Below are 57671 nucleotides of genomic sequence, written 5' to 3'. Positions count from 1 at the left end.
CGCTGGCCGAGTCGCGCAAGGAACCGCACGAGAACGAGCTGCGCCTGCTCCAGGCCGTGCACCGCCTGCACGAGCAGAACCCGATGCTGGGCCTGCGCGGTGTGCGCCTCGGCCTGGTCATCCCCGGACTGTTCACCATGCAGGTACGGGCGATCGCCGAGGCGGCGGCCGAGCGCCGGGCGGCCAAGGGCGACCCGCGCGCCGAGATCATGATCCCGCTGGTGGGCACCGTCCAGGAGCTGGAGATCGTCCGCGACGAGGCCGACCACGTCGTCGCGGAGGTCGAGGCGGCGACCGGCACGGAACTGAAGCTCGCCATCGGCACGATGATCGAGCTGCCACGGGCCGCCCTGACGGCAGCCCAGATCGCGGAGGCGGCGGAGTTCTTCAGCTTCGGCACCAACGACCTGACCCAGACGGTGTGGGGCTTCAGCCGCGACGACGTCGAGGCCTCGTTCTTCACCGCGTACCTGGAGAAGGGCATCTTCGGGGTCTCGCCCTTCGAGACGATCGACAAGGACGGCGTGGGCTCCCTGGTGAAGGCCGCAGCCCAGGCCGGCCGCGCGACCCGTCCCGACCTCAAGCTCGGCGTCTGCGGCGAACACGGCGGCGACCCCGAGTCGGTCCACTTCTTCCACGAGGTCGGACTGGACTACGTCTCCTGCTCGCCGTTCCGCATCCCGGTGGCGCGCCTGGAGGCGGGCCGGGCGGCCTCGCAGTCGGCTGGCAGCGACCACCGCTGAGGCGGCGCGGCGACAGTCGCGCCCGCCTCCCCTGACCCCGGAGCCGCCGTCGGTCCCCGACCCTCACCGATCGCGGCGGCTCCGGTCCACCAGAAGAGGGCGGCACCCTTGTGCGGGGGTGCCGCCCTCTCGTGTCACCAGGGAGTGCCCGGCGCGCCGACCGCCCGTAGGGTGGTTACCCACCCGTACGCGGAGGGAGCCCGAGCCATGGCCGGCTGGAGAGCGACCGACATCCCGGACCAGACGGGCCGCACCGCCGTCGTCACCGGGTCGAACAGTGGGATCGGCTACGTCACCGCACGCGAACTGGCCCGGCGCGGTGCGCGGGTCGTGCTGGCCTGCCGTAGTGAGGGCCGGGGCGCGGCGGCCGTCGAGCGGCTGGTGGGCGAAGTGCCGGGCGCTGAAGTGGAGTTCGCAGAGCTCGACCTCGGGGACCTGGCGTCCGTACGGCAGTTCGCGGACGCGTACGAGCAGGAGCACCGGCAGCTGGACCTGCTGATCAACAACGCGGGTGTGATGGCGCTGCCGCAGGGCCGTACCGCGGACGGCTTCGAGACGCACTTCGGGGTCAATCACCTCGGACACTTCGCGCTCACCGGGCTGTTGCTGCCGATGCTGCTCGGCACGGCCGGCGCACGCGTGGTGACCGTCTCCAGCGGGATGCACGCGATGTCCAACATCGACATCACGGACCTCAACAGCGAGCGCAAGTACGGTCGTTGGACCGCGTACGCCCGCTCCAAGACTGCCAACCTCCTCTTCACCCACGAACTGGCGCGCCGGCTCGCCGCCATCGGCTCCGACATCGTGGCCGCGGCCGCGCACCCCGGCTACGCCGCCACCAACCTCCAGACCGCGGGCCCCAAACTGGAGGGCCGCCGGGCCGCCGAGAGCTTCATGTCCATCGGCAACCGTGTCTTCGCCCAGTCCGCGGAGGCCGGCGCCCTGCCCACGCTGTATGCGGCCACGGCCCCCGACGTCCGCCCCGACTCCTTCACGGGGCCGGCGTTCCTCGGCTGGCGCGGCTCGCCCGCGAAGTCGTGGCGTGCCCCCTGGGCACTCAACGACAGGGCGGCGGAACGGCTTTGGGAGGAGTCGGAAGGGTTGACGGGAGTTGCGTACGAGGGACTGAAGCGTTGAGGCCAGGGGGCGGCGGGGCTGCGGTGCGACTCCTCGCGGGCACCACGTCCACGTCATCGCTCGGCAATGACATGTCCACCCCAGGCCCCTAGTGTCCGTGATCGCGCGACCCCGCCGCCGACCGGTGGCGGGGCGGTCACGACACACTCAGGAGCAGAAGTGGAACGTCGTACCCTGCTGCGTACCGCCGTACTCGGTGGCTCCTCCGCCGTCTTCGGCGGAACCCTCTGGCGCGGCGCCGCGTACGCCGCCCCCGCCCAGCCGGGCACCGGCCCCTACGGTGCGCTCGGCGCCGCCGACGCCAACGGCATCAGACTCCCCAGCGGCTTCACCAGCCGAGTGATCGCCCGCTCCGGCCAGACGGTCACCGGCACCTCGTACCGCTGGCACAACGCCCCCGACGGCGGCGCCTGCTACGCCGACGGCAGTGGCTGGATCTACGTCTCCAACTCCGAGATCAACCCGTCCGGCGGCGCGAGCGCGGTCAAGTTCTCGTCGACCGGCGCCATCACCGGCGCGTACCGCATCCTCTCGGGCACCCGCCAGAACTGCGCGGGCGGCAAGACCCCGTGGAACACCTGGCTGTCCTGCGAGGAGGTGGACCGGGGCTACGTCTACGAGACGGACCCGTGGGGCACGAACGCGGCCGTGCAGCGCGCGGCGATGGGCCGCTTCAAGCACGAGGCGGCGGCCGCCGACCCGGTCCGCCAGGTCGTCTACATGACCGAGGACGTCACCGACGGCTGCTTCTACCGCTTCAAGCCCACGACATGGGGCGACCTGTCCTCCGGCACCCTGGAGGTGCTCGTCGCGGGCACGGGGACCAGCGGCCCCGTCACCTGGGCCAGGGTCCCCGACCCCACGGGCGCCACCGCCACCCGCAACCAGGTCTCCGGCGCCAAGCGCTTCAACGGCGGCGAGGGCTGCTACTACGCCGACAACACCTGCTGGTTCACCACGAAGGGCGACAACCGCGTCTGGCAGTACAACGCGGCCGCGCAGACCATCGAACTCGCCTACGACGACTCCCTGGTGACGGATGGCACGGCGCCGCTCACGGGCGTCGACAACGTCACGGGCTCCGCCTCCGGCGACCTCTTCGTGGCGGAGGACGGGGGCAACATGGAGATCTGCGTCATCACCCCGGACGACGTGATCGCCCCGTTCCTGCGGATCGACGGCCAGTCGGCGTCGGAGATCACCGGCCCCGCGTTCTCGCCCGACGGCACCCGGATGTACTTCTCCAGCCAGCGCGGAACGAGCGGGAGCTCGTCGGGCGGCATCACCTACGAGGTGACGGGGCCGTTCCGGGCGTAGAGGAGCGATACCGCAGGGTCTCCCGGCAGGCTCCGACTGTGGCCTGCCGGGAGACCCCGGCAACGGAGGACGATCACCCCGCCCGTGTGAGGGCGGTACGACCTACGTCCGCCTCATCACATCCATGCCGTCGACCCGTCAGTACGGACAGGCACCTTCCGGCGCCAGGTCACCCAGTCGTCGGTCCTGAGTGCCGCCTCGTCGATCTCGATGCCCCACCCGGGACGGTCCGGGCGCAGGGGGAGATGTCCGTCCACCGGGAGGTACGGGTCGGGGCACCAGGTCACGTCGTCCGGTTTGTACTCAAGGATGTCGAAGTTGGTCGTCGCCGCCGCGAAGTGCACGTTCGCGGCGGTCGCGAGCGGACCGAGCGGGTTGTGCGGCGCGACGGGGACGTAGTGCGCGTCGGCGATGGCGGCAATCTTCACCATCTGGGTGAGGCCCCCGACCACGCAGATGTCCGGCTGCACGATGTCGGCTCCGCCCGCACCGAGGAGTGCCAGGAACTCATGGGGCGAATAGAGGGACTCGCCCGTGGCCAGCGGCACCGCGATCTCGGACCGGATCCTGCCCCAGGCGGGGAGGTGTTCCGGCCGTACGGGCTCCTCCAGGAACAACGGCTGGTGGGGAGCGAGTGCCACGCCCATGTCGACGGCCTGCCGTGGTTCCCACAGGCACGCGTGGGCGTCGAAGGCGAAGTCCCACTCCTCGGGGTGGTGCTCGCGGACCGCACCGAAGTACTCCCCGAGTTCGCGGACCACCAGACCGAACCGGGTCCGGTGCAGGTCCCGCCGGTAAGGGCTCAGCTTGAACGCCGTGAAGCCGTACCGCTCGTGCAACCGCGCGGTGACATCCCGCAGTTCCTCGACGTCGGGCGCGGAGTACAAGCCGGCGTACACACGCACCCGGTCGCGTACGGCGCCTCCGAGCAGTCGGTACACCGGCACGCCCAGGGCCTTGGCCGCGATGTCCCACAGGGCGTGGTCGATCGCCGCGATCGCGGCGAGGCCCAGCGCCCCTTGGGGGAAGCGGCCGGACTGCAGGAGGAACTGGTTGACCCGGCTCGGGGAGCCGGCGTCCATGCCCTTGATCTGGTCGAACAGGTACTCCAGCAGCGGCGGGTAGGCCAGGTCGGGGCCGTGGTTGTACACCTCCGACCATCCGACGACGCCGTCATCCGTACCGATCTTGACAAGCACCCTGGGCCGGTCACCGACCCGCTGCCGGAAGGTCTCCAGCGACTCGATCCTCATGCGGCACCCTCCCTGGCGATCCCGGACAGTCCGGCGGCGTTCGGCGAAGCCGTCACGAGGTGGTCCCTTCCTGGTGTCCGGCGGCCTTCGCTGATACGTCGTCCAGCAGTGTCACCGGTTTGATTCGCACCCAGAACAAATAGATCGCCGCGCTGAGCAGACAACTCGCCGCAGCGCCGAGCAAGGGCCCCACATAGGATCCGTTGCTCGATGCCAGGAACAGTCCGATGGCGATCGGGCTGATGAGGCTGCCCACCTGGGAGCCGAAGTTCTGGAAGCCCGCCACCGCGCCGACACACGACGACGAGGGCGCCACCTCGGCCGGCAGGCTCAGGATCGCCGCGCCGGCGAAGGAGTGAGCGGCGCTGCTGACGGTGAGCACGATCATCAACACCAGGTTGCTCTCGATGAACGGGGCGAAGCCGATACAGGCGCTCAGTCCGAGCCCGGAGACGATCGGAAGCTTCCGGGCCAGGTTCGGGGACGACCCCGAGGCCAGCATCCGGTCGGACACGATGCCGCCCAGCACGGTGGATCCGATGGCGATGAGTGACGGTATCCACCCCACCATGCCGAAGTCGGCCTTGGAGAAGCCGCGGTCGTCGAGCAGATAGCTGGGATACCAGGTGAGGAAGAACGCTCCGGCGAGCGAACGGAACACATAGCCGGTCGTCAGCGCCCACACCTGGGAGTCGCCGAGCAGTACCCGCCAGGGCACCTCCGCACCGTCCGGATCCGCACCGTCCGGATCCGCACCGTCCGGATCCGTGCCGGCCGACTCGCCCTGATCGGAGCGAATGTGCGCCAGTTCGGCCTCGGAAACGCGCGGATGCCGCTCGGGGTCACGGTAGACCGCCGCCCACCCCACGATCCACAGCAGACCGGCGACGCCGATCACGACGAAGGCCAGACGCCAGCCACCCAGGAGCGCCAGTGCCGTCACCACCGGGATCGACAGCGTGGTGCCGATCTGCTGGCCCATGTCGAACAGGCCCGACGCGAAGGCTCGTTCCTTACGGGGAAACCACCGCGAGACGACCTTGACGTTCGCCGGCTGCACCGGTGCCTCACCGATGCCCAGGCCGAGCCGGAACACGATGACCGAGCCGACGCCCTGGGCGAGGGCGGTGAGTGCCGTCCAGACCGACCACCAGCCGACCGCGATGGGATAGATGATCCTCGGTCCGAAGCGGTCGAGCAGCCGGCCGGAGGGGATTTGGAACAGTGCGTACGTCCAGAAGAACGCCGACAGCATGACGCCCTGCACGGCGGAGCTGATGTGGAATTCCTCGGACATGTAGGGCATGGCCACACTCAGTGCGGCACGATCGAGGTACGCGATCGTCAGGCCGAGCGCGGAGAACCCGACGATCGTCCATCGCATGCGGCTGTGGCTGCGGTTACGTTGCAGCCCAGGTGATGTCTCTGTCTTCGAAGTCTTCGTCGAGGGCACGCGGGATAGGGGCACCATGGCTCCAGGCGTTGGTAGGCTCCCCGGGAGGGAGTAACGGTCCTCTGTCGCGGCCCGGGATCTTGGCGGTGAACGGGCCGCGACTCGCATCGTCAGTGACTCGTATCGTCAGTGAAAGAGCGGTCGTCTTCTGGTCATCGGTCCCTGCTCCGTGCGACCGGAACAGCGACCAGGCAGCGTCTTTCCGTGTCTGCGAACACCGTGTCTGCGAACACCGTGCTCATCCGCAGCCACCCACTCGCGTCGCGTGCCGACGCGTCGAGGAGCCCTCCTCATACCCCAAGGCCATCAGCGCACCTCATTCAGACATATCGACCGTTCGTATATGACGTACGATGCACGACGCGGTTGAAGGTAGGAGCGCCGAAAGAGTTCGTCAACGCTTTTGACAAAATCCGCCGCCACGACAAGCGCGTGGTCGATGCCGCTCTCGGTGACGGAGTGTTGACCATCAAGGTTCCGGAGGCTCGGACGGCCATCTGACGGCATGTTCAGACTGGTCCCCGCACATGAGGAAGGCCCTCCGTGATCTTCACGGAGGACCTTCCTCGTGCCCAAACGGGCGGCCGCGCCTCGTGCGGTCGGGCTCAGCGGGGCGCGTAGCCCTGTGCGTACTCCTGGGCGTACCGCTCCGCGTACTCCTCCGGCATCGGGCGGGTGTCCAGGTAGAACCACTCGGCGGTCGGGCTCGGTGACGGGGCGTCGGCGGGACGGCCCGGGCGGGAGCCGGCCCAGGTCCCGGCGGGCTGCTCCTGGGGGTCCGGCGCCTTCTGGGCGTTGGCCGCGTGCTTCGCCGGGCCCGGCATCAGGAGCTCCACCCGCAGGCCCTTGCCGCGCTGCTGGGCCGTGAACTCCTCGACCTGGCTGCGGCAGGCGTGGTCCAGATGGGTCACCCCGGTGAGGTCGAGACGGATACGCGGCTTGCCGGCCTCGGCGGCGGCCTCCAGGGCCTCGATGACCTCCGGGAGGCGGAGGAACGTCGCGTTGCCCGCCATCACCACCTTCGCCGTGTCGTCCTCGATGTGCTGCTTGATGACCGTCTGCGACATGCGCACGGCGGCCAGCACGATGCCGGCGGCCAGACCGATGAGCACGCCCTCCAGCAGGGCCGTCGCCACGATGACCAGCGTGGTGACCGTCATGACCGCGAACTCGCCCCGGTCCTGGCGCCACATCTTCGGGAACTCGTAGGGCGCGAACAGCTTCCAGCCGCTGTGGATGAGGACGCCCGCGAGGACCGAGATCGGGATCAGGGCCAGCACCTGGGGCAGCAGGATCGCGAACGCCAGCAGCCACAGGCCGTGCAGGGTGCGGGACATACGGGTCTTGGCGCCCGCCTGGACGTTCGCCGAACTGCGGGCCACCACCGCGGTGATGGGCAGCGCGCCGAGCAGGCCCGCCACCGTGTTGCCGGCGCCCTGGGCGATGAGCTCGGGGTTGTAGCGGGTCCGCGCGCCGTCGTGCATACGGTCCACCGCGGCGGCGGTGAACAGGGACTCCGCCGAGGCGATCACCGTGAAGGTGAGGATCGCGGTGATGATGCCCGGGTCGGCGAGACCCGCGAACTGTTCCGCGCCGGGGACCTGGACGGAGGCCAGCAGGTTGCCGACCTGGAGTGTCTTCACCTCCACGCCGGGCAGCGCGGCGACCGCGATACCGATGCCCACGGCGACCAGCGCCGCCGGGACCTTCTTGACCGGGCCCGGCACGTTCTTCCACACGAAGCTGAGGACGACGGTGAGGACGGCGAGGCCGGCCGCGATCAGCGTCTGGGGGTTCGACACGGTGTCGGCGATCAGGCCCGGGATACCGGCCATGTTCTCGAGCGCGGTGCCGGGGGCCTTGGCGTCGGCCGCCGGGTACGCCTGACTGAACATCAGCGGCAGACCGATGCCCGCCAGCATGCCCTGGACGACCGCCAGCGAGATCGCCTGGAAGAACCGGCCTAGCTTCACCAGGCCGAGAATGATCTGCAGGATGCCCGAGAAGAGGACGATCACGCCGAGCATCGCCACGCCGAATTCCATCACCGTCTCGGCGACCAGGGCGGCGAGGCCCGCGGCCGGGCCGCTGACCTGGAGGGTGCTGCCCCGGGCCACACCGACGACCAGACCGCCGATGACACCGGAGATGATGCCCAGCTCGGCCGGGACGCCGGACGCCACGGCGACGCCGATGCACAGGGGGAGGGCCACGAGGAAGACGACGAGGGACGCCGTGATCTCGGTGGCCAGGTCGGCCTTCTGGCCGCCCGAGGACTTGCCCCCCTTCGAGAACATCCCGAACATCCCGGCCCCGAACATCCCAGCCCCGGGCATCCCGGCCCCGGGCATCCCGGCCCCGGACGCCCCGGCATCCGTACGGGACCTGGGCCCCCTGGACGCCTCGGGGGTGCGTGGCCCGGACGTGGCGGCCGGGACGGGGGCGGTGGGGTCGCCCACGCGTCATGGCGCCGGGGTGCACCCCAGCCGTCCTGGTGGGCCGAGTCGGCCCAGCCGTCCTGGGGCGCGGGGGACGAGGGAGCGCTCGCGGGCGCCCACTCCTCCGGCACCCTCGCCCACGGGTCCTCCGGCGCGGAGCCCGCCTGCTGCTGGCCCCCCGGGTCCAGCCAGACCGTGTGGCCGGCGTCCGCTGCCGTGGGGCGGGCTTTGGCGTGCCGTCCGTGCCCGTGTGTGCCGCTCATCCGGCGTGCACCCGGAACAGGCCGTCCTCGTCCAGCTCGTGCACCTGGCCGGTGTCCACCTCGTAGTACCAGCCGTGCAGGTGCAGCCGTCCCGAGTCGAGACGCTGCCGCGCCGCCGGGTAACTCCGCAGCAACGCAAGCTGGTTGACGATGTTCAGCTGCACCACGTCGGTCAGCGAAGGGTCGTTCAGGGTGCCGTCGAGCAGTGGGGTGAGGCCGGGGCGGGCGAGCCGCAGCCAGGCGTCCACGCCGGGCAGCTCGGACAGGTCGTCACCGGACTTGAGGGCGCCCATCGCGCCACAGTAGGAGTGGCCGCACACGACGATGTCCTGAACGCCGAGCACCTCCAGTGCGTACTCGATGGTGGCGGCCTCGCCCGATGCGCCGGGCTGTCCATGGGGCGGAACGATATTGCCGGCGTTCCGCAGCTCGAATATTTCACCGGGCCGTGCGCCCGTGATCAGGGCGGGTATGACCCGTGAGTCCGAGCAGGTAATGAACAGCGCCTCCGGATATTGACCTTCGGCCAGTTTCCGGTATTCGCCGCTTTCGAAGTCGACCCGACGCTTGAACGAGCGAGCGCGGTCCAGCAATGCCTTCACGGTGCCTCCAGCAGGGGTCTCGCACCGCGTCAGGCATGGTGTACGAGGACGTCTCCAGCCATGCCTGACGCGGTATTTGGCCAGGTCAGGGGTAGGACAGGGGAGTTGTTTGACCTGGTCCCCATCACCGTAGAACAGTCGCTGCCAGCGGAAGGTTAGAGGAACACTAAACGGCAGCCATGAATAGTCCAGACTTTGTCCGGCCACTTCAGAGGGACCCTAAGAGAACGTCAACAGCCGTAGTCCAGACATTTTTGAGCGGCTGCTCACATTGTCCCGGATCTGTGCGACACGGCATTGACGGATCTTGTAGCGTGTAACCTCCGCGGCACGGAATTCGCGCTGTCCGGACGCGTGGTCGATGACGCGTGGTTGATGTTGACGGTTCACGGAGAGGCGGAACGCATGGGCGTACGAGTGCTGCTCATCGAGGATGACCAGACGATCGCCGAACCGCTCGCCGAGGGTCTGGGCCACTTCGGGCTGGCCGTCCATCATGTCGGGTCCGGCACCGAGGGGTTGAGGGGGCCGTACGGCGATGTCGTGCTGCTCGACCTGGGCCTGCCGGACATGGACGGCATCGACGTCTGCCGTGGCATCCGGCAGACCTCCGACGTCCCCATCATCATCCTCAGCGCGCGGGGCGAGGAGGCCGACCGTGTGCTGGGCCTCGAACTGGGGGCCGACGACTACCTGGCGAAACCATTCAGCATACGTGAGCTGGTGGCACGTGTGCGCGCGGTGACCCGACGGACGCAACGCGCCGGACAGGTCGGCCAGGCAGGGCAGGCCGGACCGGTCGAACAGGCCGGACAGGCCGGACAGGTTGGTCAGGTCGGTCAATCCGGCCAGTTCGCGGGCGCGGACGCCTACGGTGCCGGTACGGGCGGGGGGTTCGGCACCGGACAGTCCGGCGGCGAGTCCGTCGGAGCCCCCGCGCGTTCGGGCTCCGCGGTGAGCGAGGCGTCCAACTCGCGGGGGGCTGAGTCCTGGTCGCGGGGCGGGGAGCCGTTCGGCGGAGGCTCCTACGGCGGTGACTCCTTCGGGGGCGAGTCGCTCCGTAGCGACTCGTACGGCGGCGAGTCGTTCGCCGGGAGCACGGGGGCCACGGCACCCGGGCCGTCCTCCGACCCGTACGAACCCACCGACGCCACCCGGCAGTTCGACGCCTCCCGGAGCTTCGAAACGGGCCCCGTCGACACCGGGCGCTCCCCGGAGCACGGCAGCACGCAGGAGCCGAGGGGTTCCCGGCGTGCAGGCCGCGCCCACGACGCGAACACGTCGTTCGGCGCACCCGGCTCCTACGACGCGGCCGGCTCCTACGGCTCGGCCGGCTCGTACGACTCGACCGGTTCGTTCGGCGCGGCGCGCTCCTTCGACTCGACCGGTTCCTTCGACTCGGCGCGCTCGTACGGCTCGACCGGTTCCTTCGACACGACCCGCTCGTTCGAGGCCCCCGACCCCGCCTTCGACCCCGCACCGCCACCCGAAGCCGCACCCGAGGGGCCCTCCGGGCCGCTCGTCGTCGACCGCAGGACGCGGCAGGTGTGGGTGGGGAACTCGCCCGTGGCCCTGACGCCCAAGGAGTTCGAGCTGCTGGCGCTGCTCACCGAGGACCCTGGCGCGGTGTACTCGCGGCAGCAGATCCTCGACCGGGTGTGGGACCCGCACTACGAGGGCCCGACGAAGACGCTGGATGTGCACGTGGCCACGCTGCGGCGCAAGCTGGGGAACTCGGCGTGGATCCAGACGCTGCGCGGGGTCGGGTTCCGGCTGGCGGTGCACACGCAGCCGCCCGCCGCGTACCAGGCGCCAGGGCCACAGGCGGCGTATCGATGACCCGGCGCCTGCTGCTCAGCTACCTCGGCCTCACGCTCCTGGTCCTGCTCTGCCTGGAGATCCCGCTGGGCTTCGTCTACGCGCAGTTCGAACAGGAGCGGGTGGTCAACGCCGCGAAGGACGAGGCGGAGGCGGTGTCGGCGTACGCCTCGCTGTCGATCGACGCGGGCCGTGCCGCGGAGGAACTGCAGCCCCAGGCGGTCAAGTGCGCCCAGCGCCTCGGCGGCCACGTACTGATCGTGGACCAGTCCGGCGCGGTGCTGGCCACCTCCCATCAGGTGTCCCCCGACGAGTCCGGGAACCTCGCCGCCCAGCCCGGCATCGCCGCGGCACTCCAGGCCAACTCCGCGTCGGACGTGCGCACCTCCGTCATCGGTGGTGTCGAGTACATCGCGGTCTCGGCGCCGGTCACCCACGGAGTGGAGAAGCTGGGTGCCGTACGGCTCACGGTGCCGACCCAGATGGTGGTGAACCGCGTCCAGCACTTCTGGCTGCTGCTCCTCCTCGGCGGGCTGGCGGTCCTCGCCGCGTTCGCCGTCGTCGGGTTCGCCATCGCCCGCTGGACCGGTCGCCCCATCCGCGAACTGGAGCTCGCCACCTACGAGTTGGCCGAGGGCGGCACGGTGAGTCCGGTCGCGATCACCAAGGGTCCCCCTGAGGTGCGCAGTCTCGCGGCCACCTTCAACCGCACCGCCGCCCGTCTCGAACACCTCCTGGCCTCCCAGCGCGCCTTCGCCGGCGAGGCCTCCCACCAGCTCAAGACCCCGCTCGCGGCGCTGCGGCTGCGCCTGGAGAACCTGGAGTCCGACATCGCCCTGAACGCCCGGGGCAGCCTCACCGCCGCGATGACCGAGACCGACCGGCTGGCCCGCATGGTCGAGGGGCTGCTCGCGATGGCCCGGCTCGACGAGAGCGCCGGCGAACGCGAGCGTGTTGACGTGGACCAGGTGTGCGCGGAGCGGCACCGTGCCTGGAACCCGCTGTACGAGCAGCACGGTGTGCGGCTGGCACTGGTGGGCGACTACACGGGCCAGGTACTGGCGGTGCCCGGCGCGGTGGAGCAGATTCTGGACAACCTGCTCTCCAACGCGCTGCGCGTGTCACCGCCGGGGTCCACCGTCCTGATCGACCTGCACCGCCCGGCGCCCCACGAACGCCGTTTCGCCCACCCCTTCCCGCACCCCCGCATGGCGGGCCAGGGCCGGGTCGAACTGCACGTCATGGACGAGGGACCCGGTATGACGGAGGAGCAGCGCCGCCGCGCCTTCGACCGCTTCTGGCGCGCTCCCGACGCCCCCAAGGGCGGTACGGGCCTGGGGCTCGCCCTGGTTCAGCGCCTCGCCCACGCCGGCGGCGGCGAGGCCGTCCTGCGCCCCGCGCCCAGCGGCGGTCTCGACGCGGTGGTCCACCTCCCGTGCGCCCCGAACCCGAACCGGGTCGGCACCCCGTTCTCGGAGCACCGGCCCCCGAGACCGCTGGAGGCCACCCGCTGAGCGCACAGCTCCCATCAGCGGGCCCGATGCCGCCGAGACGTCAGCGCGCCCGATGCCATCGAGACATCAGCGCGTCCGATGTCACCGCGCCCGCACCTCGTACGTCGCCACCCGCACCGCCTCGTCGTCCAGGCACTGACCCGTCTCCAGGTCGAAACGCTGCTTCAGGAGCGGGGAGGCGACGAAGGGGCGGCCCTGGTGGGTGCCGGTGAGGCCGCGGGAGAGGACCGCGGCGCCGCCGAAGGGGTCGCGGTTGTCGATCGCGTACAGCTCGCCGTTGCGGTCGCGGAACAGGGCCGCCTGGCGGCCGTCGGGGAGCAGAGCCGCCACGCCTCGGCCGGGGGTCAGCCGGGTCAGGTCGCAGACCGTGAACCAGTCGTCCCCGAGCTGGAGTTGGACCTTCAGATCGGTGGTCTCGGGTGCCAGGGTCATCGCTGGGCGCTTCCTTCCAGGACGTCTGCCGGGTTTTGTGTGGGGCGCATGCCGATGGACATCAGGGGCAGGTCGGGCTTGATCTGGTCGCGCTCGGGGACGAAGCCGACGACCGGGTCGGGAGTGTCCGGCGCGTTCACGAAGGAGACGAACCGGGCCAGCTTCTCGGGGTCGTTGATGGTGGTCGCCCACTCGTCGGCGTAGTTCGCCACGTGGTCCGCCATCAGGGACTCCAGCTCCTCGCAGATGCCGAGGGAGTCCTCCACGACCACGTCACGCACGTGGTCCAGGCCGCCGGGGATGCGCTCCAGCCAGGTGGAGGTGCGCTCCAGCCGGTCGGCGGTGCGGATGTAGAACATCAGGAACCGGTCGATCAGACGGATCAGTTCGGTGTCGGAGAGGTCCTGGGCCAGCAGGTCCGCGTGGCGCGGGGTGGCGCCGCCGTTGCCGCCGACGTACAGGTTCCAGCCGCCCGCCGTGGCGATGATGCCGAAGTCCTTCGACTGGGCCTCGGCGCACTCGCGGGCGCAGCCCGACACCGCCGACTTGAGCTTGTGGGGCGACCTGAGCCCCCGGTAGCGCAGCTCCAGGTCTATCGCCATGCGCACCGAGTCCTGGACTCCGTAGCGGCACCAGGTCTGGCCGACGCAGGACTTCACCGTGCGCAGCGACTTGCCGTAGGCGTGGCCGGACTCGAATCCCGCGTCCACCAGCCGCGTCCAGATCAACGGGAGCTGCTCGACGCGCGCACCGAACATGTCGATGCGCTGGCCACCCGTGATCTTCGTGTAGAGCCCGAAGTCACGGGCGATCTCGCCGATGACGATCAGGCCCTCCGGGGTGATCTCACCACCGGGGATGCGCGGGACGACCGAGTACGAGCCGTTCTTCTGGAGGTTGGCGAGGAAGTGGTCGTTGCTGTCCTGCAGGGCCGCCTGCTCGCCCTCCAGCACGTAGCCGCTCGCGCCGATCGTCGGGGCGAGGGAGGCGATGACGGAGCCGACCGTCGGCTTGCAGATCTCGCAGCCGTCGCCGCCGCGGGCACCCTCACGGCCGTAGCGGTCCAGGAGCTGCTGGTACGTGTTGATGCGCAGGGCGAGGACGATCTCGTACAGCTCCTCGCGGGTCTGTGAGAAGCAGCCGCACAGGCCCTTGTCGACCTCGACGCCCGACGCCTCCAGCTCGGCGGTGACCAGCTGGCCCAGCACCTTGACGCAACTGCCGCACGTCGTACCGGCCTTGGTGCACTTCTTCACCTCGGGCACGGTGGCGCAGTTGTGCTCGGTGACCGCCTCGCGGATCGTGCCCTTGCGTACGTTGTTGCAGGAGCAGATGATCGCGTCGTCGGGCAGCGCGGTCGGGCCGAGCTGGACGGAATCCCCGGCGCCCGCGGGCAGCACCAGCGACTCGGGCGAGACCGGCGGCACCGAACCGGTGAAGGCCTTCAGCGTGCCGTACGCCTCCGCGTCGCCGACCAGGATGCCGCCGAGCAGTGTGCCGTCCCGGCCGATGACCAGCTTCTTGTACAGACCCGAACGGGAGTCGGAGTAGACGACGTCGAGGCAGTCCTCGGCCGCGCCGTGCGCGTCACCGAAGGACGCCACGTCGACACCGAGCAGCTTCAGCTTGGTGGACAGGTCGGCGCCGGTGAACGACAACTGCTCGGCCTCGTCCTCGCCGATGCTCGCCGCGGCCGTCTCCGCCTGCTCGTAACCGGGCGCGACCAGGCCGTACACCCGGCCGTCGGAGGCCAGCGCGCACTCGCCGATCGCGAACACGTGCGGGTCGGAGACGGTACGGCACTGCTCGTCGACCGTGATGCCGCCGCGCTCGCCGACCGTCAGACCGCAGTCGCGGGCGAGCTGGTCGCGGGGCCGGACACCGGCGGAGAACACCACCATGTCGGTGGCGAGTTCGGAGCCGTCGGACAGCTTCATGCCGGTCACGGCGCCCGAGGCGTCCGTGAGGATCTCCTGCGTGCCCACGCCCGTGTGGACGGTCAGGCCCATCTCCTCGATGGTGCGCAGCAGCGCCGCGCCACCTCCGTCGTCCACCTGCACCGGCATCAGACGCGGCGCGAACTCCACGATGTGGGAGGTGAGTCCGAGGCCCTTGAGCGCACCGGCCGCCTCCAGGCCGAGCAGACCACCGCCGACCACCGCGCCGACCGTCGCCTTCGTCCTCGCATACTCCTCGATCGCGAGCAGGTCCTCGATCGTGCGGTAGACGAAGCAGCCCTCGGCGTCCTTGTTCGGGACCGGCGGGACGAAGGGGTACGAGCCGGTGGCGAGGACGAGGGTGTCGTACTCGAAGACCTGGCCGGACCTGGCGGTGACCTTCCTGGCCTCGCGGTCGACGGTCTCCGCGGGGTCGCCGACGTACAGCTCGATGCCGTGCGTGTCGATGAACCCCATGTCCGTCATGGACAGGTCCTCGGGGGTCTTGCCCGAGAAGTACGAGGTGAGGGCGACACGGTCGTACGCGGGACGCGGCTCCTCGCACAGCACGACCACGCGGTGCGTGGCGGTCAGGCCGCGCTCGGCGAGCGCTTCGAGGAAGCGCTGGCCGACCATGCCGTGGCCGACGAGCACGATCGTGGGGGTGGCCCCCGGGGTGGCGGTCATTCAGGAGCCTCCATCGTTGGTGAGCAGGTGGAGCAGAGGAGCGCCGTTCTGCGGGAGCGGCTCTGCTCCCTCCCAGGCGCGGGCGAGCGCGCCGACGGTGCCGAGTTCGCCGACGAGCACCCCGCCCACCAGGCGGTCGTCGCGGACGACGACCTTGCGGTAGGTGCCCCGGGTGGCGTCGGCGAGCTGGACGACGTCGTCGCCGGGGCGGGGGTCGGGCTCGCCGAACGCGGCGAGGTCGAAGAAGTCCCCTCCGGCCAGGGTGAGCCGGGTGAGCGCGCGGGTGCCGGTGTAGCGGGCGGCCGCGTCGCCGGCGGCCCCGGCCTCGGCTCCCGTCTCGGCCCCTGTCTCGGCCCCTGTCTCGGCAGCGAGCAGCTCGGCGAGCACGTCGGCCTGTTCGAGGGCCGGGGTGGCGAGGCCGTAGACCTGCCCGTCGTGCTGGACGCAGTCGCCGATGGCCCGGATGTGCGGGTCGGAGGTGCGCAGCTCGTCGTCGACGAGGACGCCCTTGTGGACGGCGAGCCCCGCCCGCACGGCGAGCGAGACGCGCGGGCGGACCCCACAGGCAAGGACGAGGATGTCGGCGTCCAGCGCGTATCCGTCGGCCATCTCCACGGACCGTACGGCCCCGCCTACGCAGCGCACGCCACGGACGCGTGACTCGGTGTGCACCTCGACCCCGAGGTCCGTCAGATGCCGCCGCACCAGCTTCGAGGCCGACGGGTCGAGCTGCCGCTCCATCAGCCGCTCGCCCTGCTGCGCCAGCACCACCTGGGCGTCGCGCCGGGCGAGGGCACGGGCGGCGGAGACACCGAGGAGCCCGCCGCCGATGACCACGGCCTTCACACCCGGCCGCACGGCCTTCGACAGCCCCAGGCAGTCGTCCATCGTGCGGAACGCGTGCACGCCGTCGGGGAGTTCGTGCCGCTGGGGGTCGAACAGACCGCGCAGGGCGGGGAGGACGGGGTTCGAGCCGGTCGCGAGGACGAGCGTGTCGTATGCGATCACGGAACCGTCCGCGCAGTACACCTCGCGGGCCGCGCGGTCGATGCCGGTGACCCGGGCGCGTGTGATCTCCGCGGGCGCCGGGAGGGCGATCACCTCGGGCGTGTACCGGCCGGCCAGGACGTCGGCGAGCAGCACGCGGTTGTACGGGGTGTGTGTCTCCTCGCTCACGAGAACGGCGGGCACGCCGAGCTCACCGAGCCGCCGGGCGAGACGTACGCCCGCGAGGCCGGCGCCGATCACCACCACACGCGTATTCGAGGTCATGCCCCCGAGCGTGCGGTGCCGGTGTTACCCGACCGCATCACGTCTGTTTCCCACGGGGAACGCTGCCCTCTTCACCGGGCCGGACGGGATGTGAGGGGTTTCCGGCGGGCCGGTGTGGGCCGTGGGGCCGGTGAGGCGACACGAATGCCCTGCTCAGGTGCCCTGGCACAGCTCAAGAGCTGCTCAATTCCATGGACCGCACATGTATCCCGTCCATAAAGTTCCGATCATGCCCGACATATCGCTGACCATGGTCGTCCTGCTCTGCCTCGCCGCGCTCGCGGCCGGATGGATCGACGCCGTGGTGGGCGGCGGCGGACTCCTGCTGCTGCCGGTGATGCTGCTCGGGCTGCCGAACACGTCGTCCGCCGCCCAGTACGCGCTCGGCACCAACAAGGCGGTGGCCATCGTCGGCACGACGGGCGCGGCCGTGACGTACGCGCGCCGGACGCCCGTCGACGTCGGGGTCGCCGTACGGATCGGGTTGGGCGCGCTCGCCGGGTCCACGGCCGGGGCGTTCGTGGCGGCCCTGATGAGCACGGACGTACTGAAGCCCGTCGTCATGGTCGTCCTGCTCGCGGTCGGTGCCTTCGTGATCCTGCGGCCCGCCTTCGGCACGGCCCCCTCCACCGGGCCCGTCCCGGCGCGGCGCATCCTGGCCGCGATCGGTCTCGCGGGCGTCGGCATCGGCTTCTACGACGGGCTGGTCGGCCCCGGCACCGGCACGTTCCTCGTCCTGGCGCTGACGGCCCTCCTCCACCTCGACCTGGTGACCGCCTCCGCCACCGCCAAGATCGTCAACTGCTGCACCAACGCGGGCGCCCTCGCGACGTTCGCCTGGAAGGGCACGGTGTACTGGCAGCTGGCCGCGCTGATGGCCGTGTTCAACCTGGTCGGCGGCACGGTGGGCGCGCGCACCGCGCTGAAGAAGGGCAGCTCCTTCGTACGGGTCGTGTTGCTGGTGGTGGTGTTCGCGCTGGTGGCGAACATGGCGTATCAGCAGTGGCTGGCGTGAGCGTCAAGGGACTGCTCAAGGTGACGGTCAGCGTGCACTGGACCCCCGTACGCCCGTGAGGTGGGCGAACACGACCACGTTGCCTCGGTAGCCCGTGCGCTTGGAGTAGCCGCCGCCACACGTGATCAACCGCAGCTCGGGGCGGTCGGCGGCGCCGTACACCTTCTCGTCGGGGAAGGCGTGGGCGTCGTACACCTCCACCGCGTCGACGGAGAACACGGCGACCGTGCCGTCCCGCCGCTCGACCTCGACGCGGGCGCCCTTCGCGAGTGCTCCCAGCCGGTAGAAGACGGCGGGGCCGTCCGCGGTGTCGACGTGCCCCGCGACGATCGCGGTGCCCTCCTCACCGGGCGTGGCGCCCGCCTCATACCAGCCGACGAGGTTCTCCTTGGTCGTCGGCGGGGCGTCGAGGCTGCCGGTGGTGGTGAGGCCGAGGCTCATGAAGGGGGCGTTCACACGGATCGAGGGGATGCGGACACGCTCGGGCGGGGACGGCGGCAGGGCGGGCACCCCGGCCGGCACCTCGGGCCCGGAGCGGGTGTGGGCCTGGGCCGCCGACGGCTGCGGCGGCGCACCGTGCTCGGTGCCGCTGCGGAGCAGCCACGCACCGCAGCCGAGGGCGACCACGGTGGTGCACGTTATGGCGGTGTTGCTGAACCCGCGCACGTGACCTGCTCCTTTCACGGCTGTGTGACGCTCCTCTCTCGTCCCCTCACGCGTACCTCCCCTCCGGGCCGAGGGGCGGGGCCCGGAGGGGAGGGGGCGGCGGTACCGGCGGACGGGCAGCGGAGGGTGCCCGTCAGATCGCCTCGCCTCTCACTCGGCGATGCAGCAGCCAGGTACCGCCCGCGGCGGCGACGGCCAGCGCCGCCACGCCCGCCGCGGTCTTCACGGGGTCGGGGCCGAGCGCGCCTCCGACCCCCGTCTTCACACTTCCCCTCGGGTGCGTCGGCTCGCCGGCGGCGGTGAGCCCGACCACCAGATCACCGGCCACCTCCGCACCGTCCCGGGAGCACCGCGCGACGATCTCGTACGTCCCCGGCTCGGCGCCCGGCGGCACCCTGAACCGTCCCGTCGTGTTCCCCGGCGGGGTACCGGGCGCGAGAGTGAACGCGCCGGCGCCGACCGAGCTCGCGTCGCCCGCCGCCGCGCCGTCCGCACCGCAGGCCACCGTGCCGACGGTGACCTCGGCACCCGGGGCGACGCTCGTGGGGTTCACCTCCAGCCGTCCCCCTCGCGTGTCCGCCATCTCCGCGCCGTACGCGGGCCCGACGGCGAGACCCACGGTGAGGCCCACGGCGACGACGGCGAGGGCGGTACCGGCCGGCAGCCGGGAGGCGCGCCGCCGCAAAGCACTCATCCGGAGCGGGGGCGTATGTCGCATGGTGGTTGCTCCTCCGAGAGGGCACGGCCCGCGACACCCCCATGTGCCGCTGAGTCGGTCGAGCCCCTGCCCTACCGAGGTAAGCGGCACCGGGCCTCCCGCGCTTCCTGATGAACTGTCAGAAATGATGTGAATGGGTGTCAGGAGAAGGGTTGCCCGAGCCGAAGATGCCCGGCATTCCAGCAGGTCATGGGTGCGGTGCGAGGGCTCCTCGGCAAAAAACCCGTAAGGGGGAGTCCGGACCTGTGAACGGGTGACCGCCGGACTCGCGAGACCGCCCCTAGGCTGCGACTTGACCTCAAGGAAAGTTGAGGTACGAGGCTGTGCCCATGAAGACCACTGAGACCACTGAGACCGCTGAGACCACTCGGCAACACCGCACCCCTGCCCCCACCGTGGCCACCCTCGCGGAGGCCCCCAGGGAGATCCCCGTCCGAGTGACCCTCGTCATCGGCAGCAACCGCGAGGGCCGCTTCGGCTCCGTGGTGGCCGACTGGCTGATCGGCCGCATCCGCTCCCACGGCGACTTCGAGGTGGACGTCGTGGACGTGGCCGAGGTCCCGCTGCCGACGACGCTCTCCCCATCGCCCGAGGCGACCGAGGCGCTCGCGGCCGTCACCCCGAAGCTGTCGTCCGCGGACGCCTTCATCGTCGTCACCCCGGAGTACAACCACTCGTACCCGGCCGCCCTCAAGAACCTCATCGACTGGCACTTCCACGAGTGGCGCGCCAAACCGGTGGCCCTCGTCTCCTACGGCGGCATCTCGGGCGGCCTCCGCGCCGCCGAACACCTCCGCCAGGTCTTCGCCGAGCTGCACGCGACCACGGTGCGCGACACGGTGTCCTTCCACAACGCGCACGGGTCCTTCGACGACTCGGGCCGCCTGAAGGACCCGTCCGCCCCCGACGCGGCGGCGAAGGTGATGCTGGACCAGCTGGCCTGGTGGGGGAGGGCCCTGCGGGAGGCGAAGGAGGTACGGCCGTACGGGGGCTGAGGCTGAGGGAACAGAACCGGAGCACGGAGGCTTTGACGTAGAGACGTTCCGAAGCGATGCCGTACTGAAGCGACGCCGTGCTGATGGAGGAGCCCCCCATGCCGCTGCCCTCACAACCGTTGCGGAAGCTGGGCTTCCTGACCATCGGATTGTTCGACGAGGCCGATCCGCGCCGGGGCCACGAGTCGACCCTGGAGGTCATCGAACTCGGCGAGCGCCTCGGCTTCGACAGCGCGTGGCTGCGGCACCGCCACCTCCAGTACGGCATCTCGTCCCCGGTGGCGGTCCTCGCGGCGGCCTCCCAGCGCACGCACCGCATCGAGCTCGGCACCGCGGTCACGCCCCTGGGCTGGGAGAACCCGCTGCGCCTCGCCGAGGACCTGTCGACGGTGGACATCCTCTCCGGGGGCCGCCTCAACCCGGGCGTGAGCGTCGGCCCCCCGATGCACTACGACCAGGTGAAGCAGGCCCTGTACCCGGACACGGCCGCCTCCGAGGACTTCGGCCGCGACCGGGTGGAGCGCCTCCTGGACTTCGTCCGCGGCAAGCCGGCCACGGACTTCAGCGGGGTGGAGGGCTTCGAGGTCTTCTCGGACAGGGTGCAACCGCAGTCTCCCGGCCTCGGCCGCCGCATGTGGTACGGCGGCGGCAGCCTGCGCTCGGCCCGATGGGCGGGCGAGCACGGCATGAACCTGCTGACCAGCAGCGTGGTGAAGGCGGAGGAGTCCGAGGAGTTCGCGGAGATCCAGCTGTCGCACATCCGTACATTCCGCGCCCACCACCCCGACGGCGACGCCGCCCGCGTCTCCCAGGGCCTGGTGGTCATCCCCACGGACAGCGCGACCCGGGAACAGCGCGCGAAGTACGAGGAGTACGCCGCGAAACGCACTCCTCGCACGACCACCCCCCAGGGCCCGGCCCGCATGATGTTCGCCCCGGACCTCGTCGGCACCTCGTCGGAGATAGCGGAACGCCTGTACGCCCACGCCGCGTTCAGGGAAATCGACGAGGTGGCCTTCGCTCTCCCCTTCACCTTCGCGCACGAGGACTACGTCCAGATCCTGACGGACATGGCGACGAAGCTGGGACCGGCGCTGGGGTGGCGGCCGGCCGACTGAGGTCTTACCGGAGGGGCGACAACTTGCCTTCGCACAGCGCGGTTTCGAAGGCGGTCCAGGTGGTGGGGCGGATGTGGAGGGTCGGACCGCAGGGGTTCTTGGAGTCGCGTATGGCGATGGTTGTGGGGATGTTGGTGGCTATCTCGACGCACTCGTATTCACCGTTGCTGTAGCTCGACTTGCGGTACCGGAAGAGGTCAGACACGGCTCAGAGTTCCTTGGTCAGGTCGCGGATGAACGTAAGCGAGTCGCTCTCACTGAGGGCTCGTTCAGCGATTGTCTCGAACAGTTGGCCGTGCTGGGCAGCCCTCTCCCCGCCTTCGATCCACAGCTGTGCGAAGGGCGCCTCCATGTACACCACGTCCATCGCGCCGGGCTCGGTGAACGACAGAACGTTGATGGGGCAGTCGAGACCGAGAGTGATTGAGCCGAAGGGGAGAACATTGATGGTGACGTTCGGCTTGCGGGCGACGGTCAGGAGATGTTCCAGTTGGGCGCGCATCGTAACTTCGCCGCCGACTGTGTTGCGCAGTACCGCTTCGTAGATCACGGCGTGCAGAGTGAGCGGGCTGTCGTCGTCGAGACGTTCCTGGCGCTTCACGCGGGCCGCGATGAACTCCTCGTCTTTTTCCGTGAGTGCTGCCCGCTGGTGGTTGGCCCTCAGCGTTCGTACGTACTCCGGGGTCTGAAGAAGTCCTGGAACGAAAGCTGGTTGCCATGACTTCACGGCCGTCGCGACGGACTCCAGCGTGACGTACTCCTGCATCTTGCCGAGCGATGCGTAATCGTCCCACCAGCCCTTTGCCTTACGTCGTTCGCGGTCGACCCGGGCCAGCTCCAGCAGCCCACCGATGGCGCCGGGGTCATGGACGCCGTACAGCTCACACAAGGCCCGGATGTCCGGGTCGCGCATGGGTACCCAACCGCGCTCCATCTTCGCGACCTTCGTGGTGGAGGCTGTGAGTGTCTTGGCCGCGTGCGTCTGTGTGAGGCCGGCGGCCGTACGCAACTTGATGAGTTCACTGCCCAGTCGGCGCCCCAGGACGGTGGACGTGCTGTTGCCCTGCATCGGCTGGCTCGCGGTCACGTTGATGCTCCCCTGTGGGTTGGGCTGCGCCGTAAGTCTGGCGCGGCGTACGACAGCTTCGCAAACTCCCTTCGGGGGAAATCCTCCGCGAGGAACTTGCGATCCCTGGTGGGGTAACTCTACGTTCGGTGACGAACTGATTGCAGAGCGGCGCCAGTTGACCGTGGCGCTGCTCACCCCTGCCCGGAGGTACGCGACATGGCCACCCCCGATGAATCCGCCGAGCCCCAGGCCCTCCACCACGACCGCCTCGACTACACCCCACTCCTCAAGAACGTCACCCTCGCCCGCCGCCGCGCCCACCGCCTCCTCACCGAATGGGGGCACCCTGAACTCGCCGCCGACACCGCCCTGTTGGTGTCGGAGTTGAGCGCCAACGCCGTACTGCACGGATGCGTGCGGGACCGGCTCTTCCGGGTGGAACTGACCCTCACCGACCGCGCCGTACGCATCGCCGTCACGGACCCGAAGGGCGAGTCGCTGCCGAGCCCGCGCGTGGCGGCGGAAGACGACATGTTCGGGCGCGGCCTGCTCATCGTGCGGGAGATCGCCGACCGCTGGGGCGTGACCGAGCTGACGGTCGGCAAGTCCGTCTGGTGCGAACTGAACGTCGTACACCAGACACCGGCCCCCTACATGCTGAGCCAGCCGAGTAATTGGCAGATTTCGGCCACGGACGACTCGGGTAGTGCCTGGTGACCGCCACCAGGACTGGCCCAAATCTTCCAATTGCCGCGGCGTGGGGGTGCGTCGCTCAGGGGCGACAGCCGCAGATTGCTGTGTGGGTGAGCCGGATGGCGTGGTGTGTACTGGTGCCCGACCTGCTGCGACCTGGAGGCGCCGATGGCCCGCCTGTACGTACGTTCCGGCCTGGATCCCGATGAACCGGACGTGCCCGTCGCTGTCCTCCTCGTTGATCCCGAGGGCACTCCGGGGGAGCGCGCCGTGGCCCGGCTCGGCGACTACTGTCACGAGGTGAACGGGTGGGCCTGCCTGTTGCAGACCGACGGTTGGGCCGAGCATGTACGCGACGGCGGCCAACTGACGGTCGACGTCGCTGTCTACCCAGGCGCATTGCTCGCGGTCGGCGTGGACCCCGCCGACTTCACCGGCCGGTCGGCCGTCGACCCGGAGGCCGTGGTGATCCTGCGGGCGCAGACAGCAGCCGCTCCGGAGGCGTCCGTACGACGGTCCGAGGGGACCGTCGTCTTCACCACGGGCCTGGACATTCCACTGGACGAGCTGCTCGCGACCTACGACGACTGGCCGATGGTGCTCGCACCCCCGCCCGAGGAGTTCTACGACAACGACGACGATCGGTGCCCGGAACCACAACCGGAATGGACACCATGAACACGGGCCCCACCGAGGACCATTCACCCTCCTGCCGCGACTTGGTCGGTCTCCTCGCCCAGGCCGACCGGCGCGCCGCCTACGCGGCCCTCGCCCTCGGCGCGACCTCCGTGGCCGAGGTCGCCGAATGGCCAAGCTCCGCCCACCAGCCGCTGCCGCGGCGCTGCAGAAGCTGACGGACGGCCGGATCGCCGCCTTCGACAGCGAAAAGCGCACGTACACGCTGCTCGACGACACTTTCCGGCTCGCAGTCCAGGCCGAGGTCAGGGTCTCCGGTCGGGGCAGCGGAGACGGGGCGGGCTCCTACTTCCGCCGTGGTCGGCTCACGTCCATTCCGGGCAAGGCGGAGGTGCGCAGCCGTGTTCTGGCCGTGGTGAAGGACTCGTTCGAGCCCGGCGTGACTTACTCCGAGGCCAAGGTCAACGCGATCTGCGGCGAATGGTTCGACGACTGGGTGAGCCTGCGCCGTGCCCTCGTGGACGAGGGACTGCTGCGCAGAAACGAGTCCGGCACCACCTACGAGCGCGTCTGACGGACGAGTCCTGAGCCGCACCGCTCGGAGGGGCTCACGCCCTCGACGAAGAGGCTGGAGCAGGAGATCAATGCGACGCTGAGGTTAGCCTCGATCGAGTGTGGCGAGACGAGACGAGACGAGACGCTACGTTCCGTTCCGTTCCGTTTATGGAAGGGGCCGACGATGAAATTCCTCTACGACGACGAGTCCTTCTCCTTCGAGGCACTGCGCGCCGCGGGCTACGCCGCCTATGGCGGGGCCGACCTCGGCGAGGTCCTGGTCACCTGCCGGCAGGTCCCAGAGGGAGACGAGGAGGCATGGTCGGCCCAGTGGGCCGCGACGGCGGCGCGCATCGAGCGCATCGGCCGGGACGCGTTGGCCGCCGGTCACAGAGTCAGCGCCCGGGAGGCGCTGCTGCGCGCGTCCAACTACTACCGGACCGCCGACTTCTACCGCCGCGAGAATCCCGCCGCCGACGCCGAGTCGGCGCGGCTCGCCAAGGCCTCCCAGCAGACGTTCGCCGACGCGGCCGCCCTGCTCGACACTCCGGCCCGCGCCCTGCGCATCCCGTACGAGGACACCACGCTTCCCGGCTACCTGTTCCTCGCCGACGATTCGGGCACCCCGCGCCCGACCCTGCTCTACCACGGTGGCTACGACTCCACCCTTGAGGAGAACTACTTCGCGCTGGCCGCAGGCGCGGTGCGGCGCGGCTACAACGTCATCGCGTTCGACGGCCCCGGCCAGGGCAGCACCGTCCGCGAGCAGGGCCTGCACTTCCGGCCGGACTGGGAGGCCGTGGTCACCCCGGCCGTCGACCTCGCGCTCACCGTGCCCGAGGCCGACGCCGAACGACTCGTGCTGGTCGGCACGAGTCTGGGAGGCTACCTCGCCGCGAGGGCGGCCGCCTTCGAACACCGCCTCGCCGCGTGCGTGCTGCACGACGGCGTCGACGACTTCCACGAAGTCGCCGCCGCAACCGCCGGCCGAGCCGCTGCGACGACCGGCGGCATGGAGGCGCTGATGGCGCAGAACACCATGGTGCGATGGGTGGTACGCAACGGCCGGTGGACCTTCGGTGTCTCCGACTTCGACGAGCTGCTCAAGGCAACCGAGGCATACACGCTGGCGGGTGTCGCCGACCGCATCACCTGCCCGACACTCGTACTCGACGCCGAAAACGACCAGTTCTTCAAGGGACAGCCGCAACGTCTGCTCGGCGAGCTGACCTGCCAGAAGGAACTGATCCTCTTCCGTGAGGACGAAGGCGCAGGCGAGCACTGCCACGAGGGCGCGCTCTCCCTGTTCCACCAGCGCACCTTCGACTGGCTCGATACCGTGCTCGCCGGCTGACCTCGCGGGCCGGCCTGCGGGTCGTGTCGTCCATGGCACCCTCCGCCCCGGCGAGCACAACCACGACCCCGTGCGCGGACGAGGAGTGCCGTGTCGTGACACGACTGGATGAATGGGGCGGGCGGACGGTTTGACTGACGCCTTCACTGCCTATGGATGCCGTGCCGACAACGGCGTCGATCGGCAAGTACGTGGGAGGTCGTCATCAACAGCTATGCGTTCCGGACCGGCAGGCGTTTCGCCGCGGTCGGTGCGGTTTTGACGGCGACGGCCGTCGTTGCCTCTCCGGCTGGTGCCGGCGCTGCCAGGGGGTGCTTTGACCGTACGAAAGAGCCCTACACGTCGGTCGTCGACAGCCATCTGCACTTCCGGCCCTTCGGAGGGCGGGCGATCCCCTTCGAGGAAGTCACCGGCTATTTGCACAAGGCCGGCGTCCGCCATGCAAGCGTGTACGGCATCGGCCAAACCCTGCCCGTGGATTCCGGCTGCACGTACTACCTGGACTGCCCCGGCACTCCCGTCGCGCCAAGCATGAAGAACGATTTGGTCAACGCGGCGAATTACGTGGAGGCGAAGCCGCAGGACCCGGCACTCACGCTCTCGATGACCTTCATGGATCTCAACCGGCCGGAGACCATCCCGTCCGGAATCGCCCTGTACGACAAGGAGTTCCCGGGGAAGTTCCGATGGGCGGGAGAAGTCAACCTCGTCAAGCAGGCGCTGTTCCCGAACCACCACACGCCGGCGACGAACAAGAACATCGAGGACTGGGCACCCTTCATGAAGGTGCTCCGGGAGCGCGGGATTCCGATCACCATCCACGCGGATCTGGGAAACGACCGGGAGCCGACGAAGTACCTCCCCTTGATGGAGGAAACCCTCCGCCGCTACCCGCACAACAAAATCGTATGGGCTCATATGGGGCTGTCGAAGGAACTGGCCACCCTGGACCCCGACCAGCACATCCGCATCCTGGAAAGGCTTCTCGACGCGTATCCCCGCCTGGCCCTGGACCTCAGCTGGCGTGTGCTGGAGGACCAGTACTTCAGCAAGCCGGGGATCAGGGAGAAATACGCCGCGTTCCTGGACCGGTATCCGACCAGGGCGATCCCGGGCACAGACTTCGTGGCCTCCAGGAACAAGGACTACAAGGTCTACGAGGAGGAACTCGAGGTCACCAGCCGCATCAACAAGGCGCTCGGCGACAAGGCGTTTCGCGGCATCGCCCTCGGCGAGAACTACTTCCGGCTGAACGGCGTGAAGAAGACAGCCCCGGAGGTGTGCAAGGCCGCGCGGTGACCCTCGCGTCCCGCTGCCGTCGTTGAGCGCGGGGTGGTATAGGGCGATGACCTGCCGGCGGTCGGACCTTGGCGCGACGCAGGGCGCGTTGTCGACCGCCTTCGCACGGGGCTCGCCCGCGGAGCGAGAATCGTTTCTGTGACCACCCGACTCCCCTTCTTCGTCTACGGCACCCTCCGCCCCGGCGAGCACAACCACGACCACTTCCTGCGCGGCCGCACGGAGTCGGAGGAGCCCGCCCGGATGCGGGGGCTCGTCCTGTACGAAGGGCCCGGCTATCCGTATGCCGTGGAGGCGGCGGACGGTGTCGTCGCCGGTGAGGTGGTGACGGCGCGTCCCGAGGCGTACGACGAACTCCTCCGCGCTCTCGACCGGTTGGAGGAGTACGTGCCCGGCGACCTCCGCAACCTCTACGAGCGGGTGGACCGGCAGGTGACCCGCGCGGACGGAACGGTCCTGCGGGCCTGGGTGTACGTCGCCGCCCCCGCCGTCGCGGCCCGGCTGCGCACCCACGGCAAGCTCATCGAGAGCGGGGACTGGCGAAGTCCGAAGTGAACGCCTACTCCTCCAGAATCCCCAGCTCAATCATGATCCCGGTGGCGATCACCAGGAGCGCCAGGACCACCGAGACGGCGATCTTCACCCTGCCGTACTGGGCGCCGAACAGCCCGCGCAGACGATCGGTGAAGCGGGGGACCGCCGCCGCGCCGCGTCCCTGCGCGGGGTGCGCGGCCGAGGACGGTGGTGTGGACAGGGCGGGCTCGCCCGCCTGCGGCGTGAGGACGGTCCGTCGCTGGTCGAGCGCGGTCGGTTCGTAGGGCCGTCTCGGATCCGGCACGGCCGGTTCCTGGGCCTGCCGCACGTGCTCCTTGGCGGACGGCGTGGCTGACTGCTGCGTCGTCTCCTCCGCCACCGGGGTCGGCCGCCACCAGCCCTCGCTGCGTGTCAGCGTCGTACCCTCTGCCGCCGCGATCCGGTGGCATTCCTCGATGATGTCGGAGAGCGCGGGACGCTCCGTCGGTTCCTTGGCCAGACAGCGCGCGATCAGGGGGCGCAGTGGCTCGGGGCACGCCGTCAGGTCCGGCTGCCGTGCCACGATCCGGTACAGCAGCGCATGCCCGTCGCCCTCGCCGAACGGATGCCCTCCGGTCGACGCGTAATAGCCGATGAGGCCGAGCGCGAAGGTGTCGAGTGCCGGGGTCGCGGGCTTGCCGTCGGCCTGCTCCGGCGACATGAACGCCGGCGTGCCCAGGCGCACATCGGTACCGGTCAGCGCCGTCGCGTCGGCGGAGCGTGCGATGCCGAAGTCGATGACACGGGGGCCGTCCGCGGCGAGCAGCACGTTCGACGGCTTCAGATCGCGGTGCACCACGTCGGCCGCGTGGATGGACTGGAGCGCCTCGGCCACGCCCGCAGTCAGCAGCAGTACGGTCCGCAGCGGCAGCGGCCCGTGTTCGAACACGGCGCGTGCCAGCGAGGGGCCGGGGACGTATGCGCTGGCCAGCCACGGTTGCGGCCCGTCGGTGCTGCTGTCGACCACTGCCGCGGTGTACGCCCCCTGCACCCGGCGTGCCGCCTGCACCTCGCGGGCGAAGCGGCGCAGGAACTCGGGGTTCTGCGCGAACTCACGCCGGATCACCTTCAGCGCGACGGGCTGCCCGCCTCGTGTGTGGGACAGGTACACACTGCCCATCCCGCCCTCGCCGAGTTTCCCGCTCAGCACGTAGCCCGATATCTCAGCCGGATCCCCCGGCCCCAGAGGCTCGATCATGGTGATGTTCCTGCCCCGTCCTCTCCCCATCCCCGGGTCCGCGACTCACGATCAAGTCGAGCGGCCAGGCTAGTGGATCGGTGGTCGTCGAAGGACGGTTTCGGCCGCGAGACGGTCAGGTTCGGACCGTCTCCAGCCGTACCGCGCACGCCTTGAACTCCGGCATGCGGGACGTCGGGTCGAGCGCCGGGTTGGTCAGTGTGTTGGCGCGGCCCTCGCCCGGCCAGTGGAACGGCATGAACACCGTGTCGGGGCGGATGGTGCGGGTGATGCGCGCCGGAGCGACCGCGCGTCCGCGCCGGGAGACCACGGCCACCGGGTCACCTTCGGCCGCCCCGAGCCGCTCGGCCAGCCTCGGGTGCAGTTCGACGAACGGGCCGGGCGCCGCGGCGTTCAGCTCGTCGACGCGCCGGGTCTGCGCGCCGGACTGGTACTGGGCGACCACACGGCCTGTGGTCAGCAGCACGGGGTACTCGTCGTCGGGCTCCTCGGCGGCGGCACGGTGCGAGACGGGGACGAACCTGGCCCGGCCGTCCTCCGTGGCGAACCGGTCGAGGAAGAGGCGGGGGTGCCGGGGTGGACCGCCACCTCGGTGCGCTCACCTGCCGGGCTGTCGGGCAGGCCGTCGAGCGAGGCGCCCTCGCGGTCACCCGCGCCGTCGTCGGTGTGACCGCCCGCCGGGCACGGCCAGAACACCCCGTTCTCCTCCGCCAGCCTCCGGTACGTGATGCCCGAGTAGTCGGCGAGCCCGCCCGCGCTGGCCCGGCGCAGTTCGTCGAAGACCTCCTCCGGGTCCGTCGGGAAGCCCTTCTCCAGGCTCTTTTCCAGGCCCTTTCCCAGGTCCGTCTCCATGCCCTTCCCCAGACCCGTCTCCGGGCCCGTCTCCAGGCCCTTCGGCCCGTCCAGGCTGGCGGCCAGTTCGTGCAGGACGTACAGGTCGCTGCGGACGCCCTCCGGTGGGGTGATCGCCTGACGGCGCAGCAGTACGCGGCCCTCCAGGTTGGTGATCGTGCCGGTCTCCTCGGCCCACTGCGTGACCGGCAGGACGACATCCGCGAGGGCCGCCGTCTCCGAGAGGACGACATCGCAGACCGCCAGGAAGTCCAGCGAGCGGATACGGTCCTCGATGTGCGCCGCCCGCGGGGCCGACACCACCGGGTTCGAACCCATCAGCAGCAGCGCGCGGATGTCCGTACCCAGCGCGTCCAGCAGTTCGTACGCGCTGCGGCCCGGCCCCGGCAGCGAGTCCGGGTCCACGCCCCACACCTCGGCGACGTGCCGCCGCGCCTCGGGGTCGACCAGCTTGCGGTAGCCGGGCAACTGGTCGGCCTTCTGGCCGTGTTCGCGCCCGCCCTGGCCGTTGCCCTGCCCGGTCAGGCACCCGTAGCCGGACAGCGGCCGGCCCGGCCGGCCCGTCGCCAGGCACAGGTTGATCCAGGCGCCCACCGTGTCCGTGCCCTTCGACTGCTGCTCGGGCCCGCGCGCGGTGAGCACCATCGCGGACTCAGGCTCGCAGAACAGCCGTACGGCCTCACGGAGTTGGGGCACGGACACTCCCGTGATCCGCTCCACGTACTCAGGCCAGTGCGCCATGGCGGCGGCCCGCGCCTCCTCCCAGCCGCTGGTGCGCTCCCGGATGTACGCCTCGTCCGTGCGGCCCTCGGCGACGACCAGGTGCAACAGGCCCAGCGCCAGGGCGAGATCGGTACCGGGCCGCGGGGCCAGGTGGAGATCCGCCTGCTCGGCCGTACGCGTGCGGCGCGGGTCGACGACGATCAACGTGCCTCCGTTCTCGCGCAGTTCGCTGAAGTACCGCAGCGCGGGCGGCATCGTCTCCGCGAGGTTCGACCCGACGAGGATCACACAGCCCGTCCTCGGGATGTCCTCCAGCGGGAACGGCAGCCCCCGGTCCAGGCCGAACGCCTTCATGCCCGCGGCCGCCGCCGACGACATGCAGAAGCGCCCGTTGTAGTCGATCTGCGAGGTGCCGAGCACGATCCGCGCGAACTTGCCCAGCGCGTACGCCTTCTCGTTCGTCAGCCCGCCCCCGCCGAACACGCCGCACGCGTCCGGGCCATGCTCCGTCCGCGTGCGGCGCAGCCCCTCGGCGATACGGTCGAGTGCCTCGTCCCAGGTGGCGGGCACGAGCGCGCCCCCGGAGCGCACCAACGGGGAGGTCAGCCGCACCCGGGACGAGAGCACCGCCGGCGCCGTACGGCCCTTGCCGCACAGCGCGCCACGGTTGACGGGGAAGTCCGCCCGCTCGGTCACCTCGACGCCCCCGTTCGGCAGGGGCGACAGATTCATCCCGCACTGCAGGGCGCAGTACGGGCAGTGGGTGGGCGTCGAGGTGGTCCGCATGCGGTTCAGCGTGCTTCGGCCGTGTTACGCGCCGGGACGTCGCCCGTTACGCGGCCGGGACGGGGACCTCCCGACGCGGCCGGGCCTGGCGTGAGGCCCGGCCCCCGGCCCTCGGACCCCCGGCCCCCGGACACCCGCACACTCGGACCCCGGCATAGAGCTACCCGCCAGTAGTCGTCGCCGGGCGGCACGAAAGTTGCCGCTGTGACAGAAAGCACCACATGTGGCCGATTCCGTAGCGTGAGTGGCCAATCGCACCTGGTTGAGAGTTGAAGGAGCAGGCCCCTACAGTCGGGTCCGCGCACGACCCGCATCCGGGCGAGCGAGAGACGACTCCTGCCCGCATGCGGCCGGCTGAGCGGCTTTCGGGAACGCACCCGCACCTCCCCGCACCATCGCGCCTCCCCGAGGCCGCTCGGACCCGCACGGCATTCGACACACCGGAAACACCGCCGTGTCCAACGGCATGTCATCCGTCTGACGAAACTGCCAGGAGGTCACCCCCCAATGCCTCTGCGCCATCTCACCCCCCACGACAGGGCCTTGTTCCACGAGTACGGCCAGGGTCCCGCAGTCCCCCTCCCCGACCCCCTCGTCCACCACGCCGTCGAACGGTGGGCCGCCGCCACTCCGGGCGCCGTAGCCGCCGAACACCAGGGCGCGACGATCACGTACGGCGAACTCGACCGGTACGCCGGCGCCCTCGCCGCCCGCCTGGTCCGCGAGGGCGTACGCCCCGGCGACCACGTCGGCCTCTTCGTACGCCGCTCGATCCCGATGCTCATCGGCCTGCTCGGCACCCTCAAGGCGGGCGCCGCCTACGTCCCCCAGGACATCGGCCTGACGCCCCCGGCCCAGCTCGGCCACGTCATCCGCACCGCGGCGACCCGGGTGGTGCTCACCCAGCGGGCGTACGCGGACCGCGTGCCCCTGCCGCCGGGCCACCGTCTGATCGCGCTGGACGAGCCGTTGCCGTACGAACCCGGTAGATGTGCGGACGTACGGCCCGACGACGGCTGCTACGTCCTGTTCACCTCGGGCACCACCGGCCGGCCCAACGGTGTGAAGGTCACCCATCGCAACGTCGCGAACCTACTCCTCACCGCACCCGGCGACCTGGGCATCCGCCCCGGCGACAGGGTGGCCCAGCTCCTCAACGTCGCCTTCGACATGGCCGCCTGGGAGATCCTCGGCTGCCTCACCCACGGCGGCACCCTCGCCATTCGTGGCAAGGACATCGCGGCCACGGCCCGCACGGCGGACGTCATCGTCGCCACACCCACGGTGCTGTCCGGCATCGACCCGGGGAGCTGCCCACGCGTACGGACCGTGGCGGTGGCGGGGGAGCCGTGCCCGCGCCCGCTGGCGGACCGGTGGGCGGAACGGGCCACGTTCTACAACTGCTGCGGCCCCACCGAGACCACGATCGTGAACACGATGCGCCGCCACGACCCGTCCGCCCCGCTGCTGACGATCGGCCGCCCCACACCCAACAACACGGTGTACGTCCTCGACGCCCGCCGCCGCCCGGTCCCGATCGGCGAGCCCGGCGAGATGTGGGCTGGCGGGGACTGCGTGTCGGCGGGCTACCTGGACAACGACGAGCTGAACGCCGAACGGTACGCCCCCGACCCGTTCCTCGGCGGCGGCCACCGCATGTTCCGCACCCGCGACCTGGGCCGGTGGACCGCGGACGGCGAGCTCGAACACCTCGGCCGCACCGACGACCAGGTCAAGGTGCGCGGGTTCCGCGTCGAACTCGACGCCGTGTCCTCCGTGTTGGAACGTGTCCCCGGCTGCGCCCGGGCGGTGACCCTGAAGCGTGACGCCCGCACCCTGGTGTCCTTCGTCTGCCCGGCCGAGGTCGACCCGGCGGCCGCACGCGACGCCGTGGCCGCCGCCCTGCCGTACTACTGCGTGCCGTCGGACGTCCTGCCGCTTCCCGTCCTCCCCGAGACCGACCGCGGCAAGATCGACAAACGGGCGCTGCTGAGGCTGGCGGAGGAACGCGAACGGGTGCCGGCACCGGTTGCAAGGGGCGACACGGCCGCCGTGCGGAACCGTGCGGCGGTGGCGCGATGACCTCCTCGCCTCCGCGTATGGCACGTACGGCACGTACGGCACGTACGGCACCTACTCAGGACACCGTCGAACTGCCCCCGCTCACCTCACGCCTCCGGCGCGCCCTCAAGCACCCGCGCCTGATGCACTACAACCGCCTCGCGGCCCTCGTGCTGCTGGCCAACCTGGTGTTCCTGTGGGCGAGCCGGCCCCTGCCCCTGCAGACCACAACGCTGGGCCACGCGGCCCTGGCGAACCTGGCGCTCGCGGTCCTCGTTCGCCAGCAGTACGTCATCAACTTCCTCTTCAGGCTGGCCACTTGGGCCCCCACAACCTGGCCGCTCAAGGTGCGCTGGACGCTGGGGAAGGTGTACCACTTCGGCGGGCTGCACGTAGGCGGGGCGCTGGCGGGCAGCCTGTGGTTCGTCGCGCTGACCGTGCAGCTGACGGCGGAGGGAACGGACCTCCCGCTGACGACGGTGAGCTGGACCCTGATCGTCCTGTTGCTCCTGATCATCGCGACCGCGCTTCCACCCTTCCGCTCCCGCTTCCACGACCACTTCGAGAAGGTCCACCGCTTCGGTGGCTGGACCGCGTTGGCGTTGTTCTGGGCGCACACGATCCTGAGCGGCGAACGCGCGGGCCTCTGGGTCCTGGCGCTGATCACCTTCAGCGTGGCCCTGCCCTGGATGCGCCTGCGTAAGGTGGACGTCCGGATCGAACGCCCCTCCTCGCACGTGGCGCTGGCCCGCTTCGACCACGGCGACACCCCCTTCGCGGGCTCCTCCACGGCGATCAGCCGGGGCCCGCTGCGGGAATGGCACTCCTTCGCGAACGTGCCCGCACCCGGCGAGTCCGGCTTCCGGCTCACGATCTCGCGGGCGGGTGACTGGACGGGCGCGTTCATCGACGACAGACCGTCCCGGGTCTGGGTCAAGGGCATCACGACGGCGGGGGTGGCGAACATCGAGACCCTCTTCGAGAAGGTGGTCTACGTGGCGACGGGCAGCGGCATCGGCCCCTGCCTGCCGCACCTGCTCGCCGCGGAGGTCCCCTCCCGGCTCGTCTGGGCGACCCGCAGCCCCCGTACGACCTACGGCGACGCCCTCGTCGACGAGATCCTCGCGGTCCAGCCGCACGCCCTGATCCGGGACACGTCCCTGCACGGCAAACCCGACATGGTGCGCCTCGCCTACGCCGCGTACCGGGACTTCGGCGCCGAGGCGGTCATCTGCATCTCCAACAAGAAGCTCACGTGGCAGGTGGTGCACGGCCTGGAACGGCGCGGAATACCGGCGTACGGAGCGATCTGGGACTCGTGACGGCCAGGGAAGGAAGGAAACTTCATGAACACCATCAAGGTCGAACGCCATAACCGCGTGGTCACGGTACGGCTCCACCGCCCGCACGTCCTGAACGCGCTGAGCGGTGAGCTGATGACCGAACTCCTGGACGCTCTCCGCCCCTTGGACGCGGACCCGGAGGTCGGCTGCTTCGTGGTGACCGGCTCGGAGAAGGTCTTCGCGGCCGGGGCGGACATCAGGGAGATGTCCGGGAAGTCGGCCGTGGACATGGCGGCGGAGGACTACTTCGCCGGCTGGGAGGAGTTCGCGAACTTCCGCACGCCCAGGATCGCGGCGGTCAACGGCTACGCCCTGGGCGGCGGCTGCGAACTCGTGATGATGTGCGACCTGGTCATCGCGGGCGAGTCGGCGGTCTTCGGCCAGCCCGAGATCAAGCTGGGCGTGATCCCGGGCATCGGCGGCACGCAACGGCTGCCCCGCCTGGTGGGCCGTGCCAAGGCCATGGACCTGATCCTCACGGGCCGCACGATGGACGCACACGAGGCGGAACGCTCCGGCCTGGTGTCACGGGTGGTCCCCGACGACCGGGTCCTGCCCACAGCCGTGGAGGCCGCGGCCACCATCGGCGCGTACGGGACCCCCGCGGTCCGGGCGGCCCGCGAATGCGTCGACCGCGCACTGGAGACGGGGCTCACGGAGGGCACCCTCTTCGAACGCCGGGTGTTCCACGCGTTGTTCGCAACGGAGGACCAGAAGGAGGGCATGAGCGCGTTCCTGGAGAAGAGGGAGCCGAACTTCAGAGGCTGCTGACGCGCGGGGCCGGCCACCGGGTCCCAAGTGCTGGGGGCCGGCCCCCCGAAATGGGCCCGGGGGGACCCCGAAGAGGGCTGGTGCGGAGCCCTCTGGTCGGGGTCGAAGGGGCGGAGCCCCTGGGGATGGGGCGGGTAACCGTCGCGACCCGGCACGCCGGCGACCCGGTGATCGCGCTGCCGCGGCGGAAGCGGAGCCCGGGATCGGCCCCGCTTCCCCATGGCCCCCATGGGCCCTGGTGGACAGTGCTGGTCAGCGCGTCCGGTAGGCCGCCGTCACCTCCACCTCGACGAGCCAGCCCTGCACCGCCAAGGAGGCGACCTCCATCGTTGCCCGTGCCGGCCGGGCCTTGTTGGCGAGGAGCGGCGGCTTGGCGGCCGAAGTGCCCATGGGTACGGGTACCACCTCGTTCGACTTCAGGTCGACGTTGGCGAAGTACTGCCGGTACGCCCGGTTCCAGCCTGCGTAGTCGGCGCTCTCGGAGCCCGGCGGTTTCATCAGATAGCACTTCATCGTGATGACATCGGCCGGTGTCAGGCCCGCGGCTTCGAGGTTCGTCTTGATGTTGCGCAGCACGACGAGGGCCTGCGCCTCGGTGATCGTGACGCCTTCCGCCCCCTCGGTGAGGGAGGGGTCCGTATAGCGCTCCGGCGTGCCCGCCGGCGCGGCGGGATTGACCGCGGAGGGGCCGAGGCCGCTGCTCTGGTAGGAGGCCACGTCCCTGCCGGTCGCCACGCCGTTGGCGATGGCCGGGTTGGACACGCCGTCGGGCAGCATGACGCGTACCTGCTTCGGGTCGGGCCACCAGCCCCGCCCCTCGGCCAGCGCGGTACCGCCGGTGAGGAGCGAACCGGTCAGAGCCGCACCGACCAGTACCTTCGTACGACGCTTCATGCGGACATCACCCTCTCGTGGATCTCGGTCACGACCTTGCGGGCCGAGGAGAACGCGCCGTGCTGCCAGGCGATGACGTGGCTGAGCCAGTCGCCGGCGAAGTAGACGTGGCCCGCGGGCTTGTTGAGCAGGGCGTACTCCGGGCCGCTCTGCGAAGGCCAGCCCACCCAGCCCGCCTCGATGTCGGGCGTACGGTGCCAGGCCACGCTGAAAGACCGGTCGAGTTCGGTGCGGTACTTGTCGCCGTGGATCTTCACGCCCCGGCTCACTGCCCGTTCGACGCGCTCCGCGTGCGACAGGTCGCTGTACGCGATGGCGTTGGCGCCGAAGTTGTAGTAGCCGATGAGCGTGCCGCGGCGGCCCTGGTAGCCGTACGAGGGGTACCAGATGGTGGACAGGTCCGTGTCGGTCGGCGTGATGCCGCCGTATATGTGCTGGTCCTTCTCCCACCAGCGGCTTCGGTACTCAAGCCCGACCTTGCCGACGGGGGTCGGGACGGGGTACTTCAGCGCCGCGGTGATGTCGGAGCCCAGGTTGTGCTTGATCCGGGCCATGACCATGGGCGGGACGGCCGCCACGACGAAGTCGGCGCGCTGGGTGCGGGTCCGGCCATGCGCGTCCTGGTAGGTGACCTCGGCGCCGTCCTGGAGGTCATTGACCTCCAGGGCCTTGGCGCCGTAGGTGATCCGGTCCCGCCCGACGGCCTTCGCGAGCGCGTACGGGATCGCGTCCATGCCGCCCACCGGCTGGAACATCAGCATGGCCTGGTCGTAGCCGAACTCGAACGAGAAGCGCTGCCCGACGCCGCTCGCGATGACGTCCGACAGCGCCGGCACCGGGCCGAGGACCTCGCCCTCCTGGAAGGCCGCACCCGGCTCGACCGAGTAGCCGCGCCGGTCGGTGCCCGTGTAGGCGTAGTTGTCGGCCTTGCCCTTGATGGCGCCGAAGTTCTGAAGGAACGCGATCAGCCTCTCCTTGTCGGCGGCAGTCAGTTCCTTGTCGAGGGCCCCCCGGTCCGTGGCCTTGGCGAGCAGTTCGGAGACATAGCCGTAGACGTCGGCCTTCGCGGTGCGCCAGCGGATCGGCTTCCCCGCCAGCGCGTCGCTCTTCTCGTGGTAGATGTACGCGTTGGCGTTCTGATTGGTGAACACCTCAAGCGGTACGCCGAGTTCGCGACAGTAGTCGAGCGTGACATGGGACTGCGGCAGCCGGGCCGGTCCCGCGTTCATGTACTGGCCCTCGGTGAACGACGCCGTCTGGGTGCGCCCGTCCAGATCGGTCAGTCTCGTGCCGCCGCGGACCGTCCAGTTGCGGCCGCCGGGGCGGTCCTTCGCTTCCAGGATCCGGCAGTCGTAACCGGCCTTGCCGAGCTCGTAGGCCGTCGCCAGGCCGGCTATGCCGCCGCCGAGTACGAGGACCTTCCGTCCGCTCCGTCCGGTCAGCGCGAAGTCGCTCCGCTGGGGCGCCCGGTACTCCGCGGCCCGTACGTCCGGGACGGGCGCCAGACCCAGGGCCCCCATCGCCGAGTACAGCACTCCGGCGCCGCCCGCGATACCGACGGATCTCAGGAAGTTGCGGCGAGATGCCTGTTGAGCCATTCGTTCCTCCCTTGCCGGCGCCCGCGGCACGGGGTTGGCCGGGGCGCATCGTTCTAGCCCGTAGCCCGGCCACATGGGGGGTGTGTTGCTGGTGGGAGCGGAAGGCCCCCTCAGCCTTCGTTTGAGGTGTTGCAATGCCATGTCCATGGCGTAACCATCCATGTTGTGGCATGAACATGCAGGGTTGCTCGCCGGGCGAGGACTGCTGCCCCGAGGTTGCGCGGGACCGGAATACGGCGAACAGCCGCTTGGATCAGGAGAGAAGAGCAAAGCCCCTGGTAGACCGAGGGGGCCGCCGCGAGGTCCGCGCGTGGCTGTGGCGCGTACTCCGCGCCGTCGGCGCACGCACGCTCACCGTCGTGGGACGCCGGTCCGGGGCCTGGGCGCAGCCGGCAGAGCGGCCGAGCCCTTCGCCGCCCGGAGGACCCGGACCGTGCCCTGGACGCCGGTCGGTGGGGTAGCCGGCGACAACCGTGGTGCTGGTGCTGGTGCTGGTGCAGGCTGCCGGAGCGTGCCGCCGTTCTCCGCTTCCAGACCCCCGGGAGCCGCCCCACGACCTACCGCTCAGCCCCCAACGCCCGCTCCACCCCCGACTCCTTCGGCCCCAGGAACCGCGGATCCGGCTCGAACACCACATCCACCGCCGCCTTCCCCGCAGCGAAGATCTCCCGCACGCCCCCGTAGTACCAGGTCACATTGTGTCGATCAGCAACCCCGACCCCGTACGACCGCACCCCCGCCTCCTCACACAGAGCAACCGCCCGCCGTATGTGGAACCCCTGACTGATGAGCACCGCCCGATCCACCCCGAAGATCTTCCTGGCCCGCACACACGAGTCCCACGTGTCGAACCCGGCGTAGTCACTCACGATGCGCGCATCAGGAACGCCCCGTTCCGTCAGATACGCCCGCATCGCATCCGGCTCGTCGTAGTCCTCACGGCTGTTGTCCCCACTGACCAGCACGACCTCGATACGCCCCGCCCGATACAGCTCCGCCGCCGCGTCCAGCCGATGCGCGAGGTACGGCGAGGGCTCGCTGTCCCACAGCCCGGCGCCGAACACCACGGCCACATCGGTCCGCGGCACGCTGTCGGTCGTCCGCAACCGGTCGCCCGCCGCGACGAAAATCCACGTCGCCGGCAGCAGTGCCAGCACACACAGCACCATCACCACCTGCACGGCCCGCCGCTGCCCGGCACGGGTACGTGGCAGCCGCGGCCGGCGGAGACGGAGGCCGGACGGCCACCGGAGCGTCGGGCGCGACAGGTGCATGACGACAACCCCCCTGGGGCCTGATACCTCAGACACCCCTGAGACCTGATACGAGTGTTCGGCCGGTTTCCGCCACCTCGACAGCTCCCGCCGTTTCGATCAACGAAGACGCCGCACACAGCGATCCGGTTCGCCCCACGACGTGACCAGGTTCACTCTCGGTGAACAAAACCGCAGGTCACCGCACCTCACACAGTCCGGTCACCGCACCGTGAACCCCCGGAAAACACCTGACATACCTATGCAACGGCTCGGCAACGTCCTGCGGCGACGATCGGTTCATGACGGCGACGCGTAAGTCCGGCGCTCCCCGCGACGAGCCCCAGCCCAGCCTCGGCGGCCAGCCGCTCCGTGGCGCTCACCTCGACAGTACGGCGCACATCATGAACCGCATCAGCAGTCAGCTCGCCACCCGGCTCCGCCTCGTCGCGCCCGACGGGACCCGGCGCCCCGCCCAACCGCCCGCGCTCGTCCTCGTGGCGCACGGCAGCCGCGACCCGCGCACCCTCGCCACTGTGCACACCCTCATCGACCGAGTGCGCGAGCTGCGGCCCGGCCTGCCCGTGCACCTCGGGCACATCGAGCTCAACGAGCCCCTGCTCCCCGACACTCTCGCCACCCTCGGCGACCAGGAGGCGGACGGCGCCGTCCTCGTACCGCTGCTCCTCAGCCGCGGCTACCACGTCAAGCAGGACATCCCCCAGATGGCGGCCGAGTCCGGAGTGCGTACCCGGCTCGCAGCGCCCCTCGGCCCGCACTCCCTGCTCGTGGACACCCTGTACGAGCGGCTCGTCGAGGCCGGCTGGCACACGCCGAGGACCGGGGCCGAGCGCCGTTCGAGCGGCGTCGTACTCGCCGCCGCAGGCTCCCGCGACCCCGACGCGGCCGTGGACACGCACCGCACCGCCGAACTCCTCGCCGAACGCCTCGGCGTCCCGGTCCTGCCCGCGTACGCCTCCGCCGCCGCACCCACGGTCCCGGAGGCTGTACGTGCCCTGGCCGCCCGCGGCCGCCACCGGGTCGCCGTCGCCTCCTACTTCACCGCACCCGGCCGCTTCGCCACCGAGTGCGCCGACGCGGCCCCTTGGATCGCCGCAGCCCCCCTCGGCGCCCACCCGGCGATGGCCCGCCTGGTCCTGCACCGCTACGACGAGGCCGCGAGGGTCCCGGCGGGCGCGACGGAACCAGCACTGGCCACGGCCTGACGCCACGCCCCGCTTGTCCGGACCGCAACGCCCCGTTTGTCGGTGCCTGCGTTTACTGTCGGGACATGGAAGGCACCCCACCCAAGGCAGAAGGCACCGAACCCCGGACGACAACACCCTCCGCCGCAAACCCCGCCACACCCCCTGCCCACGGGACCTTCGGGACCCACGAGAACACCATCGCCCCCGACGCATACGACGAGACCGCCGTCGAGCGATGGGCGACGGAACCCGACAAACGCCCCGGCCGCACCGCCTTCCAACGCGACCGCGCGCGCGTACTGCACTCCGCGGCGCTGCGCCGCCTGGCCGGCAAGACCCAGGTCGTCACACCGGGCACCCGTAGCCAGGCCTGGGACGCCAGCCCCCGCACCCGCCTCACCCACTCCCTGGAGTGCGCCCAGGTCGGCCGCGAGCTCGGCGCCGCCCTCGGCTGCGACCCCGACCTCGTCGAAGCCGCCTGCCTCTCCCACGACCTCGGCCACCCGCCCTTCGGCCACAACGGCGAACTGGTGCTGAACGAGTTCGCGGAGGACTGCGGCGGCTTCGAGGGCAACGCCCAGTCCCTGAGGCTCCTCACCCGCATCGAACCCAAACGCTTCACCCCGGAGGGTTCCGTCGGCCTCAACCTCACCCGCGCCGCCCTCGACGCCGCCACCAAGTACCCCTGGCCGCGCGGCGCTCACCCCACCGCCCCCGCCTCCCGGAAGTTCGGCGTCTACGAGGACGACCGGCCGGTCTTCGACTGGATCCGCAAGGGCGCCCCCGAGCACCGCACCTGCTTCGAGGCCCAGGTCATGGACTGGTCGGACGACGTGGCGTACTCGGTGCACGACTTCGAGGACGGCCTGCACGCGGGCCACATCGACCCGGGCGCCCTGCACGCCGAGCCCGAGCGGCAGTCGGTCTTCGCCGTCGCCCTCGGCCGGTACGTTCCCGCCGACACGGACCCCGCCGAGCTCGCGGAGGCCCTCGACCGCCTCCTCGGCCAGGAGTGGTGGCCGCACGGCTACGACGGAACGGCCGTCGCGCAGGCCGGCCTCAAGGACGCCACCAGCCAGCTCATCGGCCGCTTCTGCCTGGCCGCCGAGGGCGCGACCCGGGCGGCGTACGGCAGCGGACGGCTCACGCGGTACGCGGCCGAACTGGTCGTCCCGCGCGAGGCCCGGCTGGAGTGCGCCGTACTCAAGGCCGTCGCCGACCGGTACGTCATGCAGCGCGCCGAGCAGGAACGTCTCCGCGCCGACCAGCGGATCGTCGTCGCCGAGCTCGCCGAGGCACTCACCGCCCGCGCACCGGACGGACTCGAACCACAGTTCCGTGCCCTGTTCCAGGAGGCGGCCGACGACCGCGCCCGCAAGCGCGTGATCGTCGATCAGATCGCCTCCCTCACCGATGCCTCGGCCCGCACGTTGCACACGAGACTCACCGGGCACATGTGACACCAGTGACCCTGGAGGGGGACAGGCGTGACCCTGCGTGGCCTGATCGGGCCACTCCCTCTTCCCGCATCACGCTCCGTGCGGGACGCTCGCATGTGGCGACATCCGCAAGGTTCAACTGGCGCAATGTTCATCCGGGGGTCACCCCGGACCGGCAGGAGGTAGCAAGTGGTCGACGCGGATCAGACATTCGTCATCGTCGGAGGAGGACTGGCCGGCGCCAAGGCGGCCGAGACGCTCCGGGCGGAGGGCTTCACCGGCCGCGTGATACTGATCTGCGACGAACGCGATCACCCGTACGAGCGCCCTCCTCTCTCCAAGGGCTATCTGCTGGGCAAGGACGAGCGCGACAGCGTCTTCGTCCACGAGCCCTCCTGGTACGCGCGGAACGACATCGAGTTGCACCTCGGCCAGACCGTCGACGCCATCGACCGCGCCGCGCGCACCGTCCGCTTCGGTGACGACGGCACCCTCGTCCACTACGACAGGCTGCTCCTCGCGACCGGCGCCGAGCCGCGCCGCCTCGACATCCCCGGCACGGACCTGGCCGGCGTCCACCACCTGCGCCGCCTCGCCCACGCCGACCGCCTCAAGGGCGTACTCCAGGCGCTCGGCCGCGACAACGGCCACCTCGTGATCGCGGGCGCCGGCTGGATCGGCCTGGAGGTCGCGGCGGCCGCCCGCGAGTACGGCGCGGAGGTCACGGTCGTCGAACCGGAGGCCACCCCGCTGTACGCCGTACTCGGCCCCGAGGTCGGGGGTCTCTTCGCCGAGCTGCACCGCGAGCACGGCGTGCGCTTCCACTTCGGCGCGCGGCTCACCGAGATCGTGGGCCAGGACGGCATGGTGCTGGCCGCGCGTACGGACACGGGGGAGGAGCATCCGGCGCATGACGTGCTCGCCGCGATCGGCGCCGCCCCGCGAGTCGCTCTCGCGGAGGCCGCGGGGCTGGAGCTGGCCGATCGCGCGCACGGCGGAGGCATCGTGGTGGACGAGCGGCTGCGCACGTCCGATCCCCATGTCTACGCCGCCGGGGACGTGGCCTCCTTCCCCCTCGCCCTGTTCGACACCCGGCTGCGGGTGGAGCACTGGGCGAACGCGCTCAACGGCGGCCCCGCCGCCGCGCGGGCGATGCTGGACCAGGACGTCACCTACGATCGCGTGCCCTACTTCTTCACCGACCAGTACGACCTGGGGATGGAGTACTCCGGGTGGGCGCCGCCCGGGTCGTACGACGAGGTGGTGATCCGCGGGGACGTGGGGAAGCGGGAGTTCATCGCGTTCTGGGTGCGGGAAGGCAGGGTGCTCGCAGGGATGAACGTGAATGTGTGGGATGTCACTGAGCCGATTCAGCGCCTGATCCGGTCCCGGACGCCGGTGGACACGGAGGCGTTGGCGGACCCGCACGTGTCGTTGGAGAGCCTGGTCGCCTAGGGCCTGATCCGCCGGACAGGCCTGGAGGGCGCCGGACAGGGCCCTGGAGTCCGCCGGACAGGCCCTGGCTCCGCCGTGTCCTCGCCGTCAGCCCAGCGCCGCCGAAGGGGTCCTCCTGTGCCCCCGAAGCGGTCCTCCTGTGCCCCGGATGTGTCTGCGCTCCCCCGTAGAATCACCCCGTGGCAGGACGGATCAACGACGAGGACGTGAAGGCGGTTCGGGACGCGGTTCCGATCGACGCCGTGGTGTCCGAGTATCTCCAGCTGCGGGGAGCGGGCGGGGGAAACCTCAAGGGCCTGTGCCCCTTCCACGACGAGAAGTCGCCGTCCTTCCAGGTCAGCCCGAGCAAGGGGCTCTTCCACTGCTTCGGCTGCCAGGAGGGCGGCGACACCATCACGTTCGTGATGAAGGTCGACCACCTCTCCTTCTCCGAGGCGGTCGAGCGCCTCGCCGCACAGGCCGGCATCACGCTGCGGTACGAGGAGGGCGGGTACAACCCGTCCCACCAGCGCGGCGAGCGCATCCGGCTGGTCGAGGCGCACAAGATCGCCGCCGAGTGGTACGCCGAGCAGCTCGCCACGAGCCCCGAGGCCGACACCGGCCGGATCTTCCTCGCCGAGCGCGGCTTCGACCAGGCCGCCGCCGTCCACTTCGGCGTCGGCTACAGCCCCCAGGGCTGGGACCACCTCACCCGCTACCTCCGCGGCAAGGGGTTCACCGACAAGGAGCTGCTGCTCTCCGGGCTGTCGCAGGAGGGCCGCCGCGGCCCCATCGACCGCTTCCGCGGCCGCCTGATGTGGCCCATCCGCGACATCGGCGGCGAGGTCGTCGGCTTCGGCGCCCGCAAGCTGTACGAGGCGGACAACGGCCCCAAGTACCTGAACACCCCCGAGACGGCCATCTACAAGAAGTCCCAGGTCCTCTACGGCATCGACCTCGCCAAGAAGGAGATCGCCAAGACCAGCCGGGCGGTCGTCGTCGAGGGCTACACGGACGTCATGGCCTGCCACCTCGCGGGCGTCACGACCGCCATAGCGACCTGCGGCACGGCCTTCGGCGGCGAACACATCAAGATCCTCCGCCGTCTGCTGATGGACAACGGCAGCGCCCGCGTGATCTTCACCTTCGACGGCGACGCGGCCGGCCAGAAGGCGGCCCTGCGCGCCTTCGAGGACGACCAGAAGTTCGCCGCCGAGACGTACATCGCCATCGCACCGGACGGCATGGACCCGTGCGAGCTGCGACTGGAGAAGGGTGACGTGGCGGTCGCGGAGCTGGCCGAACCGCGCACCCCGCTCTTCGAGTTCGCGCTGCGCCAGATCGTGGCGCGCTACGACCTGGAAACCCCGGCGGGACGCGCCGGGGCCCTCGACGAGGCGGCACCGATCGTCGCCCGGATCAAGAACAGCGGTGCCCAGCACGAGGTCGCGGTGCAGCTCGCGGGCATGCTCGGCATCCTCGACACACAGTTCGTGGTCAAGCGGGTGGCCCAGCTGGCGCGTTGGGCCCGCGAGCGGGGCGGCAGACCGCCCGCGCCGGGCTCCCGCACGCCCCAGCAGTACGAGGCCGCCCCCGCCCCACCACGAGCGGCCCCGCGCTCACCCTCCGCAACCCCGTCTACGCCACCGAACGCGAACTGCTCAAACTCGCCCTCCAGCGCCCGGAGCTGGTCTCCCCGGCGTTCGACGCGTACGGGGTCGACGAGTTCACCGCCGCACCGTACGCCGCCGTGCGCCAGGCCATCATGGACGCGGGCGGCGCCGACTTCGGCACGCAGGACCCGCAGGAGTACCTGGTCCAGGTCCGCGAGGTCGCACCGGACGACACGGTGCGGGCCATGGTGACCGAGCTCGCGGTCGAGGCCATCATGCGCAAGACGGTCGACGAGGTGTACGCGGGCGAGCAGCTGGTCACCGTCCGCAGGCGCGCCGTGGAGCGCCGCGTCCATGACGTTCAGGGCGCCCTGACCCGCCTCGGCCAGCACGCCGACCCGGCCCGGTTCGCCTCCGTGCAGAACGAGTTGTGGGTCCTCCAGCAGTACGACCAGGCGCTGCGGGCGCGGGGCGCGGAGGCGCTCTGACGTATGAGCCATTGAGTTGGTCGTTGAGCGGAACCGCATGACGGCCGTGCGGCCCCCGCGCGCACAGGCCGATTCCGCACGCCCTTCACGCTGCTTCACGCCCGCTCAGCGGCGCACTCGTACATCAGGGTAACCGGGCGGTCACGGACCGGACGCAAAAAGTCACCGCACGCCCCTCGTGGCGGCGATGTGTCGTACTCCACACTGGGTTCCGGTGCCTGAGTCCTCGGAGCGCGGCCGACCCGCCCCCGTGGGTCCGAGATCCCCCGCGGTTCCGCTCAATGACTAAGGGGCGGACGGCGGGTGAGGCCGTCGCCATCCCCGACGTACCGCTGCCGCACGTTCCAGCAGCGACATTCCTGGAGGTCGCCCCCGTGCAGACCCAGACCCTCACACAGAACGAGAACAGTACGGACAGTACGGACGGTACGGAGCCCGAAGCGGAGACCGCCGTCCTCACGGCGGTACCGGTGGCGGCCGTGGAGCCGGTGGAGCCGGTGGAACCCGTGGAGTCCGTGGAGCCCGTGGGGCCCCTGGAACCCGTGGAGCTGCCGCGCGTTCGCACCGACACCACCGGGCCCTCCTCGGACCTGTTCCGTCAGTACCTGCGTGAGATCGGCCGCATACCGCTGCTCACGGCCGCCGAGGAGGTCGAGCTGGCCCGGCGCGTCGAGGCCGGCCTGTTCGCCGAGGAGAAGCTCGGCAGCACCCCCGACCTGGACACCCAACTGGCCCTGGACCTCGACAGGTTGGTCGTGATGGGCCGGATGGCCAAGCGGCGGCTGATCGAGGCGAACCTCCGGCTGGTCGTGTCGGTGGCGAAGCGTTACGTCGGGCGCGGGCTGACGATGCTGGACCTGGTGCAGGAGGGAAACCTGGGCCTGATCAGGGCCGTCGAGAAGTTCGACTACGCCAGGGGCTACAAGTTCTCGACGTACGCCACGTGGTGGATCCGCCAGGCCATGTCCCGGGCCCTGGCGGATCAGGCTCGTACGATCCGGGTCCCGGTACACGTGGTGGAACTGATCAACCGGGTGGTCCGCGTCCAGCGCCGCATGCTCCAGGAGCGCGGCTACGAACCCGCGCCCGAAGAGGTCGCCGTCCACCTCGACCTGACCAGCGAGCGCGTCAGCGAGGTCCTCCGCCTCGCCCAGGAACCCGTGTCCCTCCACGCCCCCGTGGGCGAGGAGGACGACGTGGCCCTGGGCGACCTCATCGAGGACGGCGACGCGGCGAGCCCGGTGGAGTCCGCGGCCTTCCTGCTCCTGCGGGAACACCTGGAAGCGGTCCTCTCGACGCTGGGCGAACGCGAACGCAAGGTCGTCCAACTCCGCTACGGGTTGGCCGACGGCCGGCCGCGCACGCTGGAGGAGATAGGCCGCATCTTCGGCGTCACGAGGGAACGCATCCGCCAGATCGAATCCAAAACCCTCAACAAACTGAGGGACCATGCCTTCGCAGACCAACTACGGGGCTACCTGGACTGACCGGGGGTTGTTCCTCGCCCCCGCCGCCCCTACCCATTCCCGTCCCTTCCCTGGGGGCTGCCGCCCCCAGACCCTCGAATACCCAGCCCCTCCGGCGTTTGAGGAGCGGGGGTCCGGGGGCCGGCCCCCGGAACGGGGTTGAAGGGGCGGAGCCCCTGAGGACGGGACGGGTAGGGGCGGCGGGGGCGAAAACCCTCACGCCCTCACGCCCCCACGCCCCCAGGGGCTCCGCCCCCAACCCCTCAGTCCACCTCCGCCACCGCCTCCGCGAACTGGGCCTTGTACAGGCGGGCGTACGCTCCCCCCGCCGTCAACAGCTCCTCATGATCGCCCTGTTCGACGATCGAACCGTTCTCCATGACAAGGATGGTGTCGGCGTCACGGATGGTCGACAGACGATGCGCGATCACGAACGACGTACGCCCATGGGCGAGTTTCGCCATCGCCTTCTGGATCAGCACCTCCGTACGTGTGTCGACCGAACTCGTCGCCTCGTCCAGCACAAGGATCACAGGATCGGACAGGAACGCCCGAGCGATCGTGATGAGCTGCTTCTCACCCGCACTCACCCCGGCCCCCTCGTCGTCGATCACCGTGTCGTACCCCTCGGGCAACGTACGGATGAACCGGTCCGCGTGCGCGGCCCGCGCCGCCTCCTCGATCTCCCCTCGCGTGACCTCCCGCGAGGCCCCGTACGCGATGTTCTCCGCGATCGTGCCGCCGAACAGCCACGTGTCCTGGAGCACCATCCCGATCCCGGCCCGCAGTTCGTCACGGGACATCGTGGCGATGTCCACGCCGTCCAGTGTGATGCGCCCACCCGTGACCTCGTAGAACCGCATCAGCAGGTTGACCAGAGTCGTCTTGCCGGCACCCGTCGGGCCCACGATCGCCACCGTGTGCCCGGGCTCCACCTTCAGCGACAGGTCCTCGATGAGTGGCTTCTCCGGGTCGTACCGGAAGGAGACCCCCTCCAGCGCCACCCGTCCCCGCAGCTCCTCCGGCCGCATCCCCGGCAGCGGATCGGCGTCCTGCTCCTCCGCGTCCAGCAGCTCGAACACGCGCTCGGCCGACGCGACCCCGGACTGCACCAGGTTCGCCATCGACGCCACCTGCGTCAGCGGCATCGAGAACTGCCGTGAGTACTGGATGAAGGCCTGCACGTCACCGATCGACAGCGTGCCCGAGGCGACCCGCAGCCCACCGACGACCGCCACCAGCACGTAGTTGAGGTTCGACACGAAGAACATCAGCGGCTGCATGACCCCGCTGTTGAACTGCGCCTTGAACCCGGCCTCGTACAGCCGCTCGTTCTCTTCAGCGAACTGCTTCGCCGACTCCTCCTGCCGGCCGAACACCTTCACCAGCGTGTGCCCGGTGTACATCTCCTCGATGTGCGCGTTGAGCTTCCCGGTCGTCCGCCACTGCTGCACGAAGTGCGGCTGCGACCGCTTGCCGACCCGCGTGGCCACGTAGAACGACAGAGGTACGGTCACCAGCGCTACCAGCGCCAGCAGCGGTGACACCCAGAACATCATCACCAGCACGCCCACGATCGTGAGGAGTGAGTTGACGAGCTGGCCCAGCGACTGCTGCAGGGTCTGACCGATGTTGTCGATGTCGTTGGTGGCGCGGCTGAGCACCTCACCACGCTGCCGCTGGTCGAAGTAGGACAGCGGCAGCCGCGACAGCTTCGCCTGCAGCTCCTCGCGCATACGGCCCACCGTGTGGTTGATCGCCCGGTTGGAGAGCCGGGTCGACACCGCCATCAGCAGACCGGCCACCACGAAGACGGCGAGCGCGACCAGCAGGACGTTCCCGACGGCGGCGAAGTCGATGCCCTCACCGGGAGTGAAGTCCGTGCCCTGGAGCATGTCGGCGACACCGCCGTCCCCACGCTCCCGCATGGCCGCGAGCACCTCGTCCTTCGTGGCGCCCTCGGGCATCTCCCGGCCGATGACCCCCGCGAACACCAGGTCCGTCGCCTTGCCGAGGATCCACGGGCCCAGCACCGACAGCCCGACGCTGAGCACACCGCACGCGAGCATCGCGTACATCGTGGACTTCTCGGGCTTGAACTGGGCGAGCAGCCGTTTCCCGGACGCCTTGAAGTCCATGGAGTTCTGGTCGGGACCGCCCGCCATCATCCGTCCCATCGGCCCGGCCATCAGGCAGCCTCCGCTTCCGTGAGCTGGGAGAGGACGATCTCCCGGTAGGTCTCGTTGCCGGCCATCAGTTCGTGATGGCGGCCCGTGCCGACGACGAGGCCCTCGTCGAGGACCACGATCCGGTCGGCGTCCCGGATGGTCGACACGCGCTGGGCGACGATCACGACGGTCGCCTCGGCGGTCTCACGGGCCAGCGCCGACCGCAGGGCCGCGTCGGTGGCGTAGTCGAGCGCGGAGAAGGAGTCGTCGAACAGATAGATCTCCGGACGCTGCACCAGCGTCCGGGCGATGGCGAGCCGCTGCCGCTGACCGCCCGACACGTTCGTGCCGCCCTGGGCGATGGGGGAGTCCAGCCCGTTCTCCAGCCCCTCGACGAACTCCTTGGCCTGTGCCACCTCCAGCGCGTGCCACAGCTCCTCGTCGGTCGCGTCCGGGTTGCCGTACCGGAGGTTGGTGGCCACGGTGCCCGCGAAGAGGTACGGCTTCTGCGGCACCAGCCCGACCGTCCGCGCCAGCAGCTTCGGATCGAGGGTCCGCACGTCCACGCCGTCCACGAGGACTTCACCCTCGGTGGCGTCGAACAGACGGGGTACCAGCCCGAGCAGCGTCGACTTGCCGCTGCCCGTGGACCCGATGACCGCGGTGATCTCGCCCGGCCGCGCCACCAGATCGACGGACTTGAGTACCGGCTCCTCGGCACCGGGGTAGCGGAAGCCGCCGCCCCGGATCTCCAGCGTCCCGTGCCGCCGCAGCTCCAGTACGGGCGCGGAGGGCGGTACGACACTGCTCTCCATGTCGAGGACGTCCTGGATGCGCTCGGCGCAGACCTCCGCGCGCGGCACCATCATGAACATGAAGGTGGCCATCATCACGGACATGACGATCTGCATGAGGTAGGCGAGGAAGGCGGTCAGCGCGCCGATCTCCATCCCGCCGCTGTCGATGCGGTGCGCGCCGAACCAGAGCACCGCGATCGACGACAGGTTCACCACCGTCATGACGATCGGGAACATCAGGGCGAGCATCCGCCCGGTGCCGAGCGACACCTCCGTGAGCTCGGCGTTCGCGCCCCGGAAGCGGTCCTTCTCGTAGTCGTCCCGTACGAAGGCACGGATGACGCGGTTGCCGGTGATCTGCTCGCGCAGCACCCGATTAACGGTGTCGAGCCGCTCCTGCATGGTGCGGAACAGGGGGCGCAGACGGCGCACGATGAGGCTGACGGAGATACCGAGCACCGGCACGACGGCCAGCAGCACGCCCGACAGCGGCACATCCAGGCCGAGCGCCATGACGATGCCGCCGACGCACATGATCGGGGCCGACACCATCAGCGTGAACGTCATCAGGGCGAGCATCTGCACCTGCTGCACGTCGTTCGTCGTCCGCGTGATCAGGGTGGGCGCACCGAAGTGGCCGACCTCACGCGCCGAGAACGACTGCACCCGGTCGAAGACGGCGGCCCGGATGTCCCGGCCGAGCGCCGAAGCCGTACGGGCGCCGTAGTACACGGCCCCGATGTTGCAGACGACCTGCGCCAGCGACACCCCGATCATCAGCGCGCCGAAGGACAGGATGTAGCCCGAGTCCCCCTTCACGACGCCGTCGTCGATGATGTCCGCGTTGAGCGTGGGCAGGTAGAGGGTGGCGCAGGTCTGCACGAACTGCAGCAGCACCAGTAGAGCGATGGGTTTCGAGTACGGCCTGAGGTGGGTCCGTAGAAGTCGTATGAGCACGCGAGGTCTCTCGGTCTGTGACGGGGATGGGTGCATCACCCACCATCGTCGGACACTCCACCGGTGTTACCCCAACCAATTAACCCAAGAGAGGTTCATGGTCCGACCCGGTGCGGGTCTGGAGATGTACACGGCCGGGGTGAATGCCGGGAAGATTCGGATCTACGCCCGGATGACCCCCGGATGACCCCCGGATGCCCCCTGGACAACCCACGGATGCAGTCGTTTTACACCCGGAATGCCCCGGGATGTGTCTGTTCCCGCACGGACACGTACTGCTGCCGCACCGCCTGCCCCACGGCCAACTCCTCGCCCGGATCCAGGTACTGGGCGGGCGCGCCCTGCCAGGGCGGCGGGTTGCGCGGGTCGAGGGTGCCCTGGGACACACCGAGCGCCCATGCCGCCTGCCTGGCCGCGCCGATCGCCGCGTAGTCGCCGGGCTGCGGCACGACGACCTGCACCCCGAACAGCGCGGGCGCCGCGGCCTGCACGGCCGGCAGCTCCGCCGCCGCGCCCAGCAGGAAGATCCGCCGTACGTCGACCCCGCGGCCACGCAGCACGTCCAGCGCGTCCGCGAGCCCGCACAGCATGCCCTCGAACGCGGCCCGCGCCAGATGCTCGGGCTTCATCGCCTCCCGCCGCAGCCCGGTCAGGGTCCCGGCGGTGTGGGGCAGGTTCGGCGTCCGCTCGCCCTCCAGATACGGCAGCATCACCAGCCCGTGCGACCCCGGCGTCGACTTCATCGCCAGGTCGGACAGCCCCTCCAGATCGGGCACGCCCAGCATCTCGGCGGTACCGCGCAGGGTCCGTACGGCGTTCAGCGTCGTCACCACCGGCAGGTGCATGCCGGTCGCGTCGGCCAGGGACGTGATCATCCCGCTGGAGTCGACGAGGGCCTCCGGGTGCACCGCCATCACGGACCCCGACGCGCCCAGCGACACGACCGCGTCACCGAGCCCGATCCCCAGCCCGAAGGCGGCGGCCATGGTCTCGCCGGTCCCGGCGGAGATGAGGAGCCCCTCCGGCGTCGTCCCCGCCGCGTCGGACGGCCCGAGCACCTCCGGCAACATGGCCTGGTGCCCGAGCGCGAGTTCGACGAAGTCGGTGCGGTACGAGCCCGTGGCCGCCGACCAGTAGCCGGTACCGGAAGCCCCGCCCCGATCAGTCGTCCTCCGCACCGGCCGCCCGAGCAACTGCCACACGAGCCAGTCGTGCGCCTGCATCAGTACGGCCGTGCGCAGCGCGGCGTCGGGGTCGGTCCGGGCGAGCCAGCGCAGCTTGGTCACCGGCTGCGCGGCCTGCGGTACGCACCCGACGGCCTCCGCCCAGGCCTGCCGTCCGCCGAGCGCGTCGATCAGATCGGCGGCGGCGACCTGCGTCCGCTTGTCACCACCGACCATCGCCGGCCGCACGGTGTTGCCCTGCGCGTCCAGGGCGATCAGCGCGTTCTGCTGCGTGGAGACACCGATCGCCTCCACACCCTCCAGCAGCCCGCCGCCGGCCGCCTCGCCGAGGGAAAGCAGCCACGCCTGCGGGTCGACATCGGAGGGACGGCCGCCGCTCTCCGTCTTCTCCAGCGGGTGCGGGGCATACCCCTGCCTGAGCACGGCACCGGAATCCGAGTCACAGACGACGATACGAGTGAAATCGGGCGAACTGTCCAACCCGGCGACTATCCCCATGGCGGAAATTCTGCCGTACGGAAGTAGGTGTGACTGTCGCGCGGGACGGAGCGCATCCGGTGCGCGACAGCGCGGCCGAAGAACCCCGGCGGTGCGGCCGGGAGTCTCTCCGCGCCACTGGAGTCCATGGCATCACTGGATACCGCGTGCCGATGCGCCGCGGAGATCCAACAGAAGTCCCTAGGTGTTACTGGTCCCCCAGTCGTCCGTACCGCTGCCGTTCGTGTTCCGTTCGCGCAGCGACCGGACCCGCGCGGCGACCGAGTCGGGCATGTGCATGTGGTCCCCGACCTTTTCGCTCACCACGTGGTACGCCTTGCCCGCGAACGCGCGCCCCTGCTGGGCGGCCGACTCGGCGGTGTTGCGTACCGCGGGGTTCTCGGCGACCTGCCGGGCGGAGTTCTTCAGCTGCTCGTAGCGCTCGCGCCCGGCCCGCGTGCCCAGCACGTAGCCCAGAGCGAGCCCGGCGACGAACGTGAGCCGATAGCGCATGGCGGCCACCTTCCCTGACGTCTGCGTCGGTCCTTGTTTCTGCCCGTGTCCTGCTCGTGTCCTGCCACGGGGTACTGATTGGCGAAGCACCCCCCTGCTTGCGCTAATGTATGTGTCGCAGCGAGCGGGCGCCCCCTGGCGAATACCCAGGGAGGTACGTTCGATGCAACGAGGCATTCCTCCGTAGCTCAATTGGCAGAGCAGCCGGCTGTTAACCGGCAGGTTACTGGTTCGAGTCCAGTCGGGGGAGCTCGGTCCTCCGTAGCTCAATTGGCAGAGCAGCCGGCTGTTAACCGGCAGGTTACTGGTTCGAGTCCAGTCGGGGGAGCAGCCTGAACGAGGACCCCGTCGGGGTCCTTTTTCATGTCCGCCGGAACCACGGAGCCGCTGGTGGGGTCCTTGAGGGCAGGCGAAGTCGACCATCCGAAGCAGGAGATCGTATGAGCGGCTATGCTGCGGCAGACGGCGCGCACAAATGTGCGCGACGCGCCGTACTGGGGCGGTAGCTCAGCCGGTTAGAGCAGCGGACTCATAATCCGTCGGCCGTGGGTTCGAGTCCCACCCGCCCCACTTCCGCAGGCCTCTGACCTGCGGAAACGTTCTTTTTGGCCGTCGGAGAGTTAACTTTGCCTGAACGGACTGAATCCGCTGCTTGTGAGTTTGGCGCCGGGGTGGTCTGCGTCAAGTGGTAGTCGCCTGACCTGCATAAATACGGGCATGCGCGTAGTCGGCGAGACCTGTTCTGCTGGGCCGTGCAGCGGTAGTGCCACGAATTGAGGCCATGCTGAGGCCGCCGGTAACGAGAACAGGGCTGTCGGCGGGTCTGCGCTCCGGCCCCACGTGGGTCGACGCGTTCGACGTGGCGGTCGTCTGGGTTCGCGGCACGCGAGAATGTGCGTCGTGGTGACGGCCGGTGGGTGCCAGGAACTGCCCCAAGAGGAAACGGCCCCGAGCGGTCACCCGGTCCTCTCATGCCGTGCGCCGTGGTTCATGTGGTCAGGACGCCGGGGCGGTCGAAGACGGGTCTCGTCCAGCTCCTCGGTTACGGTTCACCTCCGCTCGCGCGGAGAGCAGGGGGTGCTGGCGCCGGGGAACGGCGGACGGGTGTGCTCTCCGCGCAAGCGGAGGCGAACCTTTGGCTACGGTCGCGCGCAACCTACTGGAGAAGGCCACCGGCCCGAAGGGGCCGAGGAGACCGTGGGGATCTGTGCCCGCACCCGGCGCGGCAGCATCGACGCCCTCCGCGCCGAGGACTGAGTGCCCTCATCTCACCCCACGCCCTGATCCCCCCAGTTGCTTCAGCTTTCGAACGGGCGGGTCCCATGCCTTCTGTTCCGGACGCTGGCAGGATTTAAGGTTTCGGAAGTGACCGGTGCGCCCCCCAGGGGCGTAGGTCTGCTGGCGCCAGTCAGCGCAGCGAGGGCGAAACTGCCCGTACTGGAAACGGCCCAGCGATGCTGAGCCGCCCCAGGTTCGTCAGAGACTCGGGCCTGTACCGGGTTGCGTGGAGTCGAGATGGCTGATCAGCGGATACAACTGCCTGAATCAGCTTCTGGAAGAGGCGGCGATCCCCGACGCCCCCTCGATCGAGCCTCGCATGACCGCGCTCGCCGGGGTCCTGCGGCGCATGGGACCGGTACGACGTGTCCACCTCTGAGTTCGAGGGTGACCGCAGTGTTCCACCGTGATCACGGACGGCGAACGCCATCGTCCGATCGACGTCCTGCACGGACGTGAAGCGGGACCGCTCGCCGCGTGGCTCACCGCGCATCCCGGCGTGGAGATCATTTGCCGGGACCGGGCAGGCGCCTACGCCGAGGGAGGCCCGGCTCGGCGCCCCTGACGCTCTCCAGGTCGCCGATCGGTTTCATTTGTGGCAGGGCCTCGGCAGTGCCGTGGAGACCTGCGTCGCAGGCCACCGCGAGTACCCGCGCTCTCGGACTGGTGGGCGGCCATCGCCCGTGCGCGTGGGCGCCGGGATGCTGCTGGCGCTGCTCCCAGGCCCATGGCCTCGGCTGTCATGGGTTCGGGGTAGACGACGGCGGGGGCGGTCTTCTGGCAGCCTTTGGGCATGCCGAGGGCGTCTTCCCTGGGCCGTCGGATTGCGCTGCTGATCTGTCGGTCAGCCGATGGCTATGCGGGGATGGGCGGCGGGGGTGATCCAGCCCATGATCTGGTCCATGGTGGCGCGGGGGACGGAGACGCAGCCGGCTGTGGCGCCGTTGCCGTTGACGTGGAGGAAGATGCCTGCGCCGCGGCCGGGTGTGGCGGGCCAGCGGTTGAAGTTGATGACGAGTGCTTTGGCGTACTGGGTGGCGTAGTTGATGAGGTGTTCGCTGCCTCGGTCGCCGGATTCGGTGAGGGGGAAGTCGGCGCCCTGTTCGCTGTGCATGGAGTTGTAGTACTTCGACTCAGGGTCTTGCACCCACCAGTCGCGGTCGGTGACGACGTGGTAGGGCATGGCGGTCCCGGAGGCTTGGACGCCGAAGCCCTCGGTGATGGTGTAGGTGCCGGTGGGGGTGGTGTAGGTGCTTTGCCGGCGGGTGGCTCCGTCGGTGACGCCGTTGGACCCGACGCGGGCCGCGCTGGTGCTGAACTGTGCCTTCCACCCTGCGGACGTCTTGGCCCAGGCGGTGACAGTGGCGTAGGAACCGCTGGCCTTGACGGTGATCACCTGGGTTGCGTTGCCCACCTGGACCGGTACGGGGAAGTTGGGAGCGGCGGATGCCGGGGCCGCTGCGTCACCGCCGGAGCCTGCGCCCGCACCGCTGGCCGAGCCGCCGGGGTTCTGGGCGGCAGAGGATGCGGCGGCGGATGCCTTGGCCGAAGCCGAGACGGACGCCGACGCGGACGGGCTGGCGGATGCGGAGGTGGAGGCACTCGGGGACGCGGCGGCGGAGGACCCGGTGGCGTCCGGCTTCGAGGGCTGCGAGGCATCCGCCGCATCCGAGGACGCGGCCGAAGGGCTGGCGTCACCGCCGCAGGCGGATGTCACCGCCAGAGCACCCAGGACGGTGGTGGCGGCGAGAATCTGCCGGGACAAGAACTGCACGATGGTTCCCTAACTGAGAAAACAAGGGTGGGTGGAGAGGCGGAGACAGGAACAGGAGAAGACGGCGACAGCGATGCGACGCGCTTACGCCGGCTCTCTTGGCCGCGGTGTCCGGCCTGGGCCGGGGGCCGATCGGCGCTGGCGTCGGCGTCGGCGTCGCAGACGGTCAGCTCTTGGGCGCGTCCGGGTGGGGTAGGTGGCCGGCACAGGTGGCGCGGCCGAACGGGCCGGTGGCGGAGGCGCTTTGGACGTGGTGTCCGCGGATGGCGAGGGTGCATCGGGCCTGCCCGCCCTGCTCACCGAGCACGATGCCGACGGTCGGGTCCTGGCCGAGCGGCACGTCCACGGTGGTGCGCCACGGCAAGGTGGCTGCCTTGACCACGGTTGCTTTTCCTGAGGTGTTGCGGGCCTGGTAGGTGATGTCGGCGGTGCCCTCGCCGGTCACTTCGTAGGTCACCGGGGCGGCGGGGGCACTCTGCTGTGCCTTGCTGTCGCTGTCGCCGGTGTCGAGCAGGCCGTAGAGGACCAGTCCGGCGCAGGCGGCCAGTACCGCACCGCCCACGGCCAGTGCGGCGCGCCGGGAGTGCCGGTCGGCGGATTCCGACTCGGTGCTGCTCCCTGACGTGAAGCCGACCCCGTCCGCAGCCGCGGCGATCCCGGATCCGGTCTCGGGAATTTCGCCGGATGATCCCTCGCGTATCTCCTCGGAAGTCGGCTGGTCCGTCGTGGATTTCGGGGGCGTGATGCCCATTGTTTTATCCCCTCGCACATGGCATTTCGCTGTTGCGTGAGCCGGGCGTTTATACACGGCACCGAGAAGGACTGTCCAGCGAGCGGAAATAGCAGACATTCCGAGCATTCGTTCTTCCTCAAGTGTCCATGAAGAGGTTCAAGTGCCGCCAATGTCCGGCGGCTTGACATCGCGTCATCGAGGTAACTGGAAATCCGGCGCCGCTGCGCATGAGGGCCCGTCACCACTCGTGGCGGGCTTGGGTGGCATGTTTCGGACGCGACGCACGAGGAAAGGTTTGGCGTGAAACCCAGATTGGGCAGGCTTATCGCGTGCCTGGTGGTATCCGCGGTGACGAGTACCGCGTTGCCCCAGGTCGCGTACGCGGCGCCCGCTTCTGATGGTGACGGAAAGGGAATCGTCGACACCATCAAGGGCTGGTTCGCGGATGACGGCGATGATAGCAAGGAATTGGGCAAGCCCCCCTCCCACGACGAGTTGGGCATAGCCGACCGGGAGAAGGTTTCCTGGCCCAAGAACGACCCGAAAGCGAAGCGCGTTCGGGAACTGACAGGTAAACGCACGGCGAACTCCCGGTTCTGGCAGATGTCGGATGGGCGGGTTCAGGCGGAGTTGTCGGCGGAGCCGACGTCGTACCGTTCCGGTGCGGGCAAGAAGGCGGGCTGGAAGCCGATCGACGCGACGGTGCGCGCGTCGGAGGCGAAAGGCTTCGAATTCGCCAATACGACGAACACGGGCCAGAGCTGGTTCGGTTCGGACGCGGGCCGGCTGGTGCGTTTCCGGTCGCCGGACGGACGCTCGGTCACCCTCGGCCTTCAGGACTCCGGGCGCTCCTTGAAGCCGGTGGCGAAGGGTTCCACGGTCACCTACAAGGACGCGGTGGGCGGCGCGGACCTGGAGTACGAGGTCGGACCGGGCCGGGTGAAGGAGAACATCGTCCTGGCCGAGCGCCCCGAGGGCCCGCTGAAGTTCAGCTTCACGCTGGACACCGACGGGCTGGTGCCGAAGGCGCGCAAGGATGGTTCGGTCGCGCTGTACGGGGAGTTGCCGAACACACCGGTGATGGTGATCCCGGCCCCGTACAT

At 70.1% G+C, this 57671-nt stretch carries 43 protein-coding genes, 3 tRNA genes and 3 pseudogenes (1 of these 49 only partly in view); 26 read left to right on the top strand and 23 right to left on the bottom strand.

Translation table 11 applies throughout. The annotated features are described in order from the left end of the window. From ppdK to E0500_RS00685, 3 genes are all read left to right on the top strand, one after another. Positions 1-743, top strand: partial view of a pyruvate, phosphate dikinase gene (gene ppdK, locus E0500_RS00695; protein ID WP_399118323.1) — the 3' portion only. It extends 2005 nt beyond the left edge of the window; 743 of the gene's 2748 nt are visible here — the last part of the coding sequence; its start codon lies beyond the left edge, outside the window; the stop codon is at positions 741-743. Between the two features lie 207 nt (positions 744-950). Beyond that, positions 951-1883, top strand: coding sequence for an oxidoreductase (locus E0500_RS00690; protein ID WP_131568103.1), 933 nt, complete (start codon positions 951-953; stop codon positions 1881-1883). Between the two features lie 159 nt (positions 1884-2042). Continuing rightward, positions 2043-3200 (top strand): alkaline phosphatase PhoX, encoded by a 1158-nt coding sequence (locus E0500_RS00685; protein ID WP_131568105.1) that lies wholly within the window; start codon positions 2043-2045, stop codon positions 3198-3200. A gap of 116 nt (positions 3201-3316) precedes the next feature. Here E0500_RS00685 and E0500_RS00680 read toward each other — a convergent pair whose 3' ends face one another. From E0500_RS00680 to E0500_RS00665, 4 genes are all read right to left on the bottom strand, one after another. After that, on the bottom strand, positions 3317-4453 hold the full coding sequence (locus tag E0500_RS00680; RefSeq protein ID WP_131568107.1) for a mandelate racemase/muconate lactonizing enzyme family protein: 1137 nt from the start codon (positions 4451-4453) through the stop codon (positions 3317-3319). Positions 4454-4505: 52 nt separating this feature from the next. Then, positions 4506-5837: an MFS transporter gene (locus tag E0500_RS00675; protein ID WP_165935132.1), complete on the bottom strand. Its 1332-nt coding sequence runs from the start codon at positions 5835-5837 to the stop codon at positions 4506-4508. 674 nt (positions 5838-6511) lie between these two features. After that, a complete protein-coding gene (locus E0500_RS00670; protein ID WP_309504761.1) occupies positions 6512-8203 on the bottom strand; it encodes a SulP family inorganic anion transporter in 1692 nt (563 codons plus the stop codon). A 400-nt stretch (positions 8204-8603) separates the two neighbouring features. After that, positions 8604-9209, bottom strand: coding sequence for a carbonic anhydrase (locus E0500_RS00665; RefSeq protein WP_131570772.1), 606 nt, complete (start codon positions 9207-9209; stop codon positions 8604-8606). Between the two features lie 405 nt (positions 9210-9614). Between E0500_RS00665 and E0500_RS43440 the strand changes: the two are divergent. From E0500_RS43440 to E0500_RS00655, 3 genes and pseudogenes are all read left to right on the top strand, one after another. Next, positions 9615-9972, top strand: a pseudogene (locus E0500_RS43440) (response regulator transcription factor); the annotation flags it as partial. Next, positions 9951-11048, top strand: coding sequence for a winged helix-turn-helix domain-containing protein (locus E0500_RS44835; protein ID WP_309505202.1), 1098 nt, complete (start codon positions 9951-9953; stop codon positions 11046-11048). The pseudogene E0500_RS43440 and the gene E0500_RS44835, both read left to right, overlap by 22 nt. After that, entirely contained in the window at positions 11045-12541 is a 1497-nt protein-coding gene (locus E0500_RS00655) for a HAMP domain-containing sensor histidine kinase (RefSeq protein WP_131570769.1), read from the top strand. The genes E0500_RS44835 and E0500_RS00655 overlap by 4 nt, the downstream gene beginning before the upstream one ends. Positions 12542-12622: 81 nt before the next feature. On the opposite strand, the gene nirD is transcribed toward E0500_RS00655, so the two are convergent. The 3 genes from nirD to E0500_RS00640 are packed head-to-tail and all read right to left on the bottom strand — an operon-like array spanning position 12623 to position 16869. After that, positions 12623-12973 carry a nitrite reductase small subunit NirD gene (nirD, locus tag E0500_RS00650; RefSeq protein ID WP_131570767.1) on the bottom strand — a complete coding sequence of 117 codons (351 nt, stop codon included), beginning with the start codon at positions 12971-12973 and terminating at the stop codon, positions 12623-12625. Then, positions 12970-15597 carry a nitrite reductase large subunit NirB gene (gene nirB / locus E0500_RS00645; protein ID WP_131570765.1) on the bottom strand — a complete coding sequence of 876 codons (2628 nt, stop codon included), beginning with the start codon at positions 15595-15597 and terminating at the stop codon, positions 12970-12972. The genes nirD and nirB overlap by 4 nt, the downstream gene beginning before the upstream one ends. After that, the gene (locus tag E0500_RS00640) at positions 15598-16869 is read right to left on the bottom strand and encodes an NAD(P)/FAD-dependent oxidoreductase (RefSeq protein WP_131570763.1); all 1272 of its coding nucleotides are present in this window, start codon (positions 16867-16869) and stop codon (positions 15598-15600) included. 229 nt (positions 16870-17098) lie between these two features. Between E0500_RS00640 and E0500_RS00635 the strand changes: the two genes are divergently transcribed. Then, complete coding sequence (locus tag E0500_RS00635) at positions 17099-17884, top strand: sulfite exporter TauE/SafE family protein (RefSeq protein WP_131570761.1); 786 nt, start codon at positions 17099-17101, stop codon at positions 17882-17884. 27 nt (positions 17885-17911) lie between these two features. On the opposite strand, the gene E0500_RS00630 is transcribed toward E0500_RS00635, so the two are convergent. Both E0500_RS00630 and E0500_RS00625 read right to left on the bottom strand, forming a co-directional pair. Beyond that, on the bottom strand, positions 17912-18550 hold the full coding sequence (locus tag E0500_RS00630) for a class F sortase (RefSeq protein WP_131570759.1): 639 nt from the start codon (positions 18548-18550) through the stop codon (positions 17912-17914). 133 nt (positions 18551-18683) lie between these two features. Further along, on the bottom strand, positions 18684-19268 hold the full coding sequence (locus tag E0500_RS00625; protein ID WP_258572577.1) for a hypothetical protein: 585 nt from the start codon (positions 19266-19268) through the stop codon (positions 18684-18686). A 329-nt stretch (positions 19269-19597) separates the two neighbouring features. Between E0500_RS00625 and E0500_RS00620 the strand changes: the two genes are divergently transcribed. Continuing rightward, positions 19598-20263, top strand: coding sequence for an NADPH-dependent FMN reductase (locus tag E0500_RS00620; protein WP_131570036.1), 666 nt, complete (start codon positions 19598-19600; stop codon positions 20261-20263). 98 nt (positions 20264-20361) lie between these two features. Further along, positions 20362-21381, top strand: a complete 1020-nt coding sequence (locus tag E0500_RS00615; RefSeq protein WP_131570038.1) for an LLM class flavin-dependent oxidoreductase — start codon at positions 20362-20364, stop codon at positions 21379-21381. Positions 21382-21385: 4 nt separating this feature from the next. Here the strand turns inward: E0500_RS00615 and E0500_RS00610 are convergent, their stop codons facing one another. Both E0500_RS00610 and E0500_RS00605 read right to left on the bottom strand, forming a co-directional pair. Then, the gene (locus tag E0500_RS00610; protein WP_131570040.1) at positions 21386-21586 is read right to left on the bottom strand and encodes a DUF397 domain-containing protein; all 201 of its coding nucleotides are present in this window, start codon (positions 21584-21586) and stop codon (positions 21386-21388) included. Between the two features lie 3 nt (positions 21587-21589). Continuing rightward, positions 21590-22468, bottom strand: coding sequence for a helix-turn-helix transcriptional regulator (locus E0500_RS00605; protein ID WP_309504757.1), 879 nt, complete (start codon positions 22466-22468; stop codon positions 21590-21592). Between the two features lie 198 nt (positions 22469-22666). Between E0500_RS00605 and E0500_RS00600 the strand changes: the two genes are divergently transcribed. The 6 genes and pseudogenes from E0500_RS00600 to E0500_RS00575 all read left to right on the top strand — a co-directional run bounded on the left by E0500_RS00600 (position 22667) and on the right by E0500_RS00575 (position 27542). Then, positions 22667-23167, top strand: coding sequence for an ATP-binding protein (locus tag E0500_RS00600; RefSeq protein WP_131570042.1), 501 nt, complete (start codon positions 22667-22669; stop codon positions 23165-23167). 144 nt (positions 23168-23311) lie between these two features. Next, the gene (locus E0500_RS00595; RefSeq protein ID WP_131570043.1) at positions 23312-23821 is read left to right on the top strand and encodes a hypothetical protein; all 510 of its coding nucleotides are present in this window, start codon (positions 23312-23314) and stop codon (positions 23819-23821) included. After that, a pseudogene (locus E0500_RS00590) lies at positions 23818-24353 on the top strand (DUF2087 domain-containing protein). The gene E0500_RS00595 and the pseudogene E0500_RS00590 overlap by 4 nt, the downstream one beginning before the upstream one ends. A gap of 165 nt (positions 24354-24518) precedes the next feature. Next, on the top strand, positions 24519-25688 hold the full coding sequence (locus tag E0500_RS00585; protein WP_131570045.1) for a S9 family peptidase: 1170 nt from the start codon (positions 24519-24521) through the stop codon (positions 25686-25688). A 156-nt stretch (positions 25689-25844) separates the two neighbouring features. Further along, on the top strand, positions 25845-26987 hold the full coding sequence (locus E0500_RS00580; protein ID WP_131570047.1) for an amidohydrolase family protein: 1143 nt from the start codon (positions 25845-25847) through the stop codon (positions 26985-26987). Between the two features lie 138 nt (positions 26988-27125). Then, a complete protein-coding gene (locus tag E0500_RS00575) occupies positions 27126-27542 on the top strand; it encodes a gamma-glutamylcyclotransferase family protein (RefSeq protein WP_399118314.1) in 417 nt (138 codons plus the stop codon). Between the two features lie 4 nt (positions 27543-27546). Here E0500_RS00575 and E0500_RS00570 read toward each other — a convergent pair whose 3' ends face one another. The 3 genes from E0500_RS00570 to E0500_RS00565 form a co-directional block, all read right to left on the bottom strand. Continuing rightward, positions 27547-28758 carry a serine/threonine-protein kinase gene (locus E0500_RS00570; protein ID WP_399118312.1) on the bottom strand — a complete coding sequence of 404 codons (1212 nt, stop codon included), beginning with the start codon at positions 28756-28758 and terminating at the stop codon, positions 27547-27549. 115 nt (positions 28759-28873) lie between these two features. Continuing rightward, positions 28874-29224, bottom strand: a complete 351-nt coding sequence (locus tag E0500_RS45295; RefSeq protein WP_399118310.1) for a molybdopterin dinucleotide binding domain-containing protein — start codon at positions 29222-29224, stop codon at positions 28874-28876. Next, positions 29215-31119 carry a molybdopterin oxidoreductase family protein gene (locus tag E0500_RS00565; RefSeq protein WP_399118308.1) on the bottom strand — a complete coding sequence of 635 codons (1905 nt, stop codon included), beginning with the start codon at positions 31117-31119 and terminating at the stop codon, positions 29215-29217. Before E0500_RS00565 ends, E0500_RS45295 begins: the two co-directional genes overlap by 10 nt. 507 nt (positions 31120-31626) lie before the next feature. On the opposite strand from E0500_RS00565, the gene E0500_RS00560 reads away from it, so the two are divergent. The 3 genes from E0500_RS00560 to E0500_RS00550 are packed head-to-tail and all read left to right on the top strand — an operon-like array spanning position 31627 to position 35294. Continuing rightward, entirely contained in the window at positions 31627-33201 is a 1575-nt protein-coding gene (locus E0500_RS00560; protein ID WP_131569836.1) for an amino acid adenylation domain-containing protein, read from the top strand. 17 nt (positions 33202-33218) lie between these two features. Then, on the top strand, positions 33219-34502 hold the full coding sequence (locus E0500_RS00555; RefSeq protein ID WP_131569834.1) for a hypothetical protein: 1284 nt from the start codon (positions 33219-33221) through the stop codon (positions 34500-34502). Positions 34503-34526: 24 nt separating this feature from the next. Continuing rightward, on the top strand, positions 34527-35294 hold the full coding sequence (locus tag E0500_RS00550) for an enoyl-CoA hydratase-related protein (RefSeq protein ID WP_131569832.1): 768 nt from the start codon (positions 34527-34529) through the stop codon (positions 35292-35294). Between the two features lie 252 nt (positions 35295-35546). On the opposite strand, the gene E0500_RS00545 is transcribed toward E0500_RS00550, so the two are convergent. The 3 genes from E0500_RS00545 to E0500_RS00535 all read right to left on the bottom strand — a co-directional run bounded on the left by E0500_RS00545 (position 35547) and on the right by E0500_RS00535 (position 39060). Further along, the gene (locus E0500_RS00545) at positions 35547-36188 is read right to left on the bottom strand and encodes a Rid family hydrolase (protein WP_131569830.1); all 642 of its coding nucleotides are present in this window, start codon (positions 36186-36188) and stop codon (positions 35547-35549) included. Continuing rightward, positions 36185-37786: an FAD-dependent oxidoreductase gene (locus E0500_RS00540; protein WP_131569828.1), complete on the bottom strand. Its 1602-nt coding sequence runs from the start codon at positions 37784-37786 to the stop codon at positions 36185-36187. Before E0500_RS00540 ends, E0500_RS00545 begins: the two co-directional genes overlap by 4 nt. Before the next feature lie 557 nt (positions 37787-38343). After that, positions 38344-39060 (bottom strand): vancomycin high temperature exclusion protein, encoded by a 717-nt coding sequence (locus tag E0500_RS00535; RefSeq protein ID WP_131569826.1) that lies wholly within the window; start codon positions 39058-39060, stop codon positions 38344-38346. A gap of 281 nt (positions 39061-39341) precedes the next feature. On the opposite strand from E0500_RS00535, the gene E0500_RS00530 reads away from it, so the two are divergent. From E0500_RS00530 to E0500_RS00510, 5 genes and pseudogenes are all read left to right on the top strand, one after another. After that, positions 39342-40265 carry a sirohydrochlorin chelatase gene (locus E0500_RS00530; protein ID WP_131569824.1) on the top strand — a complete coding sequence of 308 codons (924 nt, stop codon included), beginning with the start codon at positions 39342-39344 and terminating at the stop codon, positions 40263-40265. Between the two features lie 65 nt (positions 40266-40330). After that, a complete protein-coding gene (locus E0500_RS00525; RefSeq protein ID WP_220140419.1) occupies positions 40331-41707 on the top strand; it encodes a deoxyguanosinetriphosphate triphosphohydrolase in 1377 nt (458 codons plus the stop codon). Between the two features lie 168 nt (positions 41708-41875). Then, positions 41876-43141 carry an FAD-dependent oxidoreductase gene (locus tag E0500_RS00520; protein WP_131569822.1) on the top strand — a complete coding sequence of 422 codons (1266 nt, stop codon included), beginning with the start codon at positions 41876-41878 and terminating at the stop codon, positions 43139-43141. 179 nt (positions 43142-43320) lie between these two features. After that, positions 43321-45221: pseudogene (dnaG, locus tag E0500_RS00515) on the top strand (DNA primase). 281 nt (positions 45222-45502) lie between these two features. After that, positions 45503-46708: an RNA polymerase sigma factor gene (locus E0500_RS00510; protein ID WP_131572303.1), complete on the top strand. Its 1206-nt coding sequence runs from the start codon at positions 45503-45505 to the stop codon at positions 46706-46708. Between the two features lie 242 nt (positions 46709-46950). Here the strand turns inward: E0500_RS00510 and E0500_RS00505 are convergent, their stop codons facing one another. From E0500_RS00505 to E0500_RS00490, 4 genes are all read right to left on the bottom strand, one after another. Then, positions 46951-48876, bottom strand: coding sequence for an ABC transporter ATP-binding protein (locus E0500_RS00505; RefSeq protein WP_131567911.1), 1926 nt, complete (start codon positions 48874-48876; stop codon positions 46951-46953). Further along, a complete protein-coding gene (locus E0500_RS00500) occupies positions 48876-50609 on the bottom strand; it encodes an ABC transporter ATP-binding protein (RefSeq protein ID WP_131567913.1) in 1734 nt (577 codons plus the stop codon). Before E0500_RS00500 ends, E0500_RS00505 begins: the two co-directional genes overlap by 1 nt. A 227-nt stretch (positions 50610-50836) precedes the next feature. After that, positions 50837-52291: an FGGY family carbohydrate kinase gene (locus E0500_RS00495; RefSeq protein WP_131567914.1), complete on the bottom strand. Its 1455-nt coding sequence runs from the start codon at positions 52289-52291 to the stop codon at positions 50837-50839. Between the two features lie 180 nt (positions 52292-52471). Then, positions 52472-52783, bottom strand: coding sequence for a YtxH domain-containing protein (locus E0500_RS00490; RefSeq protein ID WP_131567915.1), 312 nt, complete (start codon positions 52781-52783; stop codon positions 52472-52474). Positions 52784-52960: 177 nt separating this feature from the next. Here E0500_RS00490 and E0500_RS00485 point away from each other — a divergent pair. From E0500_RS00485 to E0500_RS00475, 3 genes are all read left to right on the top strand, one after another. Further along, a tRNA-Asn gene (locus E0500_RS00485) sits at positions 52961-53033 on the top strand. A gap of 5 nt (positions 53034-53038) precedes the next feature. Further along, a tRNA-Asn gene (locus E0500_RS00480) sits at positions 53039-53111 on the top strand. 168 nt (positions 53112-53279) lie between these two features. Next, positions 53280-53353, top strand: a tRNA-Ile gene (locus E0500_RS00475). A 1552-nt stretch (positions 53354-54905) separates the two neighbouring features. On the opposite strand, the gene E0500_RS00470 is transcribed toward E0500_RS00475, so the two are convergent. Both E0500_RS00470 and E0500_RS43420 read right to left on the bottom strand, forming a co-directional pair. Continuing rightward, complete coding sequence (locus tag E0500_RS00470) at positions 54906-55826, bottom strand: L,D-transpeptidase family protein (protein ID WP_258573046.1); 921 nt, start codon at positions 55824-55826, stop codon at positions 54906-54908. Between the two features lie 175 nt (positions 55827-56001). Then, entirely contained in the window at positions 56002-56586 is a 585-nt protein-coding gene (locus E0500_RS43420) for a hypothetical protein (RefSeq protein ID WP_258572572.1), read from the bottom strand. Positions 56587-57671 lie beyond the last annotated feature (1085 nt).

The sequence above is a fragment of the Streptomyces sp. KM273126 genome (assembly GCF_004337435.2).
Taxonomy (GTDB): Bacteria; Actinomycetota; Actinomycetes; order Streptomycetales; family Streptomycetaceae; genus Streptomyces; species Streptomyces acidicola.
Note: the sequence above shows the minus strand (reverse complement) of the source record. Positions and strands in the feature narration are given on the sequence as shown.

Bases quoted from the DNA above. Each gene is read 5' to 3' on its own strand.
- E0500_RS00525 (WP_220140419.1), top strand. From the start codon at position 40,331: ATGGAAGGCACCCCACCCAAGGCAGAAGGCACCGAACCCCGGACGACA.
- E0500_RS00690 (WP_131568103.1), top strand. From the start codon at position 951: ATGGCCGGCTGGAGAGCGACCGACATCCCGGACCAGACGGGCCGCACC.
- E0500_RS00620 (WP_131570036.1), top strand. From the start codon at position 19,598: ATGAAGACCACTGAGACCACTGAGACCGCTGAGACCACTCGGCAACAC.
- E0500_RS00570 (WP_399118312.1), bottom strand. From the start codon at position 28,758: ATGATCGAGCCTCTGGGGCCGGGGGATCCGGCTGAGATATCGGGCTAC.
- E0500_RS00635 (WP_131570761.1), top strand. From the start codon at position 17,099: ATGCCCGACATATCGCTGACCATGGTCGTCCTGCTCTGCCTCGCCGCG.
- E0500_RS00545 (WP_131569830.1), bottom strand. From the start codon at position 36,188: ATGAAGCGTCGTACGAAGGTACTGGTCGGTGCGGCTCTGACCGGTTCG.
- nirB (WP_131570765.1), bottom strand. From the start codon at position 15,597: ATGACCGCCACCCCGGGGGCCACCCCCACGATCGTGCTCGTCGGCCAC.
- E0500_RS00565 (WP_399118308.1), bottom strand. From the start codon at position 31,119: ATGCGGACCACCTCGACGCCCACCCACTGCCCGTACTGCGCCCTGCAG.
- E0500_RS00595 (WP_131570043.1), top strand. From the start codon at position 23,312: ATGGCCCGCCTGTACGTACGTTCCGGCCTGGATCCCGATGAACCGGAC.
- E0500_RS00615 (WP_131570038.1), top strand. From the start codon at position 20,362: ATGCCGCTGCCCTCACAACCGTTGCGGAAGCTGGGCTTCCTGACCATC.
- E0500_RS00585 (WP_131570045.1), top strand. From the start codon at position 24,519: ATGAAATTCCTCTACGACGACGAGTCCTTCTCCTTCGAGGCACTGCGC.
- E0500_RS00510 (WP_131572303.1), top strand. From the start codon at position 45,503: ATGACTAAGGGGCGGACGGCGGGTGAGGCCGTCGCCATCCCCGACGTA.
- E0500_RS00540 (WP_131569828.1), bottom strand. From the start codon at position 37,786: ATGGCTCAACAGGCATCTCGCCGCAACTTCCTGAGATCCGTCGGTATC.
- E0500_RS00670 (WP_309504761.1), bottom strand. From the start codon at position 8,203: ATGTTCTCGAAGGGGGGCAAGTCCTCGGGCGGCCAGAAGGCCGACCTG.
- E0500_RS00505 (WP_131567911.1), bottom strand. From the start codon at position 48,876: ATGGCCGGGCCGATGGGACGGATGATGGCGGGCGGTCCCGACCAGAAC.
- E0500_RS00655 (WP_131570769.1), top strand. From the start codon at position 11,045: ATGACCCGGCGCCTGCTGCTCAGCTACCTCGGCCTCACGCTCCTGGTC.
- E0500_RS00555 (WP_131569834.1), top strand. From the start codon at position 33,219: ATGGCACGTACGGCACGTACGGCACGTACGGCACCTACTCAGGACACC.
- E0500_RS00625 (WP_258572577.1), bottom strand. From the start codon at position 19,268: ATGCGACATACGCCCCCGCTCCGGATGAGTGCTTTGCGGCGGCGCGCC.
- E0500_RS00640 (WP_131570763.1), bottom strand. From the start codon at position 16,869: ATGACCTCGAATACGCGTGTGGTGGTGATCGGCGCCGGCCTCGCGGGC.
- E0500_RS43420 (WP_258572572.1), bottom strand. From the start codon at position 56,586: ATGGGCATCACGCCCCCGAAATCCACGACGGACCAGCCGACTTCCGAG.
- E0500_RS00560 (WP_131569836.1), top strand. From the start codon at position 31,627: ATGCCTCTGCGCCATCTCACCCCCCACGACAGGGCCTTGTTCCACGAG.
- E0500_RS00530 (WP_131569824.1), top strand. From the start codon at position 39,342: ATGACGGCGACGCGTAAGTCCGGCGCTCCCCGCGACGAGCCCCAGCCC.
- E0500_RS00580 (WP_131570047.1), top strand. From the start codon at position 25,845: ATGCCGTGCCGACAACGGCGTCGATCGGCAAGTACGTGGGAGGTCGTC.
- E0500_RS00535 (WP_131569826.1), bottom strand. From the start codon at position 39,060: ATGCACCTGTCGCGCCCGACGCTCCGGTGGCCGTCCGGCCTCCGTCTC.
- E0500_RS00680 (WP_131568107.1), bottom strand. From the start codon at position 4,453: ATGAGGATCGAGTCGCTGGAGACCTTCCGGCAGCGGGTCGGTGACCGG.
- E0500_RS00600 (WP_131570042.1), top strand. From the start codon at position 22,667: ATGGCCACCCCCGATGAATCCGCCGAGCCCCAGGCCCTCCACCACGAC.
- E0500_RS00675 (WP_165935132.1), bottom strand. From the start codon at position 5,837: ATGCGATGGACGATCGTCGGGTTCTCCGCGCTCGGCCTGACGATCGCG.
- E0500_RS00550 (WP_131569832.1), top strand. From the start codon at position 34,527: ATGAACACCATCAAGGTCGAACGCCATAACCGCGTGGTCACGGTACGG.
- E0500_RS00495 (WP_131567914.1), bottom strand. From the start codon at position 52,291: ATGGGGATAGTCGCCGGGTTGGACAGTTCGCCCGATTTCACTCGTATC.
- E0500_RS00490 (WP_131567915.1), bottom strand. From the start codon at position 52,783: ATGCGCTATCGGCTCACGTTCGTCGCCGGGCTCGCTCTGGGCTACGTG.
- nirD (WP_131570767.1), bottom strand. From the start codon at position 12,973: ATGACCCTGGCACCCGAGACCACCGATCTGAAGGTCCAACTCCAGCTC.